Origin of the sequence: Pantoea sp. Ft-CA_14 (assembly GCF_024520875.1) — a bacterium.
In the GTDB taxonomy this organism is placed as follows: domain Bacteria; phylum Pseudomonadota; class Gammaproteobacteria; order Enterobacterales; family Enterobacteriaceae; genus Pantoea; species Pantoea agglomerans.
In genome coordinates, this window is the sequence record NZ_JALNPM010000003.1 from 288,358 (window position 1) to 346,028 (window position 57,671).

General features: G+C 56.7%; 52 protein-coding genes, 1 tRNA gene, 1 pseudogene and 1 other annotated feature (1 of these 55 running past the window's edge). Of the genes and pseudogenes, 30 read left to right on the top strand and 24 right to left on the bottom strand.

The features are described 5' to 3' along the window. Positions 1-739, bottom strand: the 5' portion of a protein-coding gene (locus tag NR195_RS07185; protein WP_256844345.1) for an iron-containing alcohol dehydrogenase family protein. Its footprint begins 332 nt before the window's first position; only the first 739 of its 1,071 coding nucleotides appear in the window; its start codon is at positions 737-739; its stop codon lies beyond the left edge, outside the window. A 252-nt stretch (positions 740-991) separates the two neighbouring features. Between NR195_RS07185 and NR195_RS07190 the strand changes: the two genes are divergently transcribed. Both NR195_RS07190 and NR195_RS07195 read left to right on the top strand, forming a co-directional pair. Next, positions 992-1,537, top strand: a complete 546-nt coding sequence (locus NR195_RS07190) for an N-acetyltransferase (protein WP_033758314.1) — start codon at positions 992-994, stop codon at positions 1,535-1,537. Positions 1,538-1,616: 79 nt separating this feature from the next. After that, positions 1,617-2,927, top strand: coding sequence for an MmgE/PrpD family protein (locus NR195_RS07195; RefSeq protein WP_256844346.1), 1,311 nt, complete (start codon positions 1,617-1,619; stop codon positions 2,925-2,927). Between the two features lie 5 nt (positions 2,928-2,932). On the opposite strand, the gene NR195_RS07200 is transcribed toward NR195_RS07195, so the two are convergent. The 4 genes from NR195_RS07200 to NR195_RS07215 are packed head-to-tail and all read right to left on the bottom strand — an operon-like array spanning position 2,933 to position 7,804. Then, positions 2,933-5,218 (bottom strand): molybdopterin-dependent oxidoreductase, encoded by a 2,286-nt coding sequence (locus NR195_RS07200; protein ID WP_256844347.1) that lies wholly within the window; start codon positions 5,216-5,218, stop codon positions 2,933-2,935. A gap of 33 nt (positions 5,219-5,251) precedes the next feature. Next, positions 5,252-6,013 carry an amino acid ABC transporter ATP-binding protein gene (locus NR195_RS07205; RefSeq protein WP_010670928.1) on the bottom strand — a complete coding sequence of 254 codons (762 nt, stop codon included), beginning with the start codon at positions 6,011-6,013 and terminating at the stop codon, positions 5,252-5,254. Then, complete coding sequence (locus tag NR195_RS07210; protein WP_182500179.1) at positions 6,006-6,929, bottom strand: amino acid ABC transporter permease; 924 nt, start codon at positions 6,927-6,929, stop codon at positions 6,006-6,008. Before NR195_RS07210 ends, NR195_RS07205 begins: the two co-directional genes overlap by 8 nt. After that, entirely contained in the window at positions 6,926-7,804 is an 879-nt protein-coding gene (locus tag NR195_RS07215; protein ID WP_010247954.1) for an ABC transporter substrate-binding protein, read from the bottom strand. Before NR195_RS07215 ends, NR195_RS07210 begins: the two co-directional genes overlap by 4 nt. 713 nt (positions 7,805-8,517) lie before the next feature. Between NR195_RS07215 and NR195_RS07220 the strand changes: the two genes are divergently transcribed. Beyond that, positions 8,518-10,440, top strand: coding sequence for a methyl-accepting chemotaxis protein (locus NR195_RS07220; protein ID WP_033767721.1), 1,923 nt, complete (start codon positions 8,518-8,520; stop codon positions 10,438-10,440). Between the two features lie 431 nt (positions 10,441-10,871). Here NR195_RS07220 and NR195_RS07225 read toward each other — a convergent pair whose 3' ends face one another. After that, a complete protein-coding gene (locus tag NR195_RS07225; RefSeq protein ID WP_010247965.1) occupies positions 10,872-11,132 on the bottom strand; it encodes a hypothetical protein in 261 nt (86 codons plus the stop codon). Between the two features lie 116 nt (positions 11,133-11,248). Then, positions 11,249-11,551, bottom strand: coding sequence for a hypothetical protein (locus NR195_RS07230; protein ID WP_154210388.1), 303 nt, complete (start codon positions 11,549-11,551; stop codon positions 11,249-11,251). Between NR195_RS07230 and NR195_RS07235 the strand changes: the two genes are divergently transcribed. Beyond that, positions 11,541-12,239 (top strand): RluA family pseudouridine synthase, encoded by a 699-nt coding sequence (locus tag NR195_RS07235; protein WP_250327643.1) that lies wholly within the window; start codon positions 11,541-11,543, stop codon positions 12,237-12,239. The two genes, NR195_RS07230 and NR195_RS07235, sit on opposite strands and share 11 nt — an antisense overlap. Positions 12,240-12,255: 16 nt before the next feature. Here the strand turns inward: NR195_RS07235 and NR195_RS07240 are convergent, their stop codons facing one another. Further along, positions 12,256-12,795: a DUF2058 domain-containing protein gene (locus NR195_RS07240; protein WP_010247968.1), complete on the bottom strand. Its 540-nt coding sequence runs from the start codon at positions 12,793-12,795 to the stop codon at positions 12,256-12,258. A 151-nt stretch (positions 12,796-12,946) separates the two neighbouring features. On the opposite strand from NR195_RS07240, the gene NR195_RS07245 reads away from it, so the two are divergent. From NR195_RS07245 to NR195_RS07255, 3 genes are all read left to right on the top strand, one after another. Next, the gene (locus tag NR195_RS07245) at positions 12,947-13,579 is read left to right on the top strand and encodes a TetR family transcriptional regulator (RefSeq protein WP_010670932.1); all 633 of its coding nucleotides are present in this window, start codon (positions 12,947-12,949) and stop codon (positions 13,577-13,579) included. Between the two features lie 83 nt (positions 13,580-13,662). Then, on the top strand, positions 13,663-15,045 hold the full coding sequence (locus NR195_RS07250; RefSeq protein WP_256844348.1) for a D-arabinono-1,4-lactone oxidase: 1,383 nt from the start codon (positions 13,663-13,665) through the stop codon (positions 15,043-15,045). Positions 15,046-15,057: 12 nt separating this feature from the next. Further along, a complete protein-coding gene (locus NR195_RS07255; RefSeq protein ID WP_256844349.1) occupies positions 15,058-15,888 on the top strand; it encodes a glycosyltransferase family 8 protein in 831 nt (276 codons plus the stop codon). Between the two features lie 90 nt (positions 15,889-15,978). On the opposite strand, the gene NR195_RS07260 is transcribed toward NR195_RS07255, so the two are convergent. After that, positions 15,979-17,100 (bottom strand): Gfo/Idh/MocA family protein, encoded by a 1,122-nt coding sequence (locus NR195_RS07260; RefSeq protein ID WP_050680121.1) that lies wholly within the window; start codon positions 17,098-17,100, stop codon positions 15,979-15,981. Between the two features lie 333 nt (positions 17,101-17,433). Here NR195_RS07260 and NR195_RS07265 point away from each other — a divergent pair. From NR195_RS07265 to NR195_RS07280, 4 genes are all read left to right on the top strand, one after another. Continuing rightward, positions 17,434-17,509 (top strand) — tRNA-Asn (locus NR195_RS07265). 368 nt (positions 17,510-17,877) lie between these two features. Further along, the gene (locus tag NR195_RS07270; RefSeq protein ID WP_256844350.1) at positions 17,878-18,222 is read left to right on the top strand and encodes a helix-turn-helix transcriptional regulator; all 345 of its coding nucleotides are present in this window, start codon (positions 17,878-17,880) and stop codon (positions 18,220-18,222) included. Next, positions 18,207-18,518, top strand: a complete 312-nt coding sequence (locus NR195_RS07275; RefSeq protein WP_033758331.1) for a HipA N-terminal domain-containing protein — start codon at positions 18,207-18,209, stop codon at positions 18,516-18,518. The genes NR195_RS07270 and NR195_RS07275 overlap by 16 nt, the downstream gene beginning before the upstream one ends. Then, a complete protein-coding gene (locus NR195_RS07280; protein WP_256844351.1) occupies positions 18,515-19,537 on the top strand; it encodes a type II toxin-antitoxin system HipA family toxin in 1,023 nt (340 codons plus the stop codon). The genes NR195_RS07275 and NR195_RS07280 overlap by 4 nt, the downstream gene beginning before the upstream one ends. Before the next feature lie 125 nt (positions 19,538-19,662). On the opposite strand, the gene katG is transcribed toward NR195_RS07280, so the two are convergent. The 4 genes from katG to NR195_RS07300 form a co-directional block, all read right to left on the bottom strand. Continuing rightward, complete coding sequence (gene katG, locus NR195_RS07285; RefSeq protein ID WP_256844352.1) at positions 19,663-21,882, bottom strand: catalase/peroxidase HPI; 2,220 nt, start codon at positions 21,880-21,882, stop codon at positions 19,663-19,665. Positions 21,883-22,069: 187 nt separating this feature from the next. Next, positions 22,070-25,165: an efflux RND transporter permease subunit gene (locus tag NR195_RS07290; RefSeq protein WP_256844353.1), complete on the bottom strand. Its 3,096-nt coding sequence runs from the start codon at positions 25,163-25,165 to the stop codon at positions 22,070-22,072. Next, complete coding sequence (locus NR195_RS07295) at positions 25,162-26,259, bottom strand: efflux RND transporter periplasmic adaptor subunit (protein ID WP_256844354.1); 1,098 nt, start codon at positions 26,257-26,259, stop codon at positions 25,162-25,164. Before NR195_RS07295 ends, NR195_RS07290 begins: the two co-directional genes overlap by 4 nt. 424 nt (positions 26,260-26,683) lie before the next feature. Beyond that, positions 26,684-27,706, bottom strand: coding sequence for an LLM class flavin-dependent oxidoreductase (locus NR195_RS07300; RefSeq protein WP_010247994.1), 1,023 nt, complete (start codon positions 27,704-27,706; stop codon positions 26,684-26,686). Between the two features lie 208 nt (positions 27,707-27,914). Here NR195_RS07300 and NR195_RS07305 point away from each other — a divergent pair, with 208 nt between their 5' ends. The 4 genes from NR195_RS07305 (at position 27,915) to NR195_RS07320 (ending at position 31,934) form a co-directional block, all read left to right on the top strand. After that, the gene (locus NR195_RS07305; RefSeq protein WP_187484466.1) at positions 27,915-28,877 is read left to right on the top strand and encodes a fatty acid desaturase; all 963 of its coding nucleotides are present in this window, start codon (positions 27,915-27,917) and stop codon (positions 28,875-28,877) included. Beyond that, positions 28,870-29,643 (top strand): phosphate/phosphite/phosphonate ABC transporter substrate-binding protein, encoded by a 774-nt coding sequence (locus tag NR195_RS07310; RefSeq protein ID WP_256844355.1) that lies wholly within the window; start codon positions 28,870-28,872, stop codon positions 29,641-29,643. Before NR195_RS07305 ends, NR195_RS07310 begins: the two co-directional genes overlap by 8 nt. A 185-nt stretch (positions 29,644-29,828) precedes the next feature. Then, positions 29,829-30,743, top strand: coding sequence for a ketopantoate reductase family protein (locus NR195_RS07315; protein WP_256844356.1), 915 nt, complete (start codon positions 29,829-29,831; stop codon positions 30,741-30,743). Positions 30,744-30,872: 129 nt separating this feature from the next. After that, entirely contained in the window at positions 30,873-31,934 is a 1,062-nt protein-coding gene (locus tag NR195_RS07320) for a LacI family DNA-binding transcriptional regulator (RefSeq protein WP_256844357.1), read from the top strand. A 93-nt stretch (positions 31,935-32,027) separates the two neighbouring features. Here the strand turns inward: NR195_RS07320 and tmaR are convergent, their stop codons facing one another. The 3 genes from tmaR to dacD all read right to left on the bottom strand — a co-directional run bounded on the left by tmaR (position 32,028) and on the right by dacD (position 35,002). Beyond that, complete coding sequence (tmaR, locus tag NR195_RS07325) at positions 32,028-32,354, bottom strand: PTS system regulator TmaR (protein ID WP_004571340.1); 327 nt, start codon at positions 32,352-32,354, stop codon at positions 32,028-32,030. Positions 32,355-32,514: 160 nt separating this feature from the next. Next, positions 32,515-33,573, bottom strand: coding sequence for an FUSC family protein (locus NR195_RS07330; RefSeq protein ID WP_010670945.1), 1,059 nt, complete (start codon positions 33,571-33,573; stop codon positions 32,515-32,517). Between the two features lie 265 nt (positions 33,574-33,838). Continuing rightward, complete coding sequence (gene dacD / locus NR195_RS07335; protein ID WP_256844358.1) at positions 33,839-35,002, bottom strand: serine-type D-Ala-D-Ala carboxypeptidase DacD; 1,164 nt, start codon at positions 35,000-35,002, stop codon at positions 33,839-33,841. Positions 35,003-35,154: 152 nt separating this feature from the next. Between dacD and NR195_RS07340 the strand changes: the two are divergent. Further along, a pseudogene (locus NR195_RS07340) lies at positions 35,155-35,364 on the top strand (type VI secretion system tube protein Hcp); the annotation flags it as partial. A gap of 260 nt (positions 35,365-35,624) precedes the next feature. After that, complete coding sequence (sbcB, locus tag NR195_RS07345) at positions 35,625-37,052, top strand: exodeoxyribonuclease I (protein WP_010248022.1); 1,428 nt, start codon at positions 35,625-35,627, stop codon at positions 37,050-37,052. A gap of 58 nt (positions 37,053-37,110) precedes the next feature. On the opposite strand, the gene NR195_RS07350 is transcribed toward sbcB, so the two are convergent. From NR195_RS07350 to ltnD, 5 genes are all read right to left on the bottom strand, one after another. After that, positions 37,111-38,466 (bottom strand): GntP family transporter, encoded by a 1,356-nt coding sequence (locus tag NR195_RS07350; RefSeq protein WP_256844359.1) that lies wholly within the window; start codon positions 38,464-38,466, stop codon positions 37,111-37,113. Positions 38,467-38,591: 125 nt separating this feature from the next. After that, on the bottom strand, positions 38,592-39,377 hold the full coding sequence (locus tag NR195_RS07355; protein ID WP_033778823.1) for an HPr family phosphocarrier protein: 786 nt from the start codon (positions 39,375-39,377) through the stop codon (positions 38,592-38,594). After that, positions 39,377-40,021, bottom strand: a complete 645-nt coding sequence (locus NR195_RS07360) for an aldolase (RefSeq protein ID WP_256844360.1) — start codon at positions 40,019-40,021, stop codon at positions 39,377-39,379. The genes NR195_RS07355 and NR195_RS07360 overlap by 1 nt, the downstream gene beginning before the upstream one ends. Further along, positions 40,014-41,276, bottom strand: a complete 1,263-nt coding sequence (gene otnK / locus NR195_RS07365) for a 3-oxo-tetronate kinase (RefSeq protein WP_256844361.1) — start codon at positions 41,274-41,276, stop codon at positions 40,014-40,016. Before otnK ends, NR195_RS07360 begins: the two co-directional genes overlap by 8 nt. Continuing rightward, entirely contained in the window at positions 41,276-42,181 is a 906-nt protein-coding gene (ltnD, locus tag NR195_RS07370) for an L-threonate dehydrogenase (RefSeq protein ID WP_256844362.1), read from the bottom strand. The genes otnK and ltnD overlap by 1 nt, the downstream gene beginning before the upstream one ends. Before the next feature lie 267 nt (positions 42,182-42,448). Here ltnD and ygbI point away from each other — a divergent pair, with 267 nt between their 5' ends. Then, positions 42,449-43,210 carry a DNA-binding transcriptional repressor YgbI gene (ygbI, locus tag NR195_RS07375; protein WP_010670952.1) on the top strand — a complete coding sequence of 254 codons (762 nt, stop codon included), beginning with the start codon at positions 42,449-42,451 and terminating at the stop codon, positions 43,208-43,210. A 48-nt stretch (positions 43,211-43,258) separates the two neighbouring features. Here the strand turns inward: ygbI and NR195_RS07380 are convergent, their stop codons facing one another. Then, positions 43,259-44,617, bottom strand: a complete 1,359-nt coding sequence (locus NR195_RS07380) for an APC family permease (RefSeq protein WP_010248042.1) — start codon at positions 44,615-44,617, stop codon at positions 43,259-43,261. Positions 44,618-45,022: 405 nt separating this feature from the next. Further along, positions 45,023-46,441 (bottom strand): glutamine synthetase family protein, encoded by a 1,419-nt coding sequence (locus NR195_RS07385; protein ID WP_029519400.1) that lies wholly within the window; start codon positions 46,439-46,441, stop codon positions 45,023-45,025. A gap of 201 nt (positions 46,442-46,642) precedes the next feature. Between NR195_RS07385 and puuD the strand changes: the two genes are divergently transcribed. From puuD to NR195_RS07400, 3 genes are read left to right on the top strand one after another with little or no spacing between them, the layout of a single operon-like run. Then, a complete protein-coding gene (puuD, locus tag NR195_RS07390; protein WP_045140279.1) occupies positions 46,643-47,410 on the top strand; it encodes a gamma-glutamyl-gamma-aminobutyrate hydrolase in 768 nt (255 codons plus the stop codon). Next, entirely contained in the window at positions 47,403-47,960 is a 558-nt protein-coding gene (gene puuR / locus NR195_RS07395; protein ID WP_010670955.1) for an HTH-type transcriptional regulator PuuR, read from the top strand. The genes puuD and puuR overlap by 8 nt, the downstream gene beginning before the upstream one ends. Before the next feature lie 19 nt (positions 47,961-47,979). Beyond that, a complete protein-coding gene (locus tag NR195_RS07400) occupies positions 47,980-49,257 on the top strand; it encodes an FAD-binding oxidoreductase (protein WP_010248052.1) in 1,278 nt (425 codons plus the stop codon). A 168-nt stretch (positions 49,258-49,425) separates the two neighbouring features. On the opposite strand, the gene NR195_RS07405 is transcribed toward NR195_RS07400, so the two are convergent. Continuing rightward, positions 49,426-50,253: an SDR family oxidoreductase gene (locus tag NR195_RS07405; protein ID WP_061703783.1), complete on the bottom strand. Its 828-nt coding sequence runs from the start codon at positions 50,251-50,253 to the stop codon at positions 49,426-49,428. Between the two features lie 179 nt (positions 50,254-50,432). Here NR195_RS07405 and hisL point away from each other — a divergent pair, with 179 nt between their 5' ends. From hisL to hisIE, 9 genes are all read left to right on the top strand, one after another. Next, complete coding sequence (gene hisL, locus NR195_RS07410) at positions 50,433-50,480, top strand: his operon leader peptide (RefSeq protein WP_100396937.1); 48 nt, start codon at positions 50,433-50,435, stop codon at positions 50,478-50,480. Then, positions 50,456-50,576: a sequence feature (His leader region), on the top strand. Its footprint overlaps the gene before it by 25 nt. 48 nt (positions 50,577-50,624) lie before the next feature. Further along, complete coding sequence (hisG, locus tag NR195_RS07415) at positions 50,625-51,524, top strand: ATP phosphoribosyltransferase (RefSeq protein ID WP_004571317.1); 900 nt, start codon at positions 50,625-50,627, stop codon at positions 51,522-51,524. A gap of 3 nt (positions 51,525-51,527) precedes the next feature. Next, positions 51,528-52,832: a histidinol dehydrogenase gene (hisD, locus tag NR195_RS07420; RefSeq protein ID WP_256844363.1), complete on the top strand. Its 1,305-nt coding sequence runs from the start codon at positions 51,528-51,530 to the stop codon at positions 52,830-52,832. Further along, a complete protein-coding gene (gene hisC, locus NR195_RS07425) occupies positions 52,829-53,905 on the top strand; it encodes a histidinol-phosphate transaminase (protein WP_256844364.1) in 1,077 nt (358 codons plus the stop codon). The genes hisD and hisC overlap by 4 nt, the downstream gene beginning before the upstream one ends. Continuing rightward, on the top strand, positions 53,902-54,969 hold the full coding sequence (hisB, locus tag NR195_RS07430) for a bifunctional histidinol-phosphatase/imidazoleglycerol-phosphate dehydratase HisB (protein WP_010670960.1): 1,068 nt from the start codon (positions 53,902-53,904) through the stop codon (positions 54,967-54,969). The genes hisC and hisB overlap by 4 nt, the downstream gene beginning before the upstream one ends. Beyond that, positions 54,969-55,559, top strand: a complete 591-nt coding sequence (gene hisH, locus NR195_RS07435; RefSeq protein ID WP_008926061.1) for an imidazole glycerol phosphate synthase subunit HisH — start codon at positions 54,969-54,971, stop codon at positions 55,557-55,559. Before hisB ends, hisH begins: the two co-directional genes overlap by 1 nt. Further along, positions 55,559-56,296 carry a 1-(5-phosphoribosyl)-5-[(5-phosphoribosylamino)methylideneamino]imidazole-4-carboxamide isomerase gene (gene hisA, locus NR195_RS07440; RefSeq protein WP_031591331.1) on the top strand — a complete coding sequence of 246 codons (738 nt, stop codon included), beginning with the start codon at positions 55,559-55,561 and terminating at the stop codon, positions 56,294-56,296. The genes hisH and hisA overlap by 1 nt, the downstream gene beginning before the upstream one ends. Next, a complete protein-coding gene (hisF, locus tag NR195_RS07445; protein ID WP_010670962.1) occupies positions 56,278-57,054 on the top strand; it encodes an imidazole glycerol phosphate synthase subunit HisF in 777 nt (258 codons plus the stop codon). The genes hisA and hisF overlap by 19 nt, the downstream gene beginning before the upstream one ends. Beyond that, complete coding sequence (hisIE, locus tag NR195_RS07450; RefSeq protein WP_033778806.1) at positions 57,048-57,659, top strand: bifunctional phosphoribosyl-AMP cyclohydrolase/phosphoribosyl-ATP diphosphatase HisIE; 612 nt, start codon at positions 57,048-57,050, stop codon at positions 57,657-57,659. The genes hisF and hisIE overlap by 7 nt, the downstream gene beginning before the upstream one ends. Positions 57,660-57,671 lie beyond the last annotated feature (12 nt).

Sequence of the window (57,671 nt, forward strand, 5' to 3'; positions counted from 1 at the left end):
GCAGGTCGCGCACACTGTTCGCCAGTCCGGCGAGCACGATAGTGGCATCAATGACTCTGACCAGTTCAGGCGTGACCCGCTGCTGCTGGCAGGCCAGGATCGCGGCGTCTCCCTGCTGCCGGAAAGTGTCAAGCGCCTGCCGCGCGGTCATCACCTTAAGATCCAAAGCCAGATCATCAGGGTTGTGCTGCTGATAAGGCCGGAATTCATAATATTTGGCCAGCGCATCCACAATACCCGCTTTCAGGTAGCGCACATCGCTCCGGACGATCACTTCACTGTCCACCAGCACCAGCTCCGGCATTTTCCCCAGCGGCTGGCTGTGCAGATGGCCGCCTTGCTCGTTATAGATGATGGCAATCGGTGACCAGGCCGCGCAGGTTGCCGCCTGGGTCGCAAAGTTAACCAGTGTGACCGCCGGCAACTGGCTGGCAGCGGCTTTAGCCGCATCCAGCACGCGTCCGCCCCCAATCGCCAGCAGCAGTTCTGCGCCCTGCTGTTCGGTATGGTGTTTTAAGCTGGCGATGGCCTGTTCTGTACATTCGCCCTCTAAATAGTCGAGCTGCCAGCGGATGCCATTCTCTTCAAGACTCTGGCTTAATTCCGGATTAACCGCCTGCCACGCCTGAGGAGAGGTAAAAATACGAATATGGGTGGCATAGGGTTTAATAAACTGACCGGCGCGGATGCGCAGGCCCGCCTCATGCGCATAGGCTCGCGGAGATGTAATGGCTAACACAGCAGCATCCTGATTATATAAAATAGAAAAAGACTTTTATTACAGTGAGTTAATAGCGTTTCATGGAATTTAATTTCTTTTCTGAATACTACGACAAATAACAATTTAAGCAATCAAAAACCGGCCATTTCATATTCACAAATCCGCATTAGGTTAGTTATTTTTCACACATAGCGACCCGGCTTTTACTGTTAATCTCTCATTCTGGCTGAATGAATTAACTGCCTGCCTGGCAGTTTTCCGGGAAATATTATGCAACTCGATTTTCGTCAGGTCAGAGAAGATGAGGTAGATGTTTATCTGGCGCTGATGCATGCCGCCTATGCACCCGTTAAAGCACTGGGCATTAAATTTGATGCCGCCACGGCTGACCGCGCTACAGCATTACGCCATCTGCAGAATCATGGCGTGTATGCGCTCTACATGCGTGACCAGATGGTTTCATCAGTGACCGTTCGCTATCCCTGGGGGCCGCTGCCCGGCCCGTTTGGGCTGCCGCATATCGGCTGGTTTGGCGCGCATCCCGACTATCCCGGCCACCATTTTGGTCGCCAGGTTCAGGATCGGTTAGAGCAGGAAATCCTGATCGATCAGTTGCATGCCCCAGCGGTCTCGCTGGGCACCGCCACCCATCACCCCTGGCTGAAAGAGATGTATCTGAAACGTGGCTTCCAGCCGATGCATACCCGCGATCTCGGTAAAGGTCACATCACCCTCTATATGAAAAAAGTACTGGACCCGGCGGCACATGATGCCTGGCTGAGCCGCCAGACAGCAGCAGAAGGAAACCCGCTATGAGCAGCGATAATCCCGCATCACTGGGCGAACAGCCGATCGCGTTTCGCCACGAACTGCACCGTTTTCCGGAGCGACCGCAATGAACCTGAGCGTAATGCTGGCTGAACATATCCTTTATAGTCAGCCGGATGAGTCAGCGCACCAGCACGCGCGTGAAGGTGTGCGGGACTTCCTGGCGGTGAGCTGGCCGGTGTTACAGGGCGAGGTGCCGGATAGCGGCTTACCGGCACTGCGCACAATCTACCGCGACGGCAGCGTGCGCTCGCAGGCGCTGCTGCTGGGCTATGCCGGACATGCGCTGGACTACGATGATTTTCATGCCGATTTTCGCGGTCACCCCAGCGTAGTGATCCTGCCCGCCCTGCTCGCCTGGCAGCAATATCAGCCAAAGCGCCTGAACCGTTTTCTGGATGCTTACGTCACGGGTGTGGAAATGGCAGGTCGCCTGGGACTGGCTGTCAGCCAGCAACATTACGCGCTGGGCTATCACAACACGGCAACGCTGGGCACCCTGGCAGCGGCGGCGGCACTGGCGCGTTTGCTGGCGCTGGAGAGTGATGCAACCGCGACCCTGCTGGGGATCGCTGCCACCCAGGCCAGCGGGCTACGCGCGCAGTTTGGTTCGGCGGTGAAACCACTGCACGCTGGTTTTGCCGCAGAACGTGCGGTGTCAGCGGCTCTGCTGACACTGGCCGGAATAGATGGCCGTCAGGCGGGTGTGATTGAGGCTTTTCTGGCAGCCAGCAGTTCGGGTCAGGCGCAGCCGGAGAAATTGCTGGAAAACTGGGGCCGCCCCTGGCGGATTAGCGCGCCCGGACTGGAGTTCAAACCTTTCCCAACCTGCGCAGGCACCCACAGCGCAGCGGAAGCGGCACAAATGCTGCGCCAGCAGTGGCTGGCAGCCGGCAAACCTCTTGATGCGCTGCTGAGCCAGATTGTCGATATCACCGTCGCCTTCCCGCCAGGCGGTGACATCGCCGCTTCCATATCCGTTCCGACGCACGGCATTGAAGCGCGTTTCAGCCTGGAATATGTGATTGCTGCGATGCTGATCTACGGCGATCTGCGTTTGCAGGATTTTGCCGAAGGCGATCTCAATCATCAGATTATGCCGCTGGCCGCCCGCGTCCGTCGTACTCCCGATAACAGCGCGCCGCCCGATGCGATTAACCCCGCCCTGCGCTTCCATGACGTCACGCTGACGCTGAGTGATAGCACAAAGCTGCATCAGCGCCGCACGCGCCAGCAGTCACTGGCAGAGAGTGTGGATGTATACAGGAAACTGCAGCTGGCGCTGAAGGCGTCGTCGCCCGATCTGCTGGCAGCCAGTGAGCTGCGTTCAACGGCAGATTTGCAGGCGCTGGGCCGCGCAATGCTGAGCGCCCTGTAACCGACTCATAACGGGGGAATAAAGGCCTGCACCGGCGTAACTTCCCCGGCAAATTTACGCACCTGTACCACCGTAATCTGCCCGCTAGATCCCTGCGCCAGAGATGACGTCCCGATATCCAGCGTCAGCACATTGGGATTACCGTGACGACAAAGCGGACGGGCGGCAGTGGCGTCGACCGGATCGTACCAGGCACCGGTTGGCAGCTGTACCACGCCAGGCATAACCGTGTCGGTGAGACGTGCGCTGGCGAGCACATGGCCCCGATCGTTATAAAGCTCAATGATGTCGCCATCCGCGATAGCCCGGGCTGCGGCATCCTCGCTGTTGAGGCTACAGACTTCGCGCCCGCCACGCTTGCCACTCTGACTGAAATCACCAAAATCGAGCTGACTGTGCAGGCGCGTCGCGGGCTGATTGGCAATCAGCCAGAATGGGTAGTCGGCGCTGGGTTTTTGCTGCGGTTCACGCCATACCGGATGGCCGGGACAGTTGTCATAACCAAAGCTGGCGATAGTGGCGGAGAAGATCTCAATTTTGCCGCCTGCTGTGGGCAGCGGTGCAGCATCAGGGTCAGCGCGAAACGCATTGATCATCCGTCCACCATCCTTCACCTGCGGCAACTCAAGGATGCCCTGCTGCCAGAACTGATTAAAATCCGGTGTCTGCACCTGATGCGCCGCCAGTTTTTCCTGTAGCTGATGGTAAAGATGCTGCAACCAGCCTCGCGCATCGCGCCCTTCGCTAAACGCTTCTTCCCGGCCAAGTTGCCGGGCCAGCTCACGGAAAATCGTGTAATCGTCCCTGGCTTCGGCGTAAGGCTGTGCCACTGGCTGCATGGCGATTAAATGGCGATCGGTCGGCGCACCGCCGATATCCTCTCGCTCCAGGGTCATGGTGGCGGGCAGGACGATATCAGCATGACGCGCACTGGCGGTCCAGACGCTCTCATGCACGATGAACGTATCCAGCTGGCAAAACGCCTGACGCAGCCGGGCCAGATCCTGATGGTGGTGAAACGGATTGCCGCCCGCCCAGTAAGCCAGCCGGATATGAGGATAAGTAAGCTGACGGCCATTGTAGTCAAACCTGGTGCCGGGATTGAGCAGCATATCGGCAATACGGGCTACCGGAATAAAGCGGTCGATGCCATTTTTGCCCTGCGGCAGGGACGGAAAGCTGACCAGATTGTGATGTTTGCCATAATGGCCCAGCGCACCCAGTGCATAGGTATAGCCGCCGCCGGGCAGCCCGGGCTGTCCGAGTGCCGCCGCCAGCACCAGGCCAAGCCAGACCGGTTGTTCGCCATGCTCGGCGCGTTGTAAGGCATGGGCGACCGTAACCAGTACGCGCTTGCCGTGCAGCTGTCGGGCGAACTGCCTGATCAGGTCGCTGCTGACGCCACAGATCGCGGCCGCCCAGGGCGCGTCACGCACCACGCCATCCTCTTCACCCCGGATGTAGGCCACCATCTGAGGCCAGCCGACACAGTAGCGCGCCAGAAATGCCTCATCGGTTAACCCTTCGGTGATTAATACCGCCAGCAGGCCGAGTATAAACGCCGCATCCGTTCCGGGTCGCAGCGCCAGCCACTCACCCTGTGCTTCCTCTGGCAAATCGCTTTTCAGTGGGCTTACCGAGATAAAACGGGTGCCGCGCTGTGCTGCACGCTGCATAAAACCGCGCTCGGTATGCTCACTCAGGCCGCCGCTGGCCACCTGGGCATTTTTCAGCGCCAGCCCGCCAAACGCCAGCACCACCTCGCTGTGACCGGCAATCTCTTCCCAGCTCACGCCACGCCGGGCGACTTCATTCATGTCGCCCACAATATGCGGCAGCAATACCGATGCCGCGCCGGAGCTGTAGCTGTTAACTGAGCGAACATAGCCGCCCAGCGTGGTGTTCAGGAAACGGTGCACCTGACTTTGGGCGTGATGGAAACGGCCTGCGCTTGACCAGCCGTAAGATCCGCCAAAAATCCCCGCCGGGCCGTAAGCCTCACCGACCCGCTTAAGCTCCCGTGCAACCCGATGACTGGCTTCCTCCCAGCTAACCGCGACATATTCATCTGCCCCGCGACGCCGATCCGGGCCAGGCCCGTTTTCCAGCCAGCCTCGCCTTATCATCGGCCGTGCGACGCGTGCCGGGTGATTAAGTGCATGACGGAAGTTTTGCAACAGCGGACTGGGGTCGGGATCGCCCCCGAACGGCTCAATAAGCAGTTGATCGCCGCTGCGCTCAGCGTGAAAAGCGCCCCAGTGGGCGCTGTGCATTACCGGTTTTTGCGTCATCCTACTTCCTGGCTTTCACAAAAGAAACGGTGCTCAGAGCACCGTTGCGATAAAGTTTCTGACGCGTCCGTTGTCTGGATCGTCAAGTACCTGCTGCGTCGGGCCAGCCGCCACAATTTTGCCGCTCTCCATAAAGACGATGTTATCGGCGACCTCGCGGGCAAATCCGATTTCATGGGTGACAACCACCATGGTGATACCGGAATGCGCCAGCTGTTTAATGACCTGCAGCACTTCACCCACCAGTTCCGGGTCAAGCGCCGAGGTCGGTTCATCAAACAGCATAACGCCAGGATCCATCGCCAGTGCGCGGGCAATCGCAACGCGCTGCTGCTGACCACCGGAAAGGTTTTGCGGCCACTCATCTTCGCGACCAGACAGCCCCACCTGTTTCAGCAGCGCCAGTGCTTTGCTGGTCGCCTGATGGCGACTCTGCTTTTTCACCCGCATCGGCGCATCCGTGATGTTCTGCAGCACGGTACGGTGCGGGAACAGGTTAAATTGCTGAAACACCATGCCGATTTCCGCCCGCTGGCGTGCAATGGCACTGCTGTTGAGTTCGTGCAGCGCCTGGCCTTTTTGTCGGTATCCCACCATCTGGCCGCCGATACGGATGGTGCCACCATCCAGCTTCTCAAGGTGATTAATGCAGCGCAGCAGCGTGGATTTACCGGAGCCGGATGGCCCCAGAATCACCGTGACCGACCCGGCAGGTATATCCAGGTTAACGTCGTCGAGGATGGTTACGCCAGAGAAGCGCTTAGTGACCCTGCGCAGTGCAATTGCTTCAGCCATTGCTCACACTCCTTTGTGTTTTCGGCAGCGAAAAGCGCGGCAACGACGGCCAGAGGCTGCGCTTTTCACGCCGCGTGACACCGCGGCCAAAATAACGCTCCACGTAATACTGGCCCACCGACAGCACTGAGGTCATCAGCAGATACCACAGGGTGGCGACCAGCAGCAGCGGGATCACTTCATAGGTGCGCTGATAGATAATCTGCGCCGAAAACAGCACATCCTGCAGAGAAATCACTGACACCACTGCCGTGGTTTTCAACTGGCCAATGATCTCGTTACCCGCTGGCGGCATAATGGCGCGCATCGCCTGCGGTAAAACGGTATGACGGAAAATCTGAGCCGGGCGATATCCAAGCGCGCGTGCCGCTTCAATCTGCCCATTACCCACGCTCTGGATACCCGCGCGCACAATTTCTGCGGCATAGGCGGACTGATGCATGACCAGCGCGATCACTGCCGCACTAAACGGGCTGACCAGCGCGTTGGACTGTGCACTCCAGATCTCACCTAAACCGGGAATCGACAGCGCTATTCTGGGATAGAGCGCCGCGATGTTGTACCAGAGAAACAGCTGCACCAGCATCGGCACACCACGGAAAAACCAGGTGTAGGCCCAGCTCACCGCAACCAGAACCGGGTTTGATGAGAGACGCATCAGCGCCAGCACCGTGCCGAAGGCAAAGCCCAGCACCACTGAAATGGCGGTGAGCTGCAGCGTCATTAACACCCCCTGCAGAATGGAGGGCGCAGTGAAGTTTTCTGCGATGATCCCCCACTCAAAGCGCGGATTGTTAATCATCGAATGTGCCATCGCCACCACGCACAACAGCACCACCAGCGCACTCAGCCAGCGTCCGTAGTAGCGTTTACTGACGATTTTCAGATCGTCAGTGTGGTTCTGAATCGCACTCATTTAAAAATCTCTTCGTTGCGTCGGGCTTCGGTCACAGCACCAAATCCGATTCCCCAGTTATCGAGGATTTTCCGGTAGCTGCCATCTTTGATTAAGGAGTTCAGCGCGGCCTGCACGGCAGGTTCAAGCGGAGAGGCTTTCGGGAAAGCGACAGAGACCGGTGCATCGTTAACGGTGATTTCGCCGCTCATAGTCAGCGGTTTGATTACCTTAACCTGCCACAGCAGCCCCTCATAAGGCCCCAGGAACAGCGGTACGCGCCCGCTGACCACCGCCTGCACGCCAGCCGGACGATCCGGGAATATCGCTACCTTGATGGGCTGCTTACCTGCGGCCTCACAGGCTTTACTGGCTTCTTCCAGCCGCGTAACCTGGGTGGTACCGGAACCGGCGCCGACCTCTTTGCCGCAGACGTCACTGAGTGATTTAAACGGGGCGATACTGGCGTCTTTTCGGGAAATAATTCCCAGCAGGCTGGCGTTGTAGTAGCCGACAAAGTCGATCTGTTTCAGGCGGGTCGGTGTGGCATTTATGTTCGACAGCGCCACATCGTAACGTCCGGTTTTCAGACCGGGAATGATGTTGTCGAAGCCGCCCGTGTCGCGCCACTCTACCGCGATACCCAGACGTTCACCCACCGCATTCATGATGTCGATTTCGCGACCGGCCAGCGTCTTATTATCTTCTTTATAAAAGGTAGTTGGCGGCGTATTCGGGTTTGTTCCTGCCACAATGTAGCCACGCTTGAGGATATCCGCAGGAATCAGCGTTTTCAGCGCCGGATCGGCTTTAACATGTATGCTGCTGTCAGCAGGCACTGAGGGTTCTGCCGCAAAGCTGACGGATGCGTTGAGCACGAGTGTGAAAAGGGTCATTCTTTTTATCAATTTCACCGGAACCTTTCTCCTGATATTTAAAATGTTCCCCCAGAGGGAAAAGCGATCGTGACCTGTTGTCAGCGCTGAAAGAAAGCCAGATAAGCGGCGGGCTCCAGAGCTTTTATCATCCTCGTAACGTTCTGTTGTCATTCTCAGTGAAGACCGGCGGCGATCACAAATGCTAAAACCGGGAATATTTTGCTGGAATATGGCAATGGCGCGCGTTGCGAGGCTGTTGAACAGGCGCTGGCATCCTGTGACCGAAGAGATGAGCAGTTTGGTAAGGATTGGCGAGGCGAGAAAACGTCATACTGCGGTTAATTAATTGGCACAGCCAGGCTCTGATGATTAATAAAAATATAATTTCATTGATAAGTATTTATTGAAAAATCATCCCTCTGCGCCTGACCGATTCTTTTATCCGGGACTTATTTGATCAAAATCAATAACTATTTATTCAGGTAATGTAAAGACTGCAGCAGGCACAGGAATCATAATTTTAATCAAAATTATCAATACATTACACGAAGTAAATCAAAGATTAGCAGGCAGATAGTTTCCCTTGAGAATAATGAAAGCCTCAATAATCAGATCATTGAGTAAGCATAAATAATATTAAAGATTAGTCTGGCGCTGACGATAAGAAGATTATCTTTGAATTATTTAACAGCCTCTTCTCTGCTTCTGATATCTCACTAAAGGTGAACCTTATGGGCCTTGCTCAACGCATCTCCGATATTAAAATTGGGAAAAAACTGGGCGTCGGTTTTATCGTCGTCATTGCTGCCTCCCTCGCCATTACTTTTATCGCTTTCGATTGTTTTCGCAGTATTAAAGACAACTCCGCCCGGCGCACGATTACCGTGGAGATGGTAAACACGTTAAGCAAGGCACGCCTTAACCGCACCCTCTACCAGTACACCAAAGATCCCAAATTTGCCACGCAGAACGTTCAGGCCCTGAAGGAGTTAGATGCCCTTTATAAACGGCTGGATGGATTCAAATGGGATGAGATGGGCCAGCAGAAAGTCGCGCTGATGGGGCAGTTACTTAACGATTATCAGAATCAGCGCCAGACATTCGTGACGGCTGCGCAGGCGACAAGCAGCGCCTTTGATGCCATTAAACCGGGTGCCCTGATTGCGCTTGCGCATCAGTTTGAATCACTCGATATGGCTCTGACACCCGATGCGGCGCTGCCGGTCATGCACCTGGCCGCAGCGCTGTTTGATGCGGCCAATGTTGAAAAAGCGTTTCTCGATAAGCCGTCTGAGGCCAGCAGAGAGGCGATTCTTGAAGAATACACCGCTATCAACACCCTGAGCGAGCAACTGGATATTTTCGCCCAGCCGAATATTAATGACGTAACGCGAAATGTGCTCAGCACTCTGACGCAGCAACGCCAGGCTTTAACGCGCTATGTCGATGCGACAGAGAAAGAAAAGAGCGAATCGGCGGGCCTGACCACCACCGCAGAGCGGCTCAATGCGGTGGTCTCCGATACCTTTGCCTATCAGTCCCAGCTATCCTCTGAATTTATCAAACAGGCGGAGTGGCGCATTGCTTTTGCCGCGCTGATTTGTGTGGTGCTGAGTCTGCTGATTGCCTGGCGGATCACCCGCAACATTACGCTGCCATTGAAAGAGACGCTGAACGCAGCGCAACGTATTGCCAGCGGTGATTTAACAACCTCACTGAAAACCACACGTGGTGATGAGTTAGGTCAGCTGATGCAGGCGGTAGATGCAATGAACATCAGCCTGCAGAATATCATCACCAACGTGCGTGATGGCGTCAGCAGCGTGGCGCGTGCCTCGGCGGAAATCGCGGCAGGTAATACCGATCTTTCATCCCGCACAGAACAGCAGTCTGCCGCAGTGGTTCAGACCGCGGCCAGCATGGAAGAGCTCTCTTCAACGGTGAAACAGAATGCGGAGAACGCTCACCATGCGAGTCAGCTGGCGACAGACGCGTCAGTGAATGCCGGACGTGGTGGCGAGATTATCCGTGACGTTATCGAAACCATGAACAACATCAGCCAGAGTTCGGGCAAAATCGGCGAGATCATTCACGTCATCAACAGCATCTCTTTCCAGACCAATATTCTGGCCCTTAACGCCGCCGTCGAAGCGGCACGAGCCGGAGAGCAGGGTCGCGGATTTGCGGTGGTTGCCGGTGAAGTCAGAAATCTGGCCCAGCGCAGTTCACTGGCCGCCAAAGAGATTGAAACGCTGATACGCGAGTCACTTGATCGGGTTCATGATGGTTCTGAGTTTGTGGAACGCGCCGGTACCACCATGGATGACATCGTCCGCTCTGTCAGTCAGGTTAAAGATATTATGGGTGAAATTGCTGCCGCCTCTGACGAGCAAAACCGCGGCATTTCTCAGATCGCCACGGCAATGGCCGAGATGGATACCACGACGCAACAGAACGCCGCGCTGGTTGAAGAGTCCTCCGCCGCAGCCAGCTCACTGGAATCTCAGGCTGATGAACTGGAAAAAACAGTGGCCGTATTCCGTCTCTCTCCCGGACAAAGCAGCGTCAGCCGGGGCGCACCTGCCCTGTCGCCGCGTTTAGTGCCCGCAGTGCCCGTTAATGCATCAGCAGACTCAAGCTGGGAAAGCTTTTAACGGTTAGCGAAGCGTTAATTCTGTCTGACCGTAAATAGAGCCAGCCTTAATTGATTGAGGCTGGCTGAAATAACAGCCCTCTTCAGACAAATAAGTGATCTGATTAATCAGAAGATAATAAGCCGTAGCGGTTAACGCGGGAATGACATGGTCAGGCGAGCATCCGGAAACTGAGGGAAGGTCATATTTCGGCCACGACAGCTGAAACAAGCTGGCTCGTGCCTGATGATTCCGGTTTATATCCCGGCTGGCTTTGAAATGAGGGTAGATAAGAATCGCGATCGGTCTGTACAGAAAGCGATGGAGAGAGAGTTGTCGTCCCTGACAGCTTCTCCGGCCGGTCTACGCTTTCGCGCAACCGATGAGGTCATCCGCTTCGTCGTTTTCCGGCCGGAGCCGGACTACGTCCATTGGCATCAGTTCCGTTACTGCTAGTTCAGCTCTTCGTTCAGGCTTGCAAGCGTCTGCAGGTACGGCACCTGCTGTTGAGCAATCGCCGGTGACTCAAAACTACTCAGCCAGCTTCTGGCTTCGGCGATTTTCGTCAGCCGATCCGCGTTGCTTTCAGATTTCGCCATATAACCCAGTTGGGTAAAGAGTGTTGCGATACTGATTTCTTTTTCACCCAGGGCAAGGCTTAGTGCCGCTTCGCCAATAATGACGTGGCCTTTCTCGTCGTTTTGAAATAACACAGAAAATCCTCCATTAGATACGAATTGATGACAACCTCACCAGAGACTGTAGTCGTAAAAGAGAGAACTGCCCGAATTTATCACTAAAAATCGCGCAACTTGCTGAACAAATGTTCTTAATGTTTTTTTTCCGGATTGTTCTGTTTGTCTCTGCCGCCCTTCCTGTCAGACTTGCTTTTAAATTCACGATGGGATGTAACCATGAAACTTTCCATTCTCCTTACGCTGCTGGCTGCGACGGTCTGCTCCGTTTTTGCTGCCCATGGCAAATTTGAAACGCAGCAGGCTGGCCAGTCACTCTTCACGCAAAGCGGGGAAACGATCAGCGAAGAATAATGGCTGCGCGCGGCATCGTCAGTGACCGGCCAATCGGTTATGATCCGTTGCCATTTACCTGCCGGTTGCCCGATGTCTGCCATTATCGATACGTTTATCGCCCCGCCCTGCTTTGATGAGATAACCCTTCTCTTTCAGGACGACCATCTGCTGGTGATCAATAAACCCAGCGGTTTGCTGAGCCTGTCAGGCAAAAATCCGCAAAACCTCGATTCGGTGCATCATCGGCTGGTGAAGCTTTTTCCTGGCTGCACGCTGGTTCATCGGCTCGATTTTGGCACCTCCGGGCTGATGGTCGTAGCACGGAGCAAAGCGATTAACGCGGCACTCTGCCAGCAATTCAGCCAGCGCAGCGTGCGTAAAACTTATCAGGCGCTGCTGTGCGGGCACCTTGCCGATGACGAAGGCGTTATTGATGCCGCGATAGCGAAAGATCCGGCGCAGTTTCCCCGGATGGTGATTTGCCCGATCCAGGGGAAACCTGCGCGCTCACGCTACCGGGTCATGGAACGCGGTTATTATCAGGAAAAAAAGGGAAAGGGATTGCCGGTCACGCGGGTTGAACTGATGCCGGAAACCGGGCGCACCCATCAGCTGCGCATTCACTGTCAGCAACTGGGGCACCCGATTCTGGGCTGTGATCTCTACGGCGGGCTTTTGCTACCTGGCGCAGATCAGGCAGAGAGACTGATGCTGCACGCCAGCGCACTGACGTTTGTTCATCCTGTCAGCGGCAGCACGCTGCAACTCTCTGCCGACAGCCCGTTCTGAATGCGTCAGCGCGCTGTTACCACATCAAATCATCGGGCACTTTGAAATCAGCATAAGGATCATCTTCGTCCTGTGCTTCTTCGCTTAATGCACTGTTTAATACGATGGCACTGGCATCACGCTGCGCAATTTTATCCGCTACGCTGGCGGGGATGATAGCGTACTGGCTCTCGCCATTATTGTCAGCCGCCAGGCGGGCAATGGCGAGACGCCCATTGATCAGCTGAGTCTGCGTCAGCTTATCCACCATAATCTTTTTGATCAGGTTATTGTCGGTGAAATTGAAGCTGATGTTGCCTCTTGCCACGTCAATTTTGTTCATTTCGATCAGCTGTTTGACCTGCGCTTTGTACTCTTTAGACAGCACAGCCAGCTTCTGCTGCTCGTTCAGCTGCTTATCCCGCTCAAGCTGCGCTTTTTTGTTATCTTCCACCGCCGCTCTGGCTTCGCGTGCCTGAACCCTGGATTTCTTCGCTGTCCGCTGAACCTTGTCCATTTTTTTGCTGGATACTAATCCCGCTTTCAGCATCTGCTCTTGCAAGGTGAGTTTTGTCATTGTCGTCTCTGAACCTGTGAAATAATGTCCGGGATTATACCTGTAATCGTCCGGGCTGTACCAGGTTGCCGCACCTGCCGCACCCGCGATTGCGGGCAGCCTCTCAACACTGTGCTAACATCCCCCGGTCAAAATCACCTTATTGAGCACCATGTCAGAGCTAACAAAACGTAAAAATGACCCTGAAGGGCTGAAAAAACGCATCATCGCAGGCGCACTGAAAACCTTCGCGGAGTTTGGTATGCAGGGTGCCAGGATGGAGCAGATTGCTGAGCATGCGCAAACCACTAAACGCATGGTGGTCTATCACTTTGGCAGTAAAGAGCAGCTTTATATCCACGTGCTGGAGCAGGTTTATCAGCAGATACGTCAGCACGAAACCGGCCTGAACCTGGCGGCGATGGAGCCGGAACTGGCCATGACCCGCCTGGTGGAAGCCAGTTTTGATTACCATGTCGAGCATCCCGATTTTATCCGGCTGGTCTGCAGTGAGAACCTGTTGCGCGGGCGCTACATCACCCAGTCGCCGCAGATTAAAGCCCTTAACCGCAGCGCGCTGGATCTGCTGGATGACATTCTGGCACGCGGTCAGCAGCAGGGCGTGTTCACTGCCGATGTGCAGACCATTGATGTCCATCGCCTGATCAGCAGTATCTGCGTTCATCACGTCTCAAACCGCTACACCTTCAACGCCCTTTTCAGCCCGGACAACAGCGAAGCAGAGAGTATCCGCCGCAATCGTCAGCTGGCTGTAACCGCAACGTTACGCTATATCCGCAAATAATTGCCCGCAGGCCGGGCTGCGCTTAGCCATAGTCTACGCTTACTGATACTTGTCACTAAAATGCAATAATAAGGAATGCTGTTGTGAGCAGAGATGCACGCCTCTATCCGCTTCGTCAGACCCATGTTGAACCCGATGATGATGCGCTGTGGAACTGGGCGCAGAACGCGCAAATCGGCAGCCGTCACCAGGTTCAGCGTCCCGCCAGTGAAGCGGAATTACGGAGACTTATCCGGGAGTCACACGGCCAGATTCGGGTGATCGGCAGCAAGCTGTCGCCTGGTCGTATGCTGCATGTCAGTGATGACGATGTGCTGCTCGATCTCAGCGCCCTGAGCGGCCAGCTTGCCAGTGATGAACAGAGCGTGACCTTTGGTGGCGCGACCCCGCTTGAGCAGGTCTATCGCAGCCTGACCGAAATGAACCGCATGCTGGCTTCATCGCCAGGCGTGATTGCGATTCAGACGCTGGCGGGCGCGATGGCGACCGGAACGCACGGCCAGGGATTGCAGCAGAGTTCGATTGCCGACGAAGCGCTGGCAATCAGAATGGTGCTGGCCGATGGCAGCGTGCGCGAATTTGTTCGTGGCGACGCTGACTTCCCGGCAGCGCAGGTCTCACTGGGCGCACTAGGCATTGTTACCGCGGTAACCCTGCGTACCCAGCCGTTTAGCATCTTCACCTGCCACAAATATGCCGTCTCTGCCGATACCCTTGAAGAGGATCTGCTGCGCTGGAACAACGACTATCCGCTGAGCAAAGCCTGGTGGTTTGTCGATGACAACCTGATGCACGTCTGGAACGCCCATGAGGCGAGTGACGAAGAGCGTCAGCGCTACGAAGCGCAGGGTCGTCAGGTGGTGGAACATGAGGGCGACGTTGACGAAAGCCTCAACGACACTATCGACCAGACGCTGGCACATATGCACCGCGATACGCAGATTGAGGGCAAAGGGGGAAAACAGTTTCGCACCGTCACCCGTTTTCGTGATTTCACCGATGTTACCGGTGACATTTACCAGCTCTTCTGCCGCGGCATTGCGGTGCCGCAGATCAATGTGGAAATCGGCGTGCCGCTGGCAAAAACCCCGGCCATCATTCGCCGCATCAAGCAGTGGTATGCCGAGAACCGTCCGCATATGCACTACCCGATTATCCTGCGCTGCACCGGTGCATCATCGGCCTGGCTCAGTCCGGCCGCTGACCAGCCAACCTGCTTTTTCGGCTTCGTGGTCTATTACGCCGACGATGGTTCGCTGTCACAGGAAGGACTGCACTTCCTGACTGAAGTGGAAAAACTGCTGGCCGAAGAGGGCGGACGCCCGCACTGGGGCAAATATTACGATGAAGAACGTTACAACTGGCGTGAGATCTATCCGCAGTGGGACGCCTTCCGCGCCCTGCGCAGCCAGCTCGACCCAAATGGCCGACTGGGTAACGACTACATCACGCCACTTTTTGACTGATTGAGGAAAGCTATGTTTGCCTGGGTAACGCTGTTAACTCAACCCGATTATCTGGTGGGCGTGAAAGCGCTGCACCGTTCGCTGCAACAGAGCCAGAGCCAGTGGCCGCTGGTGGTGATGACCACGCCGGCGATTTCAGCGTCTGACTGTCAGATTTTGCAGGATGAGGGCTGTGTCATTAAACCGGTCGAGCCCCTCTATCCGCGCGACGATCTGGATCAGCACTACGCATCGGCGCAGTTCGGCGAAGTCTGGACCAAGCTGCGCGCCTGGCAGCTAACCGATTATGAGCGCGTCGTATTTCTGGATGCCGATATGCTGGTCCTTCAAAACATGGATGAGCTTTTTACCCTGGATCTGGGCGATAACCCGCTCGCCGCCTGTCACGCCTGCCGCTGTAATCCCAACCAGATTGCCTCTTATCCGGCAGAGTGGCAGCCTGAGCAGTGCCACTATACCTGGCAGGCGCGCGGAGAGAAGGCGCCAGAGAGTGTGGATCTGTACCTGAACGGCGGTTTTCTGGTGCTGAAGCCCGATAATGCGATGTTCGACGCACTGGAAAAGCGTATTGCCGCCATTGATGATCTCAGTAACTATCCCTTCTCCGAGCAGGATCTGCTGAACGAAGTGTTTGCCGATCGCTGGAAGCCGCTCTCTTACATCTACAATGCCTTGAAAACGCTGCCGTTTCAGCACAGCGGTCTCTGGCACGATGAAGAGGTGAAGAACCTGCACTATATTCTGGCAAAACCGTGGAAACGCGATCTCAGCCAGCCCGAGAGTCAGCGCGATCGCTTTTATGCGCTGGATAAATTGTGGTGGGAAAAAAGCGGTCTGATCTGATCGGCTGTGGGCGGGAAGCCAACGTTTCCCGCCCTGCCCGCCTGGGTTAATCAACACATCGGCAATACCCTCTATCCCTCTGATTCTGCCCTATACCTCAATCCAGCGGCGTTGCACTGCTGAATGAGCAATCGCTTCCAGCACCTTCTGAACCTGCAATCCCTCTGCAAAATCGGGCCACATGCGATCGCCCGCTGCGATGCCGTTGATCAGGTCGCGAATCTCCACCGTTTTCTGATCGTTAAAGCCGATGCCGTGTCCGGCAGAAACACAGAAATTTGCGTAGTCAGGGTGCGCTGGTCCGGTCAGAATAGTTTTAAATCCCTGACGCCCGGCCGGTTCGTCATGCAGATAAAGCTCCAGCTCCGCCATGCGCTCCTGGGTGTAGCGCAGTGTGCCTTTGGTGCCGGTGACAACGTAAGTCAGTCCCATCTTTGCGCCACAGGCGATGCGTGAGGTTTCAATCACGCCGTGCGCACCGTTATGGAAGCGAAGCAGCGCGCTGGCCTGATCTTCGTTTTCGACCGGTAACTGCCGCGCAGGCTCTTTTGGGTCAGGCCTTGAGGCGATCACCGTCATCATGTCGCCGCTGACCTCAGCAATGTCACCAACCAGGTAGTGCGCCATATTAACGATATGCGCCGCCAGATCGCCAAGCGCACCGAGGCCTGCCAGCGCTTTCTGACAGTGCCAGTCGAGCGGCGTTTCCGGTCTGGCGAGATAATCCTCGTTATGGGTGCCGTAGAAATGCACTATGTCGCCTATCTCACCATTGGCAATGATCTCTTTCGCCAGCTGGCTGGTAGGGTTTTTCATATAGTTGAAGCCCACCAGCGTTTTGACTCCGGCCGCATCGGCTGCCGCCACCATCTCCTGCGCATCCGCCACGCTTAATGACAGCGGCTTTTCTGAATAAACGTGTTTGCCGTGGCGTATCGCCTCCAGCGCCATCTCTTTATGCAGGAAGTTGGGGGCGCAGATATCCACGACATCAATCGCCGGGTCGCTGACCAGCGCGCGCCAGTCCCCCGTCGAGCGCGCGAAACCAAAGGTCGCCGCCTGACGGGCGGCCAGCTCGGGGTTCACTTCAGCCAGCATCTCCCGCACGATTTCGCCTTTCAGCGCAAATACGGTGGGAGCCTGCGCATATGCAATCGCGTGGCAGCGTCCGATATAGCCGCTGCCAATCATGCCGATTCTGACTTTGTTCATTTCAACTCCAAAGATTCAGTTCAGGGTTGAAATGGAATCTACGTTTCGTTTTTATTGCTGACAAAGCCAGAATCCACACTTTGTGACGCCCGTAAAAAACTATCCGGTCAAATCACGCGCCTGGCCGCCTGACAAGGACTATACAGCGCCATAACACCTCATAAACACCTCAGTTTTACACGTGGCGTTTTGCCGGATGAGTCAGCCGCACAGGCAGCTCTTTCAGTGCTTAAAACGCCATAGTGGCGACTATTTCAGCAGTCGCGCTAATTTATGAAAAAGAGCTTTGACATGGCCCGGCGTGGCCGTTACTATGCGCCCCGTTCAAACGATTCCTCTGTAGTTCAGTCGGTAGAACGGCGGACTGTTAATCCGTATGTCACTGGTTCGAGTCCAGTCAGAGGAGCCAAATTAGAAAAGCCTGCTTAGGAAACTAAGCGGGCTTTTTGCTTTTCATACTTCTGATAAAATTTTTGCGTCTTACTCAGTCTGTTTCCTCTTCAAATTCCCCGTTCTTTTCGTTATTGCCAGATACTTAGACATTCGGTTCCGCCCTCACTTAAAGGTTCATTTCTGACCCCTACATCTCATACTCTCTTTAACAAATGCATTAACAGTGGCTTAAAGTGTCATAAATGACCTTTCATTCGCATATTTCACACTCTGGCTGTAAGCTGAGAAGATGCTGCCGTTAATAGGTTCAAAAATGACCCTTTTAGTACTATAGTCGGACCATATCGTTTCAAAAACGTACTGAAACTGCAGAAAAGGTCAAAAATGAACCTTGATGAGATTAACTCTTCGCTGCTAAGCCTTTCTGAGTCAGATCGGCAAAAGGTATTGGCGGGGTTAGCTTTGAGTAGAGAAGCCACAACAGAAGCAATAAATGCGGACAAACCGGACACCCGATCGGAGCTGAGTGATCTGACGTTTCCGACACTGCCACAACTACTGGCCAATGAACTCAAACGACAAAACATCACCTATGAAGAGATGGCGATTCAGATTGGTGTATCACTCTCAACATTTAAACGACTGATTGCCAGACCATCTTCTGCAAAGGCAATAAATCTTCACGCCTTGCTTAAAGAACTGGGTATAAAAGTATGGCTCGAAAAATAGAGGTGTGGCTTTACAACACGCTGGCAGGAACACTGAGTGAAGGGCAAAGCGGTTATACTTTCTGCTACCTGCCCACTTATGTCGGCTGTGCGATATCTCTCAGCATGCCGGTAAGACCTGAGCCCTATTTAAGTGAAGAGCTACATCCCTTCTTTAAAGGTTTAGCGCCGGAAGGCTGGTTGCGAAAACGCTATTCTGAAATTCAAAAAATTGATGATAAGGATCTGTTCGGCTTACTGATGGAAAATGGCAACGATTTGCTTGGGGCAGTCGTCTTTAAAGAGATAACATCATGAATTCAGAACGCTGCCTGATCACATTAAAACGGCTTAAAGAATCTGAGCTAAAAACCGGCTACTCAACAAAAGGCATCCGGCATCTGCTGGGTAGTCTGAATGTGGCTCTTAGCCTGCCGTTTACGCGCAGTCAGTTTATTCAGGAACTCCCTGAACGTCAGAAAGGCATGAGCATTTCAGGCTATCAACCCAAACTGTCGCTTCGCCTGGCAAAGGGAGAACTGGTGGTCGTCAGCAATGATGGCACCTATATCCTGAAACCCTCTCCGGAAGAATACCCACACCTGGCAGAAAACGAGCATGCCACTATGTGCGTTATGCAGCGTCTGAAATTTAACGTACCCCCGTTCGGGCTGATGCCATTCAGACACGATGAAAATCGGCCAGAAGAACTGGCGTTTGTCATTAAAAGGTATGACCGGACAGCGTCAGATAACGCGAGATTACATCAGGAACAGCTGGATGGCGCGATGGGTCTCGGCGATAAATATGGCAGGATTGATAATCATAAAGCCATCAGTTACGAGAAAGCCGCTAAATTCCTGAATACCAGAGTGAACAGCAGCTTAAAGAGTAAACGTGACCTCTTTTTGCGCATCGTGTATGCCTATGTGCTGGGAAACAATGATTTTCATCTGCGCAATATCGGGATTATCCTGCCTCCGCAGGGTTCACCCTGGCTGGCCCCGGTTTATGACTTTATCAGCGTTGTGCCCTACCCTGCAGCGTTTGGAGAGTATTTAGCTTTGCCCCTGCTGGAACGTGAAGAAAATGATGCAGGAAACGCACCGGGGATCAATTCAGAGTACGGAGAATATCTGGGTGCAGACTTTATCCTGCTTGCCCAGGGTATGGATATTAATCCGACACTGGCACGAAAATGGCTTTCCGAGGTGGTGAGTCATCATCAGCTTATTATCGATACTTATAATGAAAGTCATATGCCTGAATCGCAGCGGGAAGCCGTACTTGACTACGTGGCCCGAAGGATCACGTTACTGGCAGTGACCGAAATTTAAATGATGCCATTAACCTGTTGTACCTGGGTTGTAAAAGGATAGTTAAGCGGTCGAATAACTCACCTGCTCTCATAAAAAAACCCGCTAATATCAGCGGGTTTCAGGTTTTACAACGTCAACAGCAATCAGAGTTCAAACCGATCCAGATTCATCACTTTGGTCCAGGCGGCAACAAAGTCTTTGACGAATTTTTCACGGGCGTCGCTGCTGGCGTAGACTTCCGCCGAGGCGCGTAACACCGCATTGGAGCCAAACACCAGATCGGCGCGCGTGGCGGTGAAACGGGTTTCGCCAGTGACGCGATCCCGTCCAATGAATTTCTCATTGGTCGAATCGGCGGCTTTCCACTCGGTGCGCATATCCAGCAGATTCACGAAGAAGTCTGTGTTCAGCGTCCCTGTGTAGTGCGTGAAGATGCCGTGCTGGCTGCCATCAAAGTTAGCACCCAGCGCACGCATTCCGCCAACCAGCACCGTTAACTCCGGCACGGTCAGGGTCAGCTGCTGCGCTTTATCGATCAGCAGATTTTCGGTGGTGGTTTTGCCGAAGCCAGTACCGTAGTTACGGAAACCATCTGCACGCGGTTTCAGCAGATCGAACGACTCGATATCGGTCTGATCCTGACGCGCATCAACACGGCCCGGAGTAAATGGCACGTCAATTTCAACGCCAGCTGCTTTCGCCGCCTGCTCAACGCCGACCACACCCGCCAGCACAATCACATCTGCCAGTGAAGCCTTGTGCGCTTCACGCTGCACCGCTTCCAGCGTCGGCAGCACGCGTGCCGCGACGGCATTGACGTCCCACTCACGCTGCGGCAGCAACGCCAGGCGGGCACCGTTGGCACCACCACGTTTGTCGCCGCCACGGAAGGTTGATGCCGATGCCCAGGCAACCGAAACCAGCTCGCTGACGCTGAGGCCGGTTGCAGCGATTTTCTCTTTCAGCTGCGCGATATCCGCCACGGTTGGATGATAAGCCGGTGCAGGCAGCGGATCCTGCCAGATCAGATCTTCCTGCGGGACTTCAGGTCCGATGTAGCGCGCTTTTGGCCCCATATCACGGTGAGTCAGTTTAAACCAGGCACGGGCAAAGGCTTCGTTGAACGCCTGCGGATCGTTGTGGAAACGACGCGAAATCTTTTCAAACTCCGGGTCAAATCGCAGCGTCAGATCGGTCACCAGCATGGTCGGCTTGTGTTTCTTCGCAGCGTCAAACGCATCCGGGATAATATCCGGCGCATCAGCTGCCACGAACTGGATGGCACCGGCCGGGCTGCGCGTCTGAACCCACTCATATTTGAACAGGTTCTCGAAGAAGTAGTTACTCCACTGGGTTGGCGTCTGAGACCAGATTACTTCCAGACCGGAGGTAATCGCATCTGCGCCAACGCCCGTGCCGTGGCTGTTGACCCAGCCCAGGCCCTGCGCCTCAATCGGTGCAGTTTCCGGATCGACACCGACGTGGCTGGCCGGTGCGGCACCGTGGGTTTTACCCAGCGTATGTCCACCAGCAATCAATGCCACGATCTCTTCGTCGTTCATGCCCATGTTGCCGAAAGTGGCGCGAATAGCCGGGGCCGCAGAGGCAGGATCGCCGCTGTGTTCCGGGCCTTCCGGATTCACGTAGATCAGACCCATTTCGGTAGCGCCCAATGGCGACTGCGCCAGGGATTCCGGGTGACGGTGTTCCAGCCAGGCGGCTTCTTCACCCCAGTTCACATCCATATCCGGTTCCCAGACATCTTCACGTCCGGCACCAAAGCCGAAGGTACGGAATCCGGAGTTTTCCAGCGCGACGTTGCCCGCCAGAATGTAGAGGTCGGCCCAGGAGATCTTCTGACCATATTTCTGTTTAACCGGCCACAGTAAGCGGCGCGCTTTATCCAGACTGACGTTGTCTGGCCAGGAGTTTAGGGGTGCGAAGCGTTGCTGACCACGACCTGAACCACCGCGTCCGTCCACGGAGCGATAGGTTCCGGCGCTGTGCCAGGCCATACGAATAAACAGGCCGATGTAGCTGCCCCAGTCAGCGGGCCACCAGGCTTGTGACTCGGTGAGCAACCCTTTGATGTCAGCTTTCAGCGCTGAGTAATCTAATTTGGCAAATTCTTTACGGTAATCGAAGGATTCATCAAGCGGGTTCGAACGGGATGAGTGCTGATTCAGCAGGTCAACCCGGAGTTGATTAGGCCACCAGTCGCGGTTGGTTGTTCCGCCGCCCGGCGCCTGATTTTCCTGAGAAGGCTTACCAGCATGAAAAGGACATTTGCCCTCGGGCGCTTCGCGATCGGCTTCGACAATAGGCTTTGCATCTTTTGCATCTTCATCAATGGAATTGCTCATGGTCACACCTCTTTTTTGTATTTTCATCGCTACTCTATAGAGGATTTTCAGGATCGCACACCTGTCTCATCCTATCTGTTTGATAGCTTTTACCTTTTTATACACCTTCTTCAAAAGCTTAAAACAATGAATTGACGGTTGCTGCCAGGCTGCAGAGAGCAGCGAAGCGGCAACCGTCACCCTGAGACTATTCCGACAGCGCCGGTTTCACAACTGCCGTTTTGCTGCCCGGCAGGCGGATGCGGAACCAGATAGCGTACATTGCGGGCAGGAAAACCAGCGTGATCAGGGTGCCGCCCAGCGTGCCACCAATCAGGGTATAGGCCAGCGTTCCCCAGAACACCGAGTGGGTCAGTGGAATAAACGCCAGAATCGCCGCCATTGCCGTCAGCAGCACCGGACGGGCACGCTGCACTGTCGCTTCGACCACTGCATCAAAGGGTGCCAGACCCTCCTGTTCATTGTGGTGGATCTGCCCTATCAGAATCAGCGTGTTACGCATCAGTATACCCGACAGGGCAATCAGCCCGACCAGTGCATTAATACCAAACGGCTGACTGAACAGCAGCAGCGTCGGCACGACGCCAATCAGCCCGAGGGGCGCAGTCAGAAAGACCATGATCATCGCCGACAGAGAACGCACCTGCAGAATGATGATCAGCAGAGTGATCGCAATCATGATCGGGAACAGCGGGGCCATCGCCTGGGTCGCTTTACCGGACTCCTCTATTGAACCGGCCAGTTCAATGCGGTAGCCCGCGGGCAGCGTCGCGATGATCGGTTGCAGGGCTTTGTTCAGCGCCGTCGAGACGTCAGGCGGCTCCAGGGAATCGGCGATATCACCCCGAACGGTGATGGTCGGCGTGCGGTCGCGCCGCCGCAGCACGGGATCTTCCATTTTCACCTGCACATCTCCAATCTGCGATAAGGGGATACGCTGACCCGCGGCGCCCACCAGCGTGAAATCGGCGATTTTAGCCGGATCGAGGCGGGCTTCTCCGGCCGCACGCCCCACCACCTGGACCGCGCGGATATCTTCCCGCACGGTAGTGACAGGCACACCCGACAGCAGAAACTGTAATTGCCGGGCGACGTCACTGGATGTCAGCCCCACAGCCTGCAGCCGGTTCTGATCCAGTGAAAAATGCAGCGTCGGCACGGGGGCGCCCCAGTCGGTGTTCACCGTCCTCATCATCGGGCTGGCCCGCAGGACCGCTTCCACCCGATCGGCAATCGCGCGCAGATGGGCCGGATCAGGCCCCATCACCCGCCACGCCACCGGATAAGGGGAGTATGGGCCAAACACCAGCTGCGTTACACGAACCTGCGCTTCAGGCACCAGACCACTGGCAATGGCGGCGCGTAGCTGCGCTTTCAGTGCCTCACGCGCGTCCTGACTGTCGGTCAGTACCACCAGCTTAGCAAAGGCCGGATCGGGCAGTTCCGGTGCCATCGCCAGATAAAAACGCGGTGGCCCCTGACCAATATAGGTGGTGACGATTTTTGCCTGCTGCTGCTGTTTAAGCCATGTCTCAACCTTTTCAGCCGCTGCGCGGGTCTGTTCTATGGCGCTGCCGTAGGGGAGCTGAACTTCAACCAGCACTTCAGGCCGGTCTGAGGTCGGGAAAAACTGTTTTTTCACCAGCGCCATACCGAGCACAGCGGCGATAAACAGGGCAATCACCACGCCTGCCACCCAGCCTTTACGGGCAATCACGCGGGTCAGCAGGCGGCGAAAGCGGTTGTAGTGGCGGGTGTTGTAGATCGCTGCGTGGCCGCCTTCTACCGTTTTGATGGCTGGCAGCAGCTTTACGCCAAGATAAGGGGTGAACACCACCGCGACGATCCAGGAGGCGATCAACGCGATGCCGACTATCCAGAACATATTGCTGGTGTACTCGCCCGCCGTGGACTGCGCAAACCCATTGGGCATAAACCCGACGGCCGTAACCAGGGTGCCTGCCAGCATTGGTGCCGCCGTATGACTCCAGGCATAGGCAGAAGCCTTGATGCGGTCGTAGCCCTCCTCCATTTTCACTACCATCATCTCAATGGCGATAATGGCGTCGTCCACCAGCAGGCCCAGCGCCAGAATCAGCGAACCCAGCGTGATGCGGTCAAAGTTTTTGCCGGAAGCCTCCATCACCACAAATACCACCGCCAGGGTGAGCGGCACCGCAGCCGCGACCACTACCCCGACACGCCAGCCCATGCTGACAAAGCAGACCACCATCACCACCAGCAACGCCACGACGAACTTAACCATAAATTCATCAACCGCCGAGCGGATATTGACGGACTGATCGGTGACCTGAGTCAGTGAGAGCCCCAGCGGCATCGCCTGGTTAATGCGGGCGGTTTCAGCCGCCAGTGCCTTGCCGAGTTCCAGACCGTTCCAGCCTTCACGCATTACGATACCCAGCAGCAGCGCCGGTTCGCCCTGATTGCGCACCATAAAGGTGGCGGGATCTTCGTAACCCCGGGTCACCGTAGCCACGTCCGCCAGCTTCAGGCTTCTCCCCTGCGCCACAATCGGCGTCTCACGGATTTTTTCCAGTTTATCGAACGCGCCATCCAGCCGTATAAAGACCTGCGGCCCCTGCGTATCAATCGATCCCGCTGGCGTCAGGACATTCTGATCGTTCAGCGCAGCAAAAATCGCTTGCGGGGTGATGCCGAGTGTCGCCAGTCGATCGTGTGAAAACGACACATAGATGCGTTCACTCTGCTCACCGATGATATTGACCTTTTTCACGCCAGGCAGATGCAGCAGTCGCTGACGCAGTGATTCCGCTTCACGAACCAGCAGGCGCTGCGGCTCCCCTTTTGCCTTCAGCGCCAGCAGTGCAAAGGTCACGTCGGAGAACTCGTCGTTGATCATCGGCCCGATGACCCCGGCAGGCAGATTTCTGCTCTCATCACCCAGCTTCTTACGCGCCTGGTAAAACTCATCCTGAACCTGGGAAGGCGGCGTTTTATCCTGCAGGGATAACATAGTGAAAGCCAGACCGGGGCGCGTGTACGTCTCGCTACGGTCATACCACCTCAGCTCCTGCAGACGCTTTTCCAGCGGCTCGGCCACCTGATCCTGCATCTCCTGAGCCGTCGCACCTGGCCAGGCGGAGATAATCGTCATCTGTTTTACGGTGAACGGCGGATCTTCTGCCCGTCCCAGTTCGAAAAAGGACAAGACGCCCGCCACGGTAATCAGGATGATCAGAAACAGCGTAATGGCGCGCTCGCGCACGGCCAGCGCTGACAGATTAAAGCGTCCCTGGCTCATGGCTGGCTCCCGGCAACGGCAGCGTCATCGGGGCGCACGCGCTCCCCCTGCTGCAACAGATGCGCGCCCAGCGCCACTATCTGATCGCCAGCATTAAGCTGACCCGTGACGGTGGCCGCCTCGTCACTTATCGACACCACCGTCACCGGCCGCCAGGCAACGGTAGCGGGCTGGCCGGTAATATCCCAGACGCCTGGCCCTTTACCGGCATTGTAGATCGCCGCCAGCGGAACCTGCAGCAGCGGTTGCGACGGTTTATTCGGCAGCGTGATTGTGACGGTGGCTCCCAGCGGTGCGCTGGCCAGTGCGCCCTCCAGCACATATCTCGCCTCAAAGGTGCGCGTCATCGGATCGGCCACATCAGCCAGTTGACGCAGCCGGGCGGAAACCGGCGCACTGTCCGCACCATACAGCGTTGCCTTTGCCTCACTTCCCACTGCCGGGCGCAGGGTCTCTGGCAACTGAACACTTGCCTCGCGCTGTCCGGCTCTGGCCAGTCTGATGACGGCCTCACCGGCACTCACAACCTGACCCGGCTCCGCCAGCGTTGCCATCACCACGCCATCGTCATCAGCCAGGAGCAGCGCATATCCGCTGGCGTTACCTGCAACGCTGGCCTGCGCCTGGGCGGCTTTCAGCTCAGCCTGAGCGGTGGCCGCAGCGGCCCGAATCTGGTCGTATGCCGACGCAGAAACTGCCCCGGTTGCCACCAGAGTGCGGTAACGCGCCTGATCGGCGCTGGCCTGTCTGATGCGTGCCTGCGCGGCGGCAACGGCCTGCTGCTGAGCCTGGGCCTGCAGCCGGAGATCTGCCGGGTCGAGCCGCATCAGCGGCTGACCGCGCTTCACCCGCTGGCCGCTGTCCACCAGCCGTTCGAGGATTTTTCCTGAGACCCGAAAGCCGAGGTCGCTCTGAACCCGGGCAACCACGACGCCACTAAACGCACGGCTGCCATCGGTGGCGCTGATGACCTTTGTGACCCTGACCAGCGGCGGCTGCGTGCGCGGATCGTCTTTGGGTGAATTATCCCGGCAACCCGCCAGCGCCAGTGGCAGCAGACAAACAACCAGAATGGCAGGATTGAACCTGAGCATAGATTACCTTCAACAGTAAGCAGGAGAGTGCCGCCATTCTCTTATCATGTGACCAATACTGTCAATAGTCACAAATTGCGTAAAGGCATTGTCCGTTCATACAGGTTATGAAAACACGTTAAACCAGGGAAATGCGTTGATGAAGGGTTCAGACCCACCCTGAGCAGAGGAAACATCCCATTCAGCAACAAGTGACGAAATAAATCATAAGTCACAAAATCTGCATATTCCGTACACTGGAAACAGAGTGTCGAAAAGGCTCTGTCAGGGCCTGGAATGGCTCGTCAGAGAGAAGTTCAGAGAGGATAAAGCAGAAAAAGCGGGGAGTGATGACGCGCGTTTACAGCAGAATCACCGCAGGCGCTTTGTCATCTGCGCCTGCGGTGGATCTCACAGCGCCCTGCTCTTCAGGGCGCTCTGTCACTTAACGCCAGCCGAGTTCCGGGGCGACATACTTCAGGATCGCCTCAATCACATGGGCGTTATAGGCGACACCAAGCTGGTTAGGCACGGTAAGCAGCAGGGTGTCGGCTTCGGCAATCGCCTCATCCTGCGCAAGCTGCTTAATTAACGCCTCTGGCTCTGCGGCATAGCTGCGGCCAAAGATAGCGCGGGTTTTCTCATCGAGAAAGCCCACGGAATCCTGGTCGTTACCGCTGCGGCCAAAGTACGCGCGGTCCATATCATTCACCAGCGCAAAGATGCTGCGACTGACCGAGACGCGTGGCGCATGCTGATGCCCCGCTGCTTTCCAGGCCTCACGGTAGGCGCGGATCTGTTTAGCCTGCTGAATGTGGAACGGCTCGCCGGTCTCATCATCTTTCAGGGTTGAACTTTGCAGGTTCATGCCCATTTTTGCCGCCCATTCTGCGGTGGCGTTGGAGCCGGATCCCCACCAGATGCGGTCGCGCAGGCCTTCAGAGAGCGGCTCAGGACGCAGCAGGCCTGGCGGATTGGGGAACATGGGCTGTGGATTTGGCTTAGCAAAACCTTCGCCGCGCAGCACCTCCAGAAACTCTTCGGTGTGACGACGGCCCATATCCGCATCGCTTTCTCCCGCTTTCGGTTCAAAGCCGAAGTAACGCCAGCCATCGATTACCTGCTCAGGTGAACCGCGGCTCAGACCCAGTTGCAGACGACCATTGGAGATCAGGTCTGCCGCGCTGGCGTCTTCCACCATGTAGAGCGGGTTTTCGTAGCGCATGTCGATGACACCGGTGCCGATCTCAATCGTTTTGGTGCGCGCTGCAACGGCAGCCAGCAGCGGAAACGGCGAGCTGAGCTGGCGGGCAAAATGATGGACGCGGAAGTAAGCGCCATCTGCGCCCAGCTCTTCGGCGGCGACCGCTAAGTCGATCGATTGCAGTAACACATCCTGCGCGGTACGGGTGGCGGACTGCGACGAGGGCGTCCAGTGGCCAAAGGATAAGAAGCCAATATTTTTCATCTGTATTTCTCCTGACAGGCGGTAAACGCCCGTGGATGCAAGGCGATTTCTGATAGAGAAAGGTTACGCCCCCGGAGCCGCCACTGATAGTCAATATCTTTCAGCGCCATATTCAGGAATTTCGACATAGCTAAGCAGATTATCCACTTTGCCTTTGCCCGCCCTTTCTTTCACTGTTCAGATTCCCGCTTCCGCTGTCAGGTGAATCATGCACACCGGTTATCTCTCTCTACAGCAGCGCGCCTGGCTTAAAGCGCGCGCACGCAGCTGGCTCTGGCGCAGCGAACTGCCGACCTGGCTGCTAATCGGTGTGATCTATGGCGGCTGGTTTGCGGTGATGCTGAACGCGCAGACGCTGGGACGGCTGCCCGCCACCCTGCTGCTGATCGTCTTCACTGGCTGGTATATGTCGCTGCAGCATGAGCTGATCCACGGCCATCCCACCCGCTGGCCGCGGGTAAATCAGCTATTTGGCACCCTGCCGCTGGCGGTCTGGTATCCCTACGGACTCTATCGCGATTCTCATCTGGCCCATCATCGCAATCACACCCTGACCGAGCCGGATGAGGATCCGGAAACCTACTACCTCTCCGCTGCTCGCTGGGCGAAGTTACCGCGCTGGCAGCAGCAGCTGATTCATCTGCGTAACACTTTTTTGGGACGGTTGCTGCTCGGCCCGCTGCTGGATGTAGCGGCAACCTTCGGCGGGATGTGGCAGGCACTGCGCCGCGGCGATCGGCCCGCGATAGCGATGTGGCTGCTGCACGGGACGCTGCTGGCACTGCTGTTTTTCTGGATGGCGCGGCAGGGATTTTCACCGCTGTGGTATCTGCTGGCGGTGAGTTATCCGGCGCTGGCGCTGACCAAAGTGCGATCTTTCTATGAGCATCGTGCGGCGGACGATCCGCTGGCACGGTCAGTGAATAATGAAGCGGCGTGGCCGTGGCGCATGCTATTCCTGAATCTGAACTACCATTCAGTGCATCACGACCTCCCCGGCGTCCCCTGGTATGGCCTGCGCCGCCTCTATCTGCGCGATCGCGAGCATTACTACCACCGCAATCACGGCTTTCGCGTGGCGGGCTATCGGGTCTGGCTGCGTCAGTTCTGGGTCAGACCGGTCGGGGTCAATGTCCATCCGGGACGATCAGCGGAGAAAACGCATGAATAACCTGCTCGCCTTGCCGATGTATGCAATTCACCCGCCCGCCACACGGGCACTGATGCAGGCTGTGGTTACCCTACTGACGCAGCACGGCATTGCTACGCAGCCGGTCTGGCCTGAGGATCTGCTGACACACTGGCAGGATAATCGATTGCTGCTGAGCCAGACCTGCGGCTATCCGCTGGTCAGCCAGCTTCCTGCGGTTCAGCTGGTCGGCACCTTTCACTATCAGGCCCCAGGCTGCACCGGCCGTGACTATCGCAGCTGGCTGGTGGCGCGGGACAAACAGGCGACGCTGGCCGATTTTAACGGCCAGCGGGCCGTAGCTAACAGCCTGGACTCTCACTCCGGCTATAATGCGCTGCGGTTTGTGGCTGCGCTTCAGGGCGTGAGGTTTTCGCAGCTGTTGCTGAGCGGCGGGCATCGTCAGTCGCTGGCGGCGCTGCGCGATTCACAGGCGGATATCGCGGCTATCGACTGCGTCAGCTGGGCGCTGCTGGCGCGCTATGAGCCGGATGCGCTGCGCGGCCTGCATATCATCGGTGAAACGCCAGCCGCACCCGGATTGCCGTTGATTACGGCAGCCCCGACGTCAGTGGACCGGCTGGAGAGACTCCGCTCGGCACTGCATCAGCTGGTGAACGATCCCGCCTGGCGCACCGTCTGCGACGATAACCTGATCGGCGGGTTCAGCCCGGTGCAGCGAGACGATTATCAGGGCGTGCTGGCGTGGGAACAGCAGGCTGCCGCGCTGGGCGTCACCCGGCTGTAACACACCCCTCTGTTTCGCCCTACTGACCGGGCAGGGAAAATCTGATTTCTCTGCATCGTCCCCTCCCTGCCCGCGCTTTCCCGGCCTCTCATTTCATGCTCCCCGATGCGCTCTGACCCAGGCTAAGACTGGTAAGCCCGGTCACGGCGTTCTAAGGTAGAGGTTTTCAGCAGAGGGAGAGTGGGATGCGCATTCTGATGGCAGGCGCCGGCGCGACCGGTGGATATTTTGGTGCACGGCTGGCTCAGGCGGGCCAGGACGTGACTTTTCTGGTCCGTGAACGGCGTTATCAGCAGCTTCAGGCCAGCGGTCTGGTGTTGCAGACGCCGCAGGGCACTGAAACGCTACAGCCGCAGCTGGCTCAGGCGAGCAGCCTGACGGGCCACTATGATCTGATTATCGTGACGGTGAAGAGCTTTGCCCTTGATCAGGTGATGGAGGATATTGCGCCTGCAGTGGGCCCGGAAACATTGATCATGCCGATTCTGAACGGATTGCGGCACATCGCGACGCTGCAACAGCGTTTCGGCGAAGATAAGGTGATTGGCGGCCTGTGCAAAATCAACGCGACGCTGGGTGACAATGGCGAAGTAATTCAGATGACGCCGCTGCATCAGCTCTATTATGGCGCGCTGGACGGTAACAACGATGCGCGACTGCAGCGGGTTGATGCGGTGCTGCGTGACTGTCAGGTCGATACCCGATTCAGCGATAACATCATGGATGAGCTGTGGGAGAAGTGGCTGCTGCTGAGCACGCTCGGCGCGGTTTGCTGCCTGGCGCGCGGAAATACCCAACAGATACTCACCTCGCGCGGCGGCGAAGCGCTGTTACAGGGTGTTTTCTCGGAGATTCTGTCAGTCATTACTGCCGAAGGCTATCAGACGCGTCCGGCGGCCACTGCCCGCATTCTAGAGCTGTTAAGCGATCCGGCCACCCCGATGACCTCCTCAATGTACCGCGATTTAACCCAGGGCTTTGATATCGAAGCCGATCAGGTGATAGGTGACCTGCTGCTGCGGGCGAAACGCCATAGTCTCGCCACGCCACTGCTTAACGCGGTGGATGTGAACCTTCAGGTCTATCTGCAGCAGCGTTAATGGCCCTGCCAGATACCGTGACCGGGTGCTGCAACGGACCCGGTTTTTGTGGTCGTGAAAGTGTGGTGTGCAGCAGCAGTGCAGCAGGAAAATTTGCTACACTCGTCGCTTCATCTTTTGGAGAGTTCAATGACTTCCCGCTCCGTGACCCTCGATGATGTCGCTCAACTGGCCGGCGTCTCATATCAAACCGTTTCACGTGTTTTAAATCGTTCTGAACAGGTGTCAGCCCGCACGCGGGAAAGGGTTGAGGCGGCGATGCTGCAGCTCAATTATGTGCCCAATCGTGTGGCGCAGCAGCTGGCCGGTAAGGCGACGCGCACGCTGGGTCTGGCCACCAGCGACCTGGCCCTGATGGCTCCTGCGCAGATCGCCTCGGCGATCCAGCAGCGCGCCGCCGGGGCGGGTTATCATCTGGTGATCGCCATGGACAGTGGTAACGATGCGGCAGCAACGGTGAATGAACTGCTGGCACAGCGGGTCGATGGACTGCTGATCAACCTGCCGCTGGAGGCAGATGAGGCGCAACAGATCCAGTTGCTCTGCGGCAGCAAACCGGTGCTGTTTCTGGATGTCGAACCCCAGGCGGCGGTAGCGCAGTGTCAGTACCCGAATGAGTCTGGTGCACGTGCCGCCGTTGAACATCTGGTGGCGCTGGGTCATCGTCATATTGGTTTGTTAAACGGGCCGCTGCGCTCGGTCTCGGCCCGTCAGCGTGAAAATGCATGGTGTCAGGCGCTGGCCGATCATCAGCTGACACCGCACTGTTCTTTGCGCGGCGACTGGAGCGCGCAGTCGGGTTACCAGGCGCTGCTGGCGCAGCTTCCCGACGATCTGCCGCAGGCGCTGCTGGTGGCGAACGATCAGATGGCGTTGGGTGCGATGCGGGCGCTGCATCAGTATGGCGTAGCCATTCCTGGCGAGATATCGGTGATTGGATATGATGACACCGCCGAGAGCGCGTGGTATCAGCCGCCGCTGACCACGGTGCGGCAGGATTTGCAATTTCTCGGCGCGCAGAGCGTCGAGCGGATGCTGGCCCGGCTTCAGGGAGCAGAGGCGTCAGACAACGCGCTGGAAACCATGCTGGTGATCCGGGAGACCACCGCCCCGCCTGCTGATGAGCGGGTCAATTTAGTGGCGCTGTCACAGCAGTTACAGGTGATCGCCCGCAGGCTGGCGGGAAAATAACGCTGCGCTGACGCAGGCAATAAAAAACCCGCCCCACCGGAGTGGATGCGGGTTGGCATAGGACGTCTGGCGCTTGCGCGCTGCTTTCTGCCCTTACGCTTTCGGGTGTTCGCCCACGCCCATCGCTTTGATCTTTTTCGACAGCTCGCGACGCTCTTTAGACAGGTCGGCGTTTTTGATGATGTACTCATCCACGCGATCTTCATAATCCACACGCATGCTGGCGATGATTTCCTGAATAGCCTCAACGCTCATGCCGGGTTTGATATATTCGCTCAGGTTGTCGAGCAGCAGTACGCGCTTCTGGTTGTCGCGAATTTTCTTCTCGTTGTCGACAATTTCACGCTGCAGTTTGTTTTTGCGGCGGAACATACGCACGAACTCCAGTACGTCCTGAAATGATTGCTTGGCATTTTCCATGATGGCACCTTTCTTTGAGCCTGCTGACGCAGGGAGAGAGTCAAAACGATCAGCTTAGCGGCTAGCCCGCCAGGTAAGCAATTTTCACAGCTAAATTCAGACTGGCTCTTATCTTAGCGCAAAGAAACCCTGTTTCACATTAAGTCATTGTCTGAGGTGATTATTTGCGCAGCGCCATCCGCATCAGGTCGGTCATCCGTTCCAGCTGTTTTGCCAGTTCCAGTGTCAGCCAGACGTAGCCGTAGATCGGCGTCTCCTCCAGACCTTCGCTGCCCGCTTCCGCGATCAGTCGCCGCAGTTCGCCACTGATTTCGGTCAGCTCGTGACTGTTAGCCACCACCTCTTCCGTTTCCCCTTCAATCGCCATGACCGACAGCGCCCGCAGCGTGTTCTCAGTCATCTGCTGGGTGCGGCGCAATGCAGGCGCGTTTAGCATAATCAGATGGCTCTCGCGCGATGCCCACCAGGCATTAATCTGCATCTCAATGGTGTAAACCATATTACGGTTGATGGTCTGGATCGCTTCAAGCACCGATTTTGGGATGCGCGTCTCTTTGCTTGACGGCTCCAGCAGCGCCCGCATTTTGATTACGCTGCTCAGCAATTTGCCCAGCGGCTTGTTCAGGCGTGGCTTTTCAACCAGGTTGGGTGAGAAACCAGCGTGATAGATTTTTGCCATTTCCGCCAGCGCGTCGGAGAGTTGAATGCGCCAGTGTGTATAGGCACGCTGCGCCCAGATAGCGGTAAACAGCAGCGCCATCAGCGATCCCAGAATCACATCACCGCCGCGCCACAGTGCCATCGTGAAATCGCCGGTTGGTGCGCCCACGACCACACTCAGCGTAATCCCGATCAACAACGCCATGTAGGGATGTTTGCCCAGCGTCAGGTAGCCACTGATCATCATGATGATGCCGCACCAGGCCAGCATCATCGGCATCGAGATCAGCTCCAGCTTCAGGGCGATCAGACCGGATATTGACCCGGCGACCGTGCCGCTGATGCGCTGCAGTGCACGTGGAAAGACATTTCCCCAGGTGGAGATGGGCCCCATCACCACCACCAGCGTAATCAGCGGCCAGGTGCCTTCAGGGATATCGGTCGCCCGCACAAAGATAAAGCAGAGCAAAAAGGCGATGGCAATACGCACACCGTGGACGGAGCGATAATGGCGATAAAACCAGAACTCCAGTTTTGATATGGGCTTATCGGGACGCAAAATGACTTTCCGGTTGCGGGAACATGGTGTGGCTATCTTAACGCTGAACGCGGCTCAGGCTTAGCGCGGGCCGGATATTTAAAACAGTTTTGACGTTCGCTTACAATTATCAACATCCGCCTCACATACTTTCCCGGAAGTTAAAAACAACTTAATGCGATTTTTTAACCTTTATCGGCTCTCAGTAACACATTCAGGGCAGCCAGCGTGCAAGTAAAAACGGGCAGCCCGCAGGCTACCCGTTTTAGTGCTGACAATCGGCTAATCAGAACTTCTGCCTGAGATAATCCGTCAGGCGGGTAATGACGCCTGCAGGTTCAACCGCACTCAGCGCCACCAGCGGATAGTGGGCAATCTGCTGATCTTTATCCATCACCTGAATTTCACCAATGACTTCGTTGGCTTTCAGCGGGGCTTCCAGATCTTTGCGATCGATGACGTACTTCGCCTTCACGTTCTGCACTTCACTGCGCGGCAGTGACAGATAAACATCTTCTGCGGTACCCACATCCACCTGATGAGGATTGCCATACCAGACGTTTTCGCTGCCAATTTTCTTACCGGCATGGAACAGCTGAACGGTATCAAAGGTGTTCTGTCCCCAGACCAGCAGTTTACGCGCCTGCTCTTCGCGGCCTTTCGGGCTTTTACCGCCCATGACGACGGCGATCAGGCGATGCTTGCCCACCACATTCGAGGCGATGATGTTAAAGCCCGCGGTCTCAGTGTGACCGGTTTTCAACCCATCAACGTGGAGATTATTATCCCACAACAGGCCATTACGGTTGTTCTGGGTAATGCCATTCCAGGTCAGGGTCTTCTCACTGTACATGGCATAAAAATCAGGCTCACCATCAATAATGGCGCGTGACAGTTTCGCCATATCCAGCGCGCTGGAGAACTGACCCGGCGCATCCAGACCATGAACCGTTTCAAAATGGGTATTCTGCAGGCCGAGCTTCTCAACGTAGTGATTCATCATGCCGACGAAGTTCGCTTCGCTGCCCGCCACATAATCAGCCAGGGCAACGCAGGCGTCGTTACCGGAGTCGATGATGACGCCACGGCTTAAATCCCGGACGCTCAGCTTATCGCCTGGCTTCAGGAACATCAGCGAGGAGCCTTTGAACACCGGATTACCCGCCGCCCAGGCATCTTTTCCGACCGTAACCATGTCGTCACGGCTGATTTTCTTCTGGTCAATGGCGCGATCAACCACGTAACCGGTCATCAGTTTGGTCAGGCTGGCGGGATTACGGCGTTCATCGGGATTGCCAGCGGTCAGAACCTGTCCTGTAGTGGCATCCATCAGCACCCAGGAAGCCGCATCAACCGCTGGTGGCGTCACAGGAAAGGGAATCGCATCAGCGTGCGCCAGCGAGGCCCAAAAAACAGTAGCGGTAACGGTGAACAGCAGACGCCTTTTCAACACTTCATCCTTAATTGCACGGGAGAGAAAATTTCTAAAACGAAACGGAAACAGCCGCACGTTTTACGGCAAAAGCGTTGTGAAGGTTTGAATAAATTGAAAAAAAGTATGAACTGCGACGGGTATGGCTGATGCCTGCAGGAGGAAGATAACGGCTAATTGATGCAGGAATTGAGACTGAATATTTCAATATCATCCTGAAAAACGTTAAGGTCACCACGGTATCGCCCTGCCTTTCACCCAGCGGCATGAGCAGCACGCATCTGGAAACACCGGAATTACGGTATGCAGCAATAACCTGGAAATATGCCGAAGGGAATATTATCTATCGTGGCACATGGAATGAGCGAGCTGCAGCCTGAGAGGTAAAAAGTCCGCTTTACTCCTTGCCCCTGACCGCTCAGTCAGATACTACGCCCCCCGCTACCATCCGAAACTTCAGGCCAGTCGGATTATGGTTTACCATGTAGTGAGTGAAGCCTGAGCCTGCATGACCTTGCCCGGCAAAGGCACCGCTCTCGCACCAGCAGCCAGGCGCCGATGAAGAAAGGCATCCAGCGAACGGGAAGCCTGATGACTTTCTGTTCATCAGTTTAGTGAACGCAATGAACGGATATGAAATTTGAATAACGACCGCGTACAGCCCACTTTCCTCTTCCACGATTACGAGACCTTCGGCACCAGCCCCTCTCGTGACCGGCCAGCCCAGTTTGCCGGCCTGCGCACCGACAGTGAGTTTAATCCGGTCGGCGAACCCGAAGTGTTCTACTGCCGTCCGCCTGATGACTATCTGCCACAGCCCGAAGCGGTGATGATCACCGGCATTACCCCGCAGATAGCGATGAGTCGCGGCGTGATCGAAGCTGAGTTCGCTGAACGCATCCACGCGTTGTTCACCACGGAGCAAACCTGTGTGGTGGGCTACAACAACGTGCGTTTCGATGATGAAGTGACGCGCAATATCTTCTATCGCAACTTTTACGATCCCTATGGCTGGGCCTGGCAAAACGGCAACTCACGCTGGGACCTGCTCGACGTGATGCGTGCCTGCTACGCGTTACGGCCAGAAGGGATCAACTGGCCTGAGAATGAAGAAGGTTTTCCCAGTTTCCGGCTGGAGCATCTGACCAAAGCAAACGGCGTCTCCCATGAAAATGCGCACGATGCCATGTCCGACGTTTACGCCACGCTGGCGATGGCGAAGCTGGTGAAGGAGAAGCAGCCAAAACTGTTTGAGTTTTTGTTTACCCATCGTAACAAAAACAAGCTGATGAACCTGATTGATATCCCGCAGATGAAACCGCTGGTTCATGTCTCCGGCATGTTCGGTGCCGCGCGCGGTAACACCAGTTGGATCGTACCGCTGGCCTGGCATCCCGATAACCGCAATGCGCTGATTGTGGTGGATCTGGCGGGCGACATGTCACCGCTGCTGCAACTGGATGCCGACACGCTGCGTGAGCGTCTTTACACGCCGAAAAACGATCTCGGCGATCTGCCTGCGGTGCCGGTCAAACTGGTGCATATCAATAAGTGTCCGGTGCTGGCGCCTGCCAGTACGCTGCGGCCGGAAGATGCGGCCCGGCTGAATATTGATCGTCAGCACTGCCTGGCGAATCTGGCGCTGCTGCGTCAGCAGCCCGACGTGCGGGAAAAACTGGTTACGCTATTTGCCGAAGCGGAGCCGTTTACGCCGTCAGATGATGTGGACACGCAACTCTATGATGGCTTCTTCAGTGATGCCGATCGGGCGGGGATGAATATTATCCGCCAGACCGCGCCCGCGAATCTGCCTGCGCTGGACCTGAGCTTTGAGAGTGCGCGGGTAGCGAAACTGCTGTTCCGCTACCGGGCGCGTAACTTCCCCGGCACGCTGGATGATACCGAGCAGCAACGCTGGTTGCAGCACCGTCGTGACGTGCTTAATGCCGATCGGGTGCAGGCGTTTATGCAGGAACTGGAAGGTCTGGCGAATCTGCACGAAGCGGATGCAGAAAAGGTTGGGCAGCTTAAAGCGCTCTATCTCTATGCGCAGGAGTTGGTTTCCTGAAGCACTAAGAGTCTGACCCGGTATCGCCTGCCGGGTCAGACTTTCTGATGCGGCTTAATCAGAGCACGGTCCACGCCAGCCAGGTCAGCGCAAAGCCGCTCAGCCCCATTAGCGTTGTCAGTACCGTCCAGGTGCGTAAACCGTCGGCCACCGAAAGTCCCAGATAACGGGTCACCACCCAGAATCCCGCATCATTGACATGCGACAATCCCAGACCACCAAAACAGGCCGCCAGGGTGACCAGTACCCGTTGCATATCCGTCACGCCGGTCACCGCCTGGGTCAGCAAACCGCTGGTGGTCAGGATCGCCACCGTGGCGGAACCCTGTGATGCACGCAGCGCCAGCGACAGGATAAATGCCGCTGGCACCAGCGGCAGATGCAGCGTTTCAAGGGTGACCGCCAGCGCTTTACCCACGCCCGACTCCACCAGCACTTTGCCGAATGCACCACCGGCCCCGGCCACCAGAATCACGCTGGCAGAGGTGGGAATGGCCCGGCCGGTCAGATCTTCCAGCTTATCTTTGCTCCAGCCACGCCGTACGCCCAGCAGCCAGGCCGCCAGCCCTAAGGCAATCAGCAGGGCAATCGGCGGTGTGCCGATCACGGTCATCACACTACGCAGCAGACTCCCTTCAGCCAGCAGTGTGTGTGACAGAGTTCCCAGCACGATCAATACAATCGGGACCACAATCAGGCCGCTGATGGTGAGCGCACCGGGTGGTGCCGGTTCATTCTTCTTTTCCTGCCCTTCCGGCCTGGCCATCTGCAACTGTTCCAGCACCTCCACCGACAGAGGGTAGTGGCGACGGTTCATGAATTTCGCTACGTAGTAGCCGATGATCCCGACCGGCACGGAAATCGCGATTCCCAGTATCATCAGCCATCCCATGTCGGTGTGCAGGATCCCGGCTGCCGCCGCTGCGCCCGGATGGGTCGGCAATGCCACATGTACCGTCAGCATCACGCCCGCCATCGGCAGGCCAAACTTCAGCGGCGAGACCCGCGCCACTTTGGTAAAGCCATAAATCAGCGGAATAACAATGATAAAACCGACTTCAAAAAATACCGGGATGCCAAGGATAAAGGCCGCCATGGTCAATGCCGCAACGGTACGCTTCAGCCCCAGCGTTTTACTGAAACGCTGCGCCAGCGACTTGGCACCGCCCGAGGCTTCAATGATCGCCCCGAGCATGGCACCAAGCACGATGATGATGGTGATGTGACCAAGCAGGCCGCCCATCCCGGTGATAATCGTCTCCATGATTTTTTCAGCCGGAATGCCGGTGGCGATGGCCACCAGCAGACTGACAATTAACAGGGCGACAAAGGGATGAACTTTGGCTTTGATGACCAGCAGCAGCAGGATCACGATGCTGGCGGTCGCTATGGCTAATAGCAGTGCGGTGGACATAGTAAACCTCAGAAATTGTTATATTTTTTAGGTTATCGCCGTACAGAATAAACAGGTGCAGGGTCAGAAAAAGGACGAAAAAATCTCAACCGGTGCCGAAACACCGGTTTTTTTAGCCCGTTAAATCAGGTTTTTCTCGCCCAGGGCGCAAACCAGCCAAGACCAGCGGTAGTGTTGCCGCGCGGGATATATTCGCAGCCCACCCAGCCGGAATAGCCGACCTCATCCAGCAGTGAGTAGAGATAGGGGTAGTTGATTTCACCCTCATCCGGTTCATGACGATCCGGTGCCGAAGCAATCTGCACGTGCCGATAGCGTCCGGCATAGTGGCGAATCAGATGGCTGAGGTTGCCATCCACCCGTTGCGCATGGAACAGGTCGAGCTGAGTGAAGACATTGGGTCGATCGATCTGTTCGACCATCTCCAGCGTCTGATACTGGCTGGCATAAAGATAGTTGGGTTTGGTTGTGGGATTAAGCGCCTCAATCAGCAGGATGATGCCGTGCGGCGCAAAGCGCTCAGCCGCATAACGCATATTGCTGATAAAGGTCTCAACGTAGCGCTGACGGTCAGCGTCGGGCGGCACCGTCGCCGCCATGATGTGCACCTGCGGGCAGTTCAGCGCCAGCGCATAGCTCAGGGCGCGATCGATATCCGCCTTTGCTTCCGCTTCCCGTCCAGGGATGGCCGAAACGCCCCACTCACCCGCTGCGACGTTGCCGGGTGCGGTATTGAACAGCACCAGTTGCAGCTGGTTATCATCAAGCCACTGCTTGATCTGCGTGGCGGGATAGTCATAAGGAAACAGAAATTCGACGGCAGTGAAACCGGCTTCCGCCGCTGCAGCGAAGCGTTCAGCAAACGGCAATTCAGTAAATTGCGTCGAAAGGTTAGCAGCAAACTTCGGCATTATCGGCTCCTTAATTCTGCCACTTCGGCATCATTGAGATAACGGATCGGGCGGTCGCCCAGGGTAAAGATCAGCCGGGCGGTCTCCTCCAGCTCTTCAGTGTTGTCTGCCGCTTCCTGCAACGATTTCCCCACTACCACCGGGCCATGATTCGCCAGCAGGAAGGCACGGTAACGTGGAGCCAGCGCCGCGAGATCCTCGGCCAGTCGCCCATCACCCGGCTTGTAGTAAGGCACAACCGGCACATCACCGACACGCATCACCACATAGGGGGTAAACGGACGGATGCAGTTGTCCGTGTCCAGCCCCTGTAAACAGGAGAGCGCCGTCAGGTAGTGGCTATGCAGATGCACCACCGCCCTGCAGTCGGGATTATTCAGATAGAGCGCGCGGTGAAACGCAATCTCTTTGGAGGGTTTATCGCCTGAGATCCATTCGCCGTCAGGCGTGACTTTGGCCAGCCGGTCACCCTGTAATTTACCCAGGCATGAACCGGTGGGAGTCGCCAGCAGATTGCCATCCTCCAGCAACATTGAGAGGTTGCCCGCCGAGCCGGTGGCATAGCCGCGCTGAAAGAACGAAGCGCCAAGACGCACCATCTCGTCACGCGCCTGCTGTTCTGTTAAAGAGAAAGATTCAGACATCAGTAAACTCCGTTTGCGCGCGGCGGAAGAAATCTTCATCGCCAAAATTGCCCGATTTCAGTGCCAGAGAGAGCGGCTGATGAATGTCGCGCACCCAGGGCACGCCGGGCGAAATCGTCGGGCCGATATGAAAGGCCGTCACACCCAGGCTCTGCGCGACCACGCCGGAGGTTTCGCCACCCGCCACGATAAAGCGCTGCCATCCGCGCCGTTTCAGCTCGCGGGTGACGGCAGCAAACAGTTGCTCAACCGCTTCGCTGCTGCGCTGAGCACCATAACGCTGTTGAATCGCCTGCAATTGTTGCGCGTCAGCGGTGGCAAACAGCAGGGGTGCCAGCGTCTGATCGCTGTTCGCTTCCACCCAGTCGCATAACTGCCGGGCATAAGCCCCGGCATCTTCCAGACAGCGTTCAGTCTCAACTTCGCAGGCCGGTGCCAGCTGGCGGTACGCGGCGACCTGACGATTGGTCATCTGTGAACAGGAACCGGAAAGCACCACGGCGCGATCGCCCTGCGGACGGCCTGCCTGCTCCGCTTTTGCATCACTTTCAGCCGTCGCCCACTGCCGTGCCAGACCGATGGCCAGCCCGGAACCGCCGGTGACCAGCCGCAGATCGCTCAGTGCTTCGCCCAGGGTCAACAGATGTTCCTGATGCAGGGCGTCAGTTACGACGTAGTTGATCCCCTGCGCCGCCAGCTGACCCAGCGCCTGCCGTACTGACTCAGCGCCCTGATCGACCTGTGCCACAGCGATCAGCCCGGCTTTGCCCGTCGCCTGTGATGTCATCAGGCGCAGCAGGTTGCTGTCGTGCATCGGTGTGACCGGATGATGCCGCATACCGGAATCTGACAGCAGCTGATCGCCGACAAACAGGTAGCCCTGATAAACGGTGCGGCCATTCACCGGCAGCGCCGGACAGATTACCGTCTGCGTTTCACCCAACGCCTGCAGCAGAGCGTCGGTTACCGGACCGATATTGCCCTGCGCGGTGCTGTCGAAGGTGGAACAATATTTGAAGTAGAAACGCTCACAGCCCTGCGTCTGCAGCCAGGCCAGCGCAGCCAGCGACTGAGCAACGGCCTGGTCTGCCGGACAGGAGCGGCTCTTCAGGCTGACCACAATCGCCTGCGCCTCTGTGGTTTCCTCGCTGTCAGGAATGCCGTTGAACTGAATAGTGGTCAGCCCGTTCTGCACCAGAAAACTGGCGATGTCAGTCGCACCGGTAAAATCGTCCGCTATCACGCCAAGCCGCATCAGATTTTCTCCTCTGCCTGCGGCAGCGTGATGCCGCTGAAGATTTTAATCACTGCACTGTCATCTTCCCGGCCGTAACCGGCGTTGCTGGCTTCGGTGAACATATTGAGGGCGGTTGAGGCCAGCGGCAGCGGGAAGTGCAGGGATTTCGCGGTATCGGCCACCAGGTTGAGATCTTTCACAAAGATATCGACCGCCGATTTCGGGCTATAGTCGCCGTCCACCACATGCCGCATGCGGTTTTCGAACATCCATGAATTGCCTGCGGCGTTGGTGACCACTTCATACATGGTTTCCAGCGGGATGCCGGCACGCGCCGCCAGCGCCATCGCTTCAGCCCCGACCGCGATGTGAACACCTGCCAGCAGCTGATGGATAATTTTGACGGTTGACCCGAGGCCGATCTCACTGCCCACGCGATACACTTTGGCTGCCACGGCATCCAGTACAGATTGCAGTTGCGTAAAGGCCGCGTCGCTGCCGGACGCCATCACCGTCATCTCACCGCTGGCCGCTTTAGCGGCACCGCCGGAGACCGGTGCATCCAGCATCAGCAGCTGATATTGCGCCAGCTGTTGTTCAATCTGCTGCGCATCCCGGGCGGACAATGTGGATGAGACCATGACCACGGTGCCGGGACGCAGTTTTGCGGCCAGGCCCTCTTCTCCGAACAGAATGGCGTTAACCTGCTGCGCATTTACCACCAGCAGCAAAACGGCATCAAGCTGGTCTGCAAAGGCGGATGCTGAAGCCTGCGCATCACGCGCGCCTGCCTGGCGTAAGTTCTCAAGCGCGGCGGGATTCAAATCGACACCCCAGGTATTGAGACCGGCACGCAGGCAGGATTTCGCGGCACCCATGCCCATGGAACCTAACCCGATAACGCAGATATTTTCAGCTGGCACGATACGCCTCCACTGTTAATTTAAGTGATTATTTGTTTGTTACTGTTAATCCTGCCAGTTTACTGTCGGCAAAAATGTGTTTCCGCTCACAAAAAAATATTCCCGATGTGAACCAGAACAATTTTTAACATTGCCACATTCACAGCACTGACCCTGTTGCAGTGCGGTTACCGCCGCTGATGCCAAAATTACCGCTGTTATTATTTGTTCTGGTTAATCCGCAGATACTTTATAATGTGAAAAAATGGTAATCATCAGGGAGCCGATATGATTCCGGTTGAACGTCATCAACAGATTCTTGCGCTGGTGGCCGATCGTGGCGTGGTGAGCATTGCAGAACTCACTGAACGGCTGGGTGTGTCACACATGACCATACGCCGTGATGTGCAGAAACTGGAGGAGCAAGGGGCCGTGCTGTCGGTCTCCGGCGGCGTGCGCTCAGCCGACCGGCTGGCGGCTGAGCCGTCACATCTGACGAAAAGCGCCCTCTACAACGAGGAGAAGCGCGCCATTGGTCGCACCGCCGCCCGACAGATCCCACGTAACAGCTGCATCTACCTGGATGCCGGAACCACGACGTTAGCCCTGGCAAGAGAAGTGGTGGATCGCGATGATTTGCTGGTGGTGACCAATGATTTTATGGTGGCGAATCTGCTGATGGAGGCCAGTCAGTGCCGGGTTATTCACACGGGCGGCACCGTATGCCGGGAGAACCGCTCCTGTGTCGGCGAGTCGGCGGCACGCAGCCTGCGTCATCTGGCCATTGATATTGCCTTTATTTCCGCCTCCTGCTGGGGGCCGCGTGGCTTGTTTACGCCGGATGAAGATAAAGTGATGGTGAAGCAGGCGGTGAGTGAGGTGAGCAGTAAGCGGGTATTGCTGAGTGACAGTTCGAAGTACAACAGGATCGCGACGTTTCTGGCTTTACCGCTGGAGAGCTTTGATCGGGTAGTGACAGACACGCATCTGAGTGAGTCGGCGCGGGAGCTGTTAAGTGCGGGGAGCTGTGAACTGATACTGGCTGGTTAAGCTGTCGCCGCCTTCCCTGAGACCGGGAAGGCGGCAACGTGAGCGTGATTAAACTTCTTCGCTGAACTGCGGCACCGGATTACGGAAGCTGCGGGTTACGAACGCCAGGTAGATAATCCCGATGGCGGCCCAGATCAGGCCCAGCTCCATAGAACTCTCTTCCAGGTTCACCCACAGCGCACCCACCGTCAGCGCGCCAAGCAGCGGCAGCAGCAGATACTGAACGTGATCTTTCAGCGTGCGGTTACGCTTCTCACGAACCCAGAACTGTGCAATCACCGACAGGTTAACGAAGGTAAACGCCACCAGTGCACCAAAGTTAATCAGCGCGGTTGCGGTCACCAGGTCGAAGTTAATCGCCATCAGCGCAATCGCACCCACCAGCAGCACGTTGAGCGACGGGGTCCGCCATTTCGGATGGATGTAACCGAAGAAACGCTCCGGGAACACACCATCACGGCCCATCACATACATCAGACGCGAGACGCCAGCGTGCGCCGCCATACCGGATGCCAGCACCGTGACCACCGAGAAGATCAGGATGCCGACCTGCAACGCTTTACCGGCCACGAACAGCATGATTTCAGGCTGCGATGAGTCCGGGTGCTGGAAGCGTGTGATGTCCGGGAAGTAGAGCTGCAGGAAGTAAGATGCCGCGATAAAGATCACCCCACCAATCAGCGCGGTCAGGAAAATAGCGCGCGGAATGGTGCGTTCTGCATCTTTGGTCTCTTCCGACAGCGAACTGATGCCATCAAAGCCGAGGAACGAGAAGCAGAGTATCGTCGCACCGGTAATCATCGGCACCACATGCGCATTCTCAGACCAGAATGGACGGCTGCTCACCAGCGTGCCGGAACCAACGCCGCTTGCCACACCGTAGATTACCATCGCGGTAATCCCGACCATGACAACCACCTGCAGCACCACAATCACACTGTTGAAGTTGGCGACGGTTTTGATGCCCTTGAGGTTAGAGAGCGTCATAAACCCGACCAGCAACACCACAAAAATCCACGACGGGATGCCCGGCACCAGCGATTCGAAATAGTTTTTAGCCAGCAGGATGTTGATCATCGGCATGAACAGGTAGTCCAGCAGTGATGACCAGCCGACCATAAAGCCGACGTGCGGACTGATCGCCTTCTGAGCGTAGGTATAAGCGGAGCCCGCAGAGGGGAAGCGGCGTACCAGCTTACCGTAACTCACGGCAGTGAACAGAATCGCAATCAGCGCGAAAGCATAAGCGGTGGCGACGTGACCTTCGGTCAGCCCGGAAACGATGCCAAAGGTATCGAACAGGGTCATAGGCTGCATGTAGGCTAAGCCCATCATGACGACCGGAAGTAACGTGAGTGTTTTTTTGAGTTGCGCACGCTGCGGTGCGGCGGAGGTATTAAGCGACATGCTTCAGTCCCCCATGTGCGACAACCTGGCTGGGCTGGGTCACAGGGCAACTGCGCATTAAGCGACAGGGAGTAAGGTTAGCGGTTAACGCGGCGCCGTAGTCATCACGAAAACGCGTACCAGCGTTGGCTGGCAGAGTGTAAAACATCCCCATCTTTGTAATCCTCAATCTCACGCTTATGCGTGTTTTCAGTGTTTATCTATCCGGGTGCGTGCCCGGCCTCGGTTAAGTCAGCAAAAAACGCTCTAATAAAACTGGATGCAAAAAAATAACCGGCGCGGTTAGCGTCGGTTATCATCTGATTTTGCAGGCCGCGTATTCTGCCCTAACCCGTGGCAGGAATACAAGCCATCGGGGCATCTTATGCAAAAAAAAGCGCGTCAGGTGACAGGTAAAAAAACCTGTCAGGCATTTTTCAGCATCCAGTCGATCTCGGTCGACGTAATCAGCCGTTCAAACTGCATCAGTTCATGATGCTTACAGCTGTGCCAGACACTGGCAAAGCGTTCGCCCAGTAGCTTCTGCAGCGGATAGCTGTTGTCAAACTCATACAGCGCATCGCTCTGGCGGATCGGCAGTGCCAGACCCTCGGCATGGTGACCGTTGCCGGTGACCGGATGGGGCAACGGCAACTGGGTATCCAGCCCATGCAGCATCCCGGCAAGAATAGCCGACACCACCAGGTAGGGATTAGCATCCGCGCCCGCAACCCGGTACTCAATACGATGATTGTCGATATCCCCGCACGGCACCCGCAGCGCAACGGTCCGGTTGTTATGGCCCCACGATGCCTGCAACGGCACATAGGCGTCCGGAACAAAACGGCGATAGGCATTCACATTGGGTGCCAGCAGCGCCATTGAGGCGGGCATCAGATCGATCATCCCGGCCAGCGCCCGTTTCATCAGCGGCGAATCACTGCCGTCATCGCAGGCGAAGGCGTTGTGATCGGCGGCATCCAGCATGCTGATATGCACATGCATGCCGCTGCCCGCATACTCCTCATAGGGCTTCGCCATAAACGTGGCGGTCATACCGTGATTTTCTGCCACCTGACGAATCAGGCGTTTCAGCTGCACCGCATGGTCACAGGCCCGCAGCACGTCGCGGGTATGATGCAGGTTAATTTCAAACTGTCCGGGCGAGGCTTCCGCCAGCGCACCATCGGCCGGGATGCCCTGCTGACGGGCCAGATCGTCGATGTCACGCAGCACATCGGCGAAATGATCGAGGTTATCTACCGAGTAGACCTGGCTCTGCATATTGCGTTCATCACTGCCGGGCGAACACGGCGGCTGGATAAAGCCTTCGGCATCGCGCTTTTTGTCCACCAGATAGAACTCCAGCTCTACCGCTACCACCGGAAACAGACCTCGGTTACGCAGCTGTTGCCACAGCCGGTTAAGGACATTTCGGGGTTCAACGTCAAAGGGAGTGCCATCTTGGTTGCACATGGTTAACAGCAGTTGCGCAATGTGCTGAGGGTCAGACGCGGAGGGAACTAAAGTACCGGTGACGGGCAGACAGAGATTATCGGGTTCGCCCAGTGACTGGCCGAGTCCCGCTTCTTCTACTGTGTTGCCGAGGATATCCATGGCAAACACCGAGGCGGGGAAATAACACCCTTTTTCCAGCTTAGGCAGCGCAGAGACCGGAATGCGCTTGCCGCGGAACACACCATTTAAATCATTTAACAGGATGTCGACATACTGCGTGTCAGGATGGCGCTCCAGCCAGGTTTTCACCTCAAGCTGGAACGCGCTGGTTCGTTTCTCTTCACTGTGAAGCGTGAAGTCTTCCACTTCTACCAGGTTAGTCATGATCTCACCCGCCCCTATTAGGTTTGCGTAATGCTCAAAATAACAGCCACACCACTAACATAGCGCCAACATAAAAAGTGTGCAAATGTAACAAATCTGTTTGAAGAACAAACAGCAGATTGCTAGATTGAAAAAATATTGCACACTTAACCGCCAGACGTGCCCTTTCGGTAGATATTTCGAACAGCGATGCGAGGACGTGAGATGGGCATTATTTTTGACAAGCCGTTGATTGGCGTAGTGATGTGCCAGAAGGATCTGGGAGGCCATCCGAGCCAGACGGTTCACAATAAGTATACCGATGCGGTTGTCCTTGCGGGTGGCGTACCACTGGCCCTGCCCCACAGTCTGATGAATGCGCCTCATCTATTAGAAAACGCTATGGCTGTTCTGGATGGCCTGCTGCTGACCGGCAGCCCCAGCAATATCGAACCCTGGCATTATGGCGAGGCGGGCGAAGAGCTGCATGCCGATCCGGGCCGTGACCATCTCGCCTTTCAGCTGATCACCTGGGCCACCAGCCACAAGATGCCGATGTTCGGGATCTGCCGTGGGCTGCAGGAGCTGGTGGTGGCAAATGGCGGTGCGCTGTGGCGGGAGCTCAGCGGGCAGCCGTCGTTTCAGCGTCACCATGAAGATGAGACGCTGCCGCTGGAGCAGCAGTATGCTCAGGCGCATCCAATCACTATTGAACCCGACGGCCTGCTGGCGACGCTGCTGGACAGCAACAGTCCGCTGGCGGTCAATTCACTGCATCATCAGGGGGTACGCGAACCGGGCCCGCAGTTGCGCGTTGAAGCGCGCGCGCCGGATGGCCTGATTGAGGCGGTGAGTCTGCGCCATCATCCCTTCGCCCTGGCGGTGCAGTGGCATCCCGAGTGGCAGCCGGAACACACGGCGGGATCGCAGGCGCTCTTCAGTGGCTTTATTCAGGCCGCCATTCGTTATCACAAGGAAAAAGAAAATGAGTGATGCCACGCTGGCGCCGGGACGACGGCTGGCGCAGATCCGGCAGACACTGGGGCTGTCGCAACGCCGTGTCGCCGAACTGGCCGGACTGACCCATAGCGCCATCAGCACCATTGAACAGGATAAGGTCAGCCCGGCGGTCAGCACCCTGCAGAAGCTGCTGAAAGTCTATGGGCTCTCGCTGTCAGAGTTCTTCTCGGAACCCAAACCGGATGCGGAACCGAAGGTCATTGTCCGCGCCAGCGACCTGCTGGAGATTGGCAGTCAGGGGGTTTCGCTGAAGCTTATCGACAATGGCCGTGCACAGCGCACGCTGGGCATGCTGCTGGAAACTTATCAACCCGGTGCCAGCACCGGCGAGAAGCTGCGTCATCCGGGCGAAGAGACCGGCACGCTGCTGGAAGGAGAGATTACGCTGGTCATCAACGGAGAGCACTATCATCTCTCCGCCGGAGAGAGCTACGTCATTGATACGGGCTTACCACACAGTTTCACCAACCGTGCTGAAATCCCCTGCCGCATTGTCAGTGCCCATACGCCAGCCAACTTTTAGGCGCATTCCGGAGATTGTTATGAATTACGTGGAGAGTTATTACGCAGCGACCGCCAATCCGCATGCGCCCTGGCCGACATTACAGGAGAGCATTCAGTGTGACGTCTGCATTATTGGCGGCGGTTTCACCGGTCTTTCGGCGGCGCTGCATCTGACCGAGGTAGGCTATGACGTGGTTGTGCTGGAAGCGGCGCGGGTCGGCTTTGGTGCCAGCGGGCGTAACGGCGGTCAGGTGGTGAACTCCTACAGCCGCGACGTGGATGTGATTGAGCAGCGCTACGGTAAAGAGAGCGCCCGTATGCTGGGCAGCATGATGTTTGAAGGCGCTGAAATCATCCGCGATCGCATTAAGCGGTACGCGATTGACTGCGATTACCGGCCTGGCGGCGTTTTTGCGGCCCTGAATGCGCGCCAGATGGCGCATCTGCGAAAACAGAAAGCGTTATGGCAGCAGTATGGGAATCATGATCTGGAACTACTGGATGAGCGAGCCATCCGCCGTGAAGTCGCCACCGAACGCTACGTTGGCGGGCTGCTGGATCGGCGCGGCGGCCATCTGCATCCGCTGAACCTGGCGCTGGGGGAAGCGGAGGCGATCCGGCGACATGGCGGACGCATCTATGAACAGTCCGCGGCGACCAGTGTGGTTTATGGCACACCAAACCGGGTAAAAACCGCCCAGGGCGAGGTCAGCGCGACCTTTGTGATCTTCGCCGGGAATGCCTATCTGGCCCCGCAGCTGGAACCGCGACTGAGCAGGAAAAGCATGCCGTGCGGATCGCAGATTGTGGCAACCGAACCGCTGTCAACCGACCAGGCGTTGTCGCTGATGCCGAACAACTACTGTGTGGAAGATTGTAACTATCTGCTGGATTACTTCCGTCTGACGGCGGACAACCGGCTGCTCTATGGCGGCGGCGTGGTTTATGGCGCACGGGAACCGGCCGATATTGAAGCGTTGATCCGGCCCAAGCTGCGCCGCACTTTCCCGCAGTTGCAGAACGTGAAGCTGGACTTCAGCTGGAGCGGCAATTTCCTGCTGACGCTGTCGCGCATGCCGCAGTTTGGCCGACTGGAGAAGAATGTCTATTTTATGCAGGGTGACAGCGGTCATGGCGTAACCAGTACGCATCTTTCCGGCAAGCTGATCAGCGAAGTGTTACGCGGCGATGCCGAGCGTTTTGATGCTTTCGCCCGCCTGCCTCACCTGCCGTTTCCCGGTGGGCGTCGATTTAAGGTGCCGCTGACGGCGATGGGCGCGGTGTGGTATGCGTTGAGGGATCGGTTAGGGGTGTGAGGCTGAGGGCCAGACCTGGCTGTCTGGCCTGATGAAAACAGGTCTTTCAGCGGGGCACATTCTGCCCTGTAGTTTAAACTGCTTTAGTATGTTGTAACTATGAAAAGAGCAGAACCCTTATATATCAGAGCGGGAGCAATCAGCCCCCGCAACAGCGCCAGCCGCGTATCACTCCAGCGGCATTTTAACCGGATCGTCATAGCGGTACTCAAAACCGAGTTCGCTACAGATGCGGGAACCATCAATCAGCTTGCCGCTATTCTTTTCCGCCTCGGGTGCGAACTGCGGCGGCTGCAGCCCAAGCTGGTGCGTGACCGCAGGATAGAAGGTGTCACGCGAGGGATGTTTCGAGGCACACAGATTATAGACCCGGCCCCCTTTGGGCGACTGCAGTAGCAGCGTGATCGCCTCAACCACATCATCCAGATGCACCAGATTCACGCCCTGCGAGCCATTGGCCACATCCTGCTTGCCGGCGAGGAAGCGCCCCGGATGGCGCTTTGGTCCGACCAGACCGGCCAGCCGCACGATATCCACGCTGGTGCCCGGCAGATCGTGCAGCCAGTTCTCCAGTTTAACCAGCGTCTTTCCGGCCACCGTTTCTGCGTCCAGCGGGCTGTTTTCCCGCTTAGCGCCGGCGCTGCTGCCATAGACTGAGGTGGAACTGGTAAAGATAATGCGCGGTACCTTATAAACCAGCGCGGTATCGACCACATTCTGCACCGCCTGCAGATAGGCTTCGCCCCCTTCCGCAGTGCGGCTGGCGGGCAGTGTAACGATCAGCGCATCGACGTTGAATAGCGGCTCAATATCGGCGGCATCACAGAGCAGTTCCGGCGTCAGTTCCAGCTGGAACGCCTCAATGCCGCAGCGGCGTGCCGCGTCTATACCGTCTGGCGTGGTTTTGCTGCCGGTGACCTGCCAGCCTCGCGCCGTTAACGCCGTGGCCAGCGGCATGCCTAACCAGCCCAGTCCCACAATCGCGACCTTCTTCATTTTGACTCCTGACGTGAAACATCAACCCTGACTTCACCGTAGTTTGCCCCCGGATTGCAAACCAGAACAACCTGTTTCAGCGCTTTCCGAACCGCCCGTTTAAAAAAGTGTTGCCAAGCGCAGCCATCTTCGCTAGGTTAAACCCCACAAATGAATACTCATTCATCGACGAGATTATTATGACACGCGTTCAGTTCAACCATCACCACCACCATCATCCTGACTAGTCTTTCAGGCGATTGGTGCTGGAAGACTTTCAAGATCTTCCAGTGGTGTGAACGCAAGAGAACCCCCGGAAGATCGTCTTCCGGGGGTTTTTTTATGGGCTGACGTAACCACACATTCAGGACCGAATTAAGAGGACAGGCACCATGTTAGATAACACCCGTTTACGCATAGCTATGCAGAAATCTGGCCGTTTAAGTGATGATTCACGCGAACTGCTGGCGCGCTGCGGCGTTAAAATCAACCTTCAGCAACAGCGCCTGATTGCGTTTGCGGAGAACATGCCGATCGACATCCTGCGCGTGCGCGATGACGATATTCCTGGCCTGGTGATGGATGGTGTGGTCGATTTAGGCATCATCGGCGAGAACGTGCTGGAAGAAGAGCTGCTGTCGCGCCGTGCCCAGGGTGAAGATCCGCGCTACTTTACGCTGCGCCGCCTCGACTTCGGCGGTTGCCGTCTGTCACTGGCGATGGCGACAGATGCCGAGTACACCGGCCCGGAATGCCTGGATAAATCCCGTATCGCCACCTCCTATCCGCACCTGTTAAAACAATACCTCGACAAAAAAGGCGTCAGCTTTAAGACCTGTTTACTGAACGGTTCCGTGGAAGTGGCGACCCGCGCCGGTCTGGCTGACGCCATCTGCGATCTGGTCTCTACCGGTGCTACGCTGGAAGCCAATGGCCTGCGCGAAGTTGAAGTAATCTATCGTTCAAAAGCGGTGCTGATCCAGCGTGACGGCGAGATGCCTGCCGCCAAGCAGGAGCTGATCGACAAGATGATGACCCGTATTCAGGGCGTGATTAAAGCGCGTGAATCGAAGTACATCATGCTGCACGCGCCGAGTGAGCGTCTGGAAGAAGTGATCAGCCTGCTGCCTGGCGCAGAGCGCCCGACCGTGCTGCCGCTGGCAGGCGATGTCAGCCGCGTGGCGATGCACATGGTCAGCAGCGAAACCCTGTTCTGGGAAACCATGGAAAAACTGAAAGCGCTGGGTGCCAGTTCGATTCTGGTGCTGCCTATTGAGAAGATGATGGAGTAAGCCATGGCCTTTTCTACCCCGATTGAGTGGCAGCAGTGTACCCCCGAACAGCAGCAGGCGCTGCTGTTACGTCCTGCTATCGCCGCCTCTGAAAACGTGACGCTGACGGTGCGCGATGTGCTGGAGCAGGTAAAGCTGAACGGTGATGACGCCCTGCGCCAGTTCAGCGCCCGCTTCGACAAAGCGCAGGTGGATAACCTGCGTGTTACCGCGCAGCAAATCGCAGAGGCCAGCTTACGTCTGAGTGACGAGCTGAAGCAGGCGATGGCTGTCGCGGTGGGCAATATCGAAACCTTCCACAACGCGCAGATCCTGCCGCCGGTGGATGTGGAAACCCAGCCAGGCGTACGCTGCCAGCAGATTACCCGTCCGGTGAAATCGGTCGGACTCTATATTCCTGGTGGTTCCGCCCCGCTCTTCTCCACCGTGCTGATGCTGGCGACCCCGGCCCGTATCGCGGGCTGTGGCCGCGTGGTGCTCTGTTCGCCGCCGCCGATTGCCGATGAGATCCTGTATGCCGCCCAGCTGTGCGGCGTAGAAGAGGTGTTCCAGGTGGGCGGCGCGCAGGCCATCGCCGCGATGGCCTTCGGCACCGAAACCGTGCCGCGCGTGGATAAGATTTTTGGCCCGGGCAACGCCTGGGTGACAGAAGCGAAACGTCAGGTAAGTCAGCGACTCGATGGCGCGGCGATTGATATGCCAGCGGGTCCTTCTGAAGTGCTGGTGATTGCGGATGAAGGCGCCACGCCCGCGTTTGTCGCGTCTGATTTGCTTTCACAGGCAGAGCATGGTCCCGACTCGCAGGTGATTCTGCTGACGCCTTCATTAAAGCTGGCCGAGGCGGTCGCGGTCGCGGTTGAGCAGCAGCTGGCGCAGTTGCCGCGGGCTGCCACAGCGCGTCAGGCGCTGGAAAGCAGCCGCCTGATCGTGGCGCGTGACCTTGAGCAGTGTGTCGCGATCTCTAATCTCTACGGCCCGGAGCACCTGATTCTGCAAACGCGCCAGCCGCGCGATCTGGTGGAGTTGATCACCAGCGCCGGTTCGGTATTTTTAGGCGACTGGTCGCCGGAGTCCGCGGGCGATTACGCCTCTGGCACCAATCACGTGTTACCGACCTACGGTTACACCTCGACCTGTTCCAGCCTGGGCCTGGCCGATTTCCAGAAACGCATGACGGTGCAGGAGCTGACGCCGCAGGGCTTCCTGAACCTGGCCGCCACCATTGAAACCCTGGCCGCCGCCGAGCAGCTGGATGCCCATAAGAATGCCGTCACCCTGCGCGTTGCCGCACTGAAGGAGCAAGCATGAGTCAGGATATTGAGCAGCTGGCGCGCGCCAATGTGCGCGCCCTGACGCCCTATATGTCGGCGCGTCGTCTGGGTGGCAACGGAGATGTCTGGCTCAATGCCAACGAGTTTCCGCTGCCGGTGCCGTTTGAGCTGTCGCAGCAGACGCTGAACCGCTATCCGGAATGTCAGCCTAAACTGGTGATTGAGCGCTACGCTGCTTATGCAGTCTTAACGCCGGAGCAGGTGCTGGTGAGCCGTGGCGCAGATGAAGCTATCGAACTGATCATGCGTGCCTTCTGTGAGCCGGGTCAGGATGCGATTCTGTTCTGTCCACCGACCTATGGCATGTACAGCGTCAGCGCCGAAACCATCGGCATTGAATATCGTACCGTCCCGGCCCTGACCGACTGGCAGCTGAACCTGCCTGCCATTGCAGAGCAACTGGATGGCGTCAAAGTGGTTTACCTCTGCAGCCCGAACAACCCGACCGGCAACCTGATCAATCAGGACGACATCCGTCAGCTGCTGGCGATGACCGCCGGTAAAGCGCTGGTCGTCGCAGATGAAGCCTACATTGAGTTCTGCCCGCAGGCGACCCTGACCGGCTGGCTGAAGGATTATCCGCATCTGGTGATCCTGCGTACGCTTTCTAAAGCCTTTGCGCTGGCTGGCCTGCGTTGCGGCTTTGCGCTGGCGAATAAGCCGGTCATCGACCTGCTGATGAAGGTGATCGCACCCTACCCGCTGGCGACACCGGTGGCCGATGTCGCCGGTCAGGCGCTGAGCGACCAGGGAATTGCGCTGATGCGTGAGCATGTGGCACAGCTGAATGAGAATCGTAGCTGGCTGCAGGCTGAACTGACTCAGCTGGCCTGCGTTGAGCAGGTTTTCTCCAGTGAAACCAACTATGTGCTGGCGCGCTTTACCGATTCACCAAAAGTCTTCAAAACCTTATGGGATCAGGGCATTATCCTGCGTGATCAGAACAAAAATCCGGGCCTGTCGGGATGCCTGCGCATCTCCATCGGCACGCGTGAAGAGTGCGAACGAGTGATCGCCGCGCTGCAAGCCTTTTCTGTGGAGCAAGCATGAGCCAGAAGACCCTTTTTATTGACCGCGACGGTACGTTAATCTCTGAGCCGCCTGAAGATTATCAGGTGGACCGCATGGATAAGCTGGCGTTTGAGCCAGATGTTATCCCGGCGCTGCTGGCACTGCAGGCCGCCGGTTATCGCCTGGTCATGATCACTAACCAGGATGGTCTTGGCACCCCGGGTTTCCCGCAGGCCGATTTCGATGGCCCGCACAATCTGATGATGCAGATCCTGACCTCGCAGGGCATTGCGTTTGACGATGTGCTGATCTGCCCGCACATGCCGGACGATCACTGCGACTGTCGCAAGCCAAAAACCCGAATGGTGGAAGCCTGGCTGGCCGAAGGCGCGCTGGATACCGCCAACAGCTACGTGATTGGCGATCGCCTGACCGATGTCCAGCTGGCAGAGAACATGGGCATCCAGCCTATCCGCTACGGTGCTGACGGCCAGAACTGGCAGACTATCCAGCAGCGTCTGACCCAGCGTGACCGCCATGCGCTGGTGCAGCGCAACACCAAAGAGACACAGGTGCGGGTAGAACTGTGGCTGGATCGCGAAGGCGGCAGCAAGATTAATACCGGCGTGGGTTTCTTCGACCACATGCTGGACCAGATCGCCGTACACGGCGGGTTCCGCATGAATATCGAAGTGAAAGGCGATCTCTATATTGACGATCACCACACGGTGGAAGATACCGGTCTGGCACTGGGCGAAGCGCTGCTGAAGGCGCTGGGCGACAAGCGTGGCATTGGCCGTTTCGGCTTTGTGCTACCGATGGATGAATGTCTGGCGCGCTGCGCGCTGGATATCTCCGGCCGTCCGCACATCGAGTTCAAAGCGGAGTTCAACTATCAGCGCGTAGGCGACCTCAGTACCGAGATGGTCGAGCACTTCTTCAGCTCACTCTCCTACGCCATGATGAGCACTCTGCATCTTAAAACCAAAGGCAAGAATGACCATCACCGCGTCGAGAGCCTGTTTAAAGCCTTTGGCCGTACGCTGCGTCAGGCGATCCGCGTTGAGGGCAATACGCTGCCAAGCTCGAAGGGAGTGCTGTGATGAACGTGGTGATCATGGATACCGGTTGCGCCAACCTGTCGTCGGTGAAATGGGCGATTGAACGTCTGGGCTACACCCCGGAAGTGAGCCGCGATCCCGATGTGGTGCTGCGTGCCGACAAACTGTTTCTGCCCGGCGTCGGCACCGCGCAGGCGGCAATGAATCAGCTGGAAGAGCGTGACCTGATCGATCTGGTGAAAGCCTGTACCCAGCCGGTGCTGGGGATCTGCCTGGGTATGCAGCTGCTGGGACGCGGCAGCGATGAAAACGGCGGTGTGCCGACGCTGGGGATTATCGATGAGCCGGTGTCATTAATGGACACGCACGGCCTGCCGCTGCCGCACATGGGCTGGAATCAGATTACCGCGCAGGCGGGCAATCATCTGTTCCGTGGCATCGACGAAGGCTGCTATTTCTACTTCGTCCACAGCTATGCCATGCCGGTCAACGCCAGCACCATCGCCCAGTGTCACTACGGTGAAGCTTTCACCGCCGCGGTGCAGAAAGATAACTTCTTTGGCGTCCAGTTCCACCCGGAACGCTCGGGCAAAGCGGGCGCGCAGCTGCTGAAAAACTTCCTGGAGATGTAATGATTATCCCCGCGTTAGATTTAATTGACGGCAAAGTGGTTCGTCTGCATCAGGGCGATTATGGACAGCAGCGCGATTACGGCAGCGATCCGCTGCCGCGTCTGCAGGATTACGTTCGCCAGGGCGCGACCGTGCTGCATCTGGTGGATTTAACCGGCGCGAAAGATCCGGCGAAACGCCAGATCGCGCTGCTGAAAACCCTGCTGGATGGCGTTGATGTGACGGTGCAGGTTGGTGGCGGCATTCGCAGCCGTGATGATGTGCATGCACTGCTTGAAGCCGGAGCGAGTCGTGTGGTGGTCGGTTCCACCGCCGTGAAACAGCCTGAAGAGGTAAAACGGTGGTTTGCGGAATTTGGCGCAGAGGCGATTGTGCTTGCGTTAGATGTGCGCATTGATGCCAGTAACCGCAAAGAAGTGGCAATCAGTGGCTGGCAGGAAGCGGCGGGTGTCACGCTGGAAGAGGTGATTACCGACTTTCAGCAGGTGGGCCTGAAGCACGTGCTGTGCACCGACATTTCCCGCGACGGCACCCTGAGCGGCTCCAATGTTGCGCTCTATCAGGAAGTGACGGCGCGCTTCCCGACGATTGCTTTTCAGTCCTCGGGTGGCATTGGCGACCTCAATGATATCGCCGCCCTGCGCGGCAGCGGCGTTCAGGGCGTGATTGTCGGACGTGCGCTGCTGGAAGATAAATTCACTGTTTCGGAGGCGATCGCATGCTGGCAAAACGGATAATTCCCTGCCTGGACGTACGTGACGGCCAGGTGGTCAAAGGCGTACAGTTTCGCAATCACGAAATCATCGGCGACATCGTGCCGCTGGCGCAGCGCTATGCCGCCGAAGGTGCCGACGAGCTGGTGTTCTATGATATCACCGCCTCATCCGATGGCCGGGTCGTCGACAAAAGCTGGGTCTCGCGGGTTGCGGAAGTAATCGATATCCCGTTCTGCGTCGCGGGCGGCATTAAAACCCCGGAAGACGCAGCGCGCATTCTGGAGTTTGGCGCAGATAAGATTTCGATTAACTCGCCCGCGCTGGCCGATCCCACGCTCATTACCCGCCTCGCAGATCGTTTTGGCGTGCAGTGTATTGTGGTCGGGATCGATACCTGGTTTGATGAAGCCAGCGGTAAATATCAGGTGAATCAGTATACCGGTGACGAAGCGCGCACCCGCGTGACGCAGTGGGAAACGCTGGAGTGGGTGCAGGAAGTGCAGAAGCTGGGCGCAGGCGAGATCGTGCTGAACATGATGAATCAGGATGGCGTGCGTAACGGCTATGACCTGGTGCAGCTGAAGAAAATGCGTGAAGTCTGCAACGTCCCCCTTATCGCCTCTGGCGGTGCAGGCACCATGCAGCACTTCCTGGATGCGTTTACTGAAGCTAACGTGGATGGTGCTTTAGCCGCCTCGGTATTCCATAAGCAGATTATTAATATTGGTGAGCTGAAGAGCTTTCTGATCGACAACGGAGTGGAGATTCGCGCGTGCTAACTGAACAACAACTGGCCCTTCTCGACTGGGATAAAACACAGGGCATGATGCCGGTCATTGTCCAGCACTTCGTCTCAGGCGAAGTGCTGATGCATGGCTACATGAACCCGGCCGCGCTGGAGAAAACGCTGGCAGAAAGCAAGGTCACCTTTTTCTCCCGCACCAAAAATCGCTTGTGGACCAAAGGCGAAACCTCCGGCAACTTTTTGCAGGTCGTGAGCATCACGCCTGACTGCGACAATGACACCCTGTTAGTGCTGGCGGATCCTATTGGCCCGACCTGCCATCTGGGCACCACCAGCTGCTTCTCACCGGCGGTCCCTGAGTGGACGTTCCTCTATCAGCTTGAGCAGTTGCTGGCTTCGCGCAAAACCGCCGATCCTGAAAGCTCCTACACCGCACGACTCTACGCCAGCGGCACCAAACGCATCGCGCAGAAAGTGGGTGAAGAAGGCGTTGAAACCGCACTGGCCGCCACGGTCAACGATCGGGATGAACTCACCAACGAAGCTTCTGACCTGGTCTATCACCTGATGGTGCTGTTGCAGGATCAGGATCTCGACTTCCGCGCCGTGATTAACAACCTGCGTGACCGCCATAAGTAACTGTGCAATATG

Bases quoted from the DNA above. Each gene is read 5' to 3' on its own strand.
- NR195_RS07220 (WP_033767721.1), top strand. From the start codon at position 8,518: ATGGGCCTTGCTCAACGCATCTCCGATATTAAAATTGGGAAAAAACTG.
- NR195_RS07195 (WP_256844346.1), top strand. From the start codon at position 1,617: ATGAACCTGAGCGTAATGCTGGCTGAACATATCCTTTATAGTCAGCCG.
- NR195_RS07190 (WP_033758314.1), top strand. From the start codon at position 992: ATGCAACTCGATTTTCGTCAGGTCAGAGAAGATGAGGTAGATGTTTAT.
- NR195_RS07235 (WP_250327643.1), top strand. From the start codon at position 11,541: ATGTCTGCCATTATCGATACGTTTATCGCCCCGCCCTGCTTTGATGAG.
- hisD (WP_256844363.1), top strand. From the start codon at position 51,528: ATGGCCTTTTCTACCCCGATTGAGTGGCAGCAGTGTACCCCCGAACAG.
- NR195_RS07315 (WP_256844356.1), top strand. From the start codon at position 29,829: ATGCGCATTCTGATGGCAGGCGCCGGCGCGACCGGTGGATATTTTGGT.
- puuD (WP_045140279.1), top strand. From the start codon at position 46,643: ATGGGCATTATTTTTGACAAGCCGTTGATTGGCGTAGTGATGTGCCAG.
- hisA (WP_031591331.1), top strand. From the start codon at position 55,559: ATGATTATCCCCGCGTTAGATTTAATTGACGGCAAAGTGGTTCGTCTG.
- tmaR (WP_004571340.1), bottom strand. From the start codon at position 32,354: ATGGAAAATGCCAAGCAATCATTTCAGGACGTACTGGAGTTCGTGCGT.
- NR195_RS07400 (WP_010248052.1), top strand. From the start codon at position 47,980: ATGAATTACGTGGAGAGTTATTACGCAGCGACCGCCAATCCGCATGCG.
- NR195_RS07260 (WP_050680121.1), bottom strand. From the start codon at position 17,100: ATGAACAAAGTCAGAATCGGCATGATTGGCAGCGGCTATATCGGACGC.
- NR195_RS07350 (WP_256844359.1), bottom strand. From the start codon at position 38,466: ATGTCCACCGCACTGCTATTAGCCATAGCGACCGCCAGCATCGTGATC.
- hisG (WP_004571317.1), top strand. From the start codon at position 50,625: ATGTTAGATAACACCCGTTTACGCATAGCTATGCAGAAATCTGGCCGT.
- NR195_RS07290 (WP_256844353.1), bottom strand. From the start codon at position 25,165: ATGAGCCAGGGACGCTTTAATCTGTCAGCGCTGGCCGTGCGCGAGCGC.
- NR195_RS07300 (WP_010247994.1), bottom strand. From the start codon at position 27,706: ATGAAAAATATTGGCTTCTTATCCTTTGGCCACTGGACGCCCTCGTCG.
- NR195_RS07380 (WP_010248042.1), bottom strand. From the start codon at position 44,617: ATGTCGCTTAATACCTCCGCCGCACCGCAGCGTGCGCAACTCAAAAAA.
- ygbI (WP_010670952.1), top strand. From the start codon at position 42,449: ATGATTCCGGTTGAACGTCATCAACAGATTCTTGCGCTGGTGGCCGAT.
- NR195_RS07305 (WP_187484466.1), top strand. From the start codon at position 27,915: ATGCACACCGGTTATCTCTCTCTACAGCAGCGCGCCTGGCTTAAAGCG.
- NR195_RS07310 (WP_256844355.1), top strand. From the start codon at position 28,870: ATGAATAACCTGCTCGCCTTGCCGATGTATGCAATTCACCCGCCCGCC.
- NR195_RS07280 (WP_256844351.1), top strand. From the start codon at position 18,515: ATGAATTCAGAACGCTGCCTGATCACATTAAAACGGCTTAAAGAATCT.
- hisB (WP_010670960.1), top strand. From the start codon at position 53,902: ATGAGCCAGAAGACCCTTTTTATTGACCGCGACGGTACGTTAATCTCT.
- NR195_RS07360 (WP_256844360.1), bottom strand. From the start codon at position 40,021: ATGTCTGAATCTTTCTCTTTAACAGAACAGCAGGCGCGTGACGAGATG.
- puuR (WP_010670955.1), top strand. From the start codon at position 47,403: ATGAGTGATGCCACGCTGGCGCCGGGACGACGGCTGGCGCAGATCCGG.
- hisH (WP_008926061.1), top strand. From the start codon at position 54,969: ATGAACGTGGTGATCATGGATACCGGTTGCGCCAACCTGTCGTCGGTG.
- NR195_RS07355 (WP_033778823.1), bottom strand. From the start codon at position 39,377: ATGCCGAAGTTTGCTGCTAACCTTTCGACGCAATTTACTGAATTGCCG.
- NR195_RS07215 (WP_010247954.1), bottom strand. From the start codon at position 7,804: ATGACCCTTTTCACACTCGTGCTCAACGCATCCGTCAGCTTTGCGGCA.
- otnK (WP_256844361.1), bottom strand. From the start codon at position 41,276: ATGCGGCTTGGCGTGATAGCGGACGATTTTACCGGTGCGACTGACATC.
- NR195_RS07320 (WP_256844357.1), top strand. From the start codon at position 30,873: ATGACTTCCCGCTCCGTGACCCTCGATGATGTCGCTCAACTGGCCGGC.
- NR195_RS07405 (WP_061703783.1), bottom strand. From the start codon at position 50,253: ATGAAGAAGGTCGCGATTGTGGGACTGGGCTGGTTAGGCATGCCGCTG.
- NR195_RS07205 (WP_010670928.1), bottom strand. From the start codon at position 6,013: ATGGCTGAAGCAATTGCACTGCGCAGGGTCACTAAGCGCTTCTCTGGC.
- NR195_RS07240 (WP_010247968.1), bottom strand. From the start codon at position 12,795: ATGACAAAACTCACCTTGCAAGAGCAGATGCTGAAAGCGGGATTAGTA.
- katG (WP_256844352.1), bottom strand. From the start codon at position 21,882: ATGAGCAATTCCATTGATGAAGATGCAAAAGATGCAAAGCCTATTGTC.
- NR195_RS07210 (WP_182500179.1), bottom strand. From the start codon at position 6,929: ATGAGTGCGATTCAGAACCACACTGACGATCTGAAAATCGTCAGTAAA.
- NR195_RS07245 (WP_010670932.1), top strand. From the start codon at position 12,947: ATGTCAGAGCTAACAAAACGTAAAAATGACCCTGAAGGGCTGAAAAAA.
- NR195_RS07200 (WP_256844347.1), bottom strand. From the start codon at position 5,218: ATGACGCAAAAACCGGTAATGCACAGCGCCCACTGGGGCGCTTTTCAC.
- NR195_RS07295 (WP_256844354.1), bottom strand. From the start codon at position 26,259: ATGCTCAGGTTCAATCCTGCCATTCTGGTTGTTTGTCTGCTGCCACTG.
- NR195_RS07275 (WP_033758331.1), top strand. From the start codon at position 18,207: ATGGCTCGAAAAATAGAGGTGTGGCTTTACAACACGCTGGCAGGAACA.
- hisC (WP_256844364.1), top strand. From the start codon at position 52,829: ATGAGTCAGGATATTGAGCAGCTGGCGCGCGCCAATGTGCGCGCCCTG.
- NR195_RS07270 (WP_256844350.1), top strand. From the start codon at position 17,878: ATGAACCTTGATGAGATTAACTCTTCGCTGCTAAGCCTTTCTGAGTCA.
- hisF (WP_010670962.1), top strand. From the start codon at position 56,278: ATGCTGGCAAAACGGATAATTCCCTGCCTGGACGTACGTGACGGCCAG.
- NR195_RS07255 (WP_256844349.1), top strand. From the start codon at position 15,058: ATGTTTGCCTGGGTAACGCTGTTAACTCAACCCGATTATCTGGTGGGC.
- NR195_RS07230 (WP_154210388.1), bottom strand. From the start codon at position 11,551: ATGGCAGACATCGGGCAACCGGCAGGTAAATGGCAACGGATCATAACC.